This is a genomic window from Achromobacter pulmonis (genome assembly GCF_021733725.1).
In the GTDB taxonomy this organism is placed as follows: Bacteria; Pseudomonadota; Gammaproteobacteria; order Burkholderiales; family Burkholderiaceae_B; genus Achromobacter; species Achromobacter pulmonis.
On the sequence record NZ_JAIFOT010000001.1, the window covers coordinates 908,887 to 966,557 of the forward strand.

General features: G+C 64.2%; 47 protein-coding genes, 2 tRNA genes, 3 rRNA genes and 2 other RNA genes (2 of these 54 only partly in view). 12 read left to right on the top strand and 42 right to left on the bottom strand.

The window, feature by feature from the left end; all coding sequences use genetic code 11:
• Both mgtE and pagP read left to right on the top strand, forming a co-directional pair.
• Window positions 1-409: the final stretch of a magnesium transporter gene (gene mgtE, locus K2W61_RS04105; protein ID WP_175134788.1), read on the top strand. It extends 1,064 nt beyond the left edge of the window; 409 of the gene's 1,473 nt are visible here — the last part of the coding sequence; its start codon lies off the left edge, out of view; the stop codon is at window positions 407-409.
• Window positions 410-540: 131 nt separating this feature from the next.
• A complete protein-coding gene (gene pagP / locus K2W61_RS04110; RefSeq protein ID WP_236755103.1) occupies window positions 541-1,095 on the top strand; it encodes a lipid IV(A) palmitoyltransferase PagP in 555 nt (184 codons plus the stop codon).
• A gap of 24 nt (window positions 1,096-1,119) precedes the next feature.
• On the opposite strand, the gene K2W61_RS04115 is transcribed toward pagP, so the two are convergent.
• The 3 genes from K2W61_RS04115 to K2W61_RS04125 form a co-directional block, all read right to left on the bottom strand.
• Window positions 1,120-1,731, bottom strand: coding sequence for a gamma-glutamylcyclotransferase (locus tag K2W61_RS04115; protein WP_175134786.1), 612 nt, complete (start codon window positions 1,729-1,731; stop codon window positions 1,120-1,122).
• A 227-nt stretch (window positions 1,732-1,958) separates the two neighbouring features.
• Window positions 1,959-2,417, bottom strand: coding sequence for an Lrp/AsnC family transcriptional regulator (locus K2W61_RS04120; protein WP_105555509.1), 459 nt, complete (start codon window positions 2,415-2,417; stop codon window positions 1,959-1,961).
• A gap of 137 nt (window positions 2,418-2,554) precedes the next feature.
• Window positions 2,555-3,334, bottom strand: coding sequence for an SDR family oxidoreductase (locus K2W61_RS04125; protein ID WP_236755104.1), 780 nt, complete (start codon window positions 3,332-3,334; stop codon window positions 2,555-2,557).
• A 165-nt stretch (window positions 3,335-3,499) separates the two neighbouring features.
• On the opposite strand from K2W61_RS04125, the gene K2W61_RS04130 reads away from it, so the two are divergent.
• Window positions 3,500-4,036, top strand: coding sequence for a cysteine dioxygenase family protein (locus K2W61_RS04130; protein ID WP_175134784.1), 537 nt, complete (start codon window positions 3,500-3,502; stop codon window positions 4,034-4,036).
• Window positions 4,037-4,105: 69 nt separating this feature from the next.
• On the opposite strand, the gene K2W61_RS04135 is transcribed toward K2W61_RS04130, so the two are convergent.
• From K2W61_RS04135 to K2W61_RS04160, 6 genes are all read right to left on the bottom strand, one after another.
• A complete protein-coding gene (locus K2W61_RS04135) occupies window positions 4,106-5,800 on the bottom strand; it encodes a thiamine pyrophosphate-binding protein (protein ID WP_175141800.1) in 1,695 nt (564 codons plus the stop codon).
• A 59-nt stretch (window positions 5,801-5,859) separates the two neighbouring features.
• Window positions 5,860-6,849, bottom strand: coding sequence for a tripartite tricarboxylate transporter substrate binding protein (locus K2W61_RS04140; RefSeq protein ID WP_175134782.1), 990 nt, complete (start codon window positions 6,847-6,849; stop codon window positions 5,860-5,862).
• Window positions 6,846-7,589 (bottom strand): GntR family transcriptional regulator, encoded by a 744-nt coding sequence (locus tag K2W61_RS04145; RefSeq protein WP_175141801.1) that lies wholly within the window; start codon window positions 7,587-7,589, stop codon window positions 6,846-6,848. Before K2W61_RS04145 ends, K2W61_RS04140 begins: the two co-directional genes overlap by 4 nt.
• A 203-nt stretch (window positions 7,590-7,792) precedes the next feature.
• On the bottom strand, window positions 7,793-8,515 hold the full coding sequence (locus tag K2W61_RS04150) for a VOC family protein (RefSeq protein ID WP_175134780.1): 723 nt from the start codon (window positions 8,513-8,515) through the stop codon (window positions 7,793-7,795).
• A 12-nt stretch (window positions 8,516-8,527) separates the two neighbouring features.
• Entirely contained in the window at window positions 8,528-11,263 is a 2,736-nt protein-coding gene (secA, locus tag K2W61_RS04155) for a preprotein translocase subunit SecA (RefSeq protein ID WP_175134779.1), read from the bottom strand.
• A 174-nt stretch (window positions 11,264-11,437) separates the two neighbouring features.
• The gene (locus K2W61_RS04160) at window positions 11,438-12,421 is read right to left on the bottom strand and encodes a M23 family metallopeptidase (protein WP_236756945.1); all 984 of its coding nucleotides are present in this window, start codon (window positions 12,419-12,421) and stop codon (window positions 11,438-11,440) included.
• Window positions 12,422-12,548: 127 nt separating this feature from the next.
• On the opposite strand from K2W61_RS04160, the gene K2W61_RS04165 reads away from it, so the two are divergent.
• Window positions 12,549-12,956, top strand: coding sequence for a flagellar hook-length control protein FliK (locus K2W61_RS04165; protein ID WP_175134778.1), 408 nt, complete (start codon window positions 12,549-12,551; stop codon window positions 12,954-12,956).
• Window positions 12,957-13,152: 196 nt separating this feature from the next.
• Here the strand turns inward: K2W61_RS04165 and lpxC are convergent, their stop codons facing one another.
• The 16 genes from lpxC to rnpB all read right to left on the bottom strand — a co-directional run bounded on the left by lpxC (window position 13,153) and on the right by rnpB (window position 32,201).
• Window positions 13,153-14,076 (bottom strand): UDP-3-O-acyl-N-acetylglucosamine deacetylase, encoded by a 924-nt coding sequence (gene lpxC, locus K2W61_RS04170; protein ID WP_175134777.1) that lies wholly within the window; start codon window positions 14,074-14,076, stop codon window positions 13,153-13,155.
• 239 nt (window positions 14,077-14,315) lie between these two features.
• Window positions 14,316-15,500 carry a cell division protein FtsZ gene (gene ftsZ / locus K2W61_RS04175; protein ID WP_020925134.1) on the bottom strand — a complete coding sequence of 395 codons (1,185 nt, stop codon included), beginning with the start codon at window positions 15,498-15,500 and terminating at the stop codon, window positions 14,316-14,318.
• Between the two features lie 190 nt (window positions 15,501-15,690).
• Entirely contained in the window at window positions 15,691-16,917 is a 1,227-nt protein-coding gene (ftsA, locus tag K2W61_RS04180) for a cell division protein FtsA (protein ID WP_006217473.1), read from the bottom strand.
• A 4-nt stretch (window positions 16,918-16,921) separates the two neighbouring features.
• Window positions 16,922-17,746, bottom strand: a complete 825-nt coding sequence (locus tag K2W61_RS04185) for a cell division protein FtsQ/DivIB (protein WP_236755105.1) — start codon at window positions 17,744-17,746, stop codon at window positions 16,922-16,924.
• Window positions 17,747-17,758: 12 nt separating this feature from the next.
• On the bottom strand, window positions 17,759-18,709 hold the full coding sequence (locus tag K2W61_RS04190) for a D-alanine--D-alanine ligase (protein ID WP_175134775.1): 951 nt from the start codon (window positions 18,707-18,709) through the stop codon (window positions 17,759-17,761).
• The gene (gene murC, locus K2W61_RS04195) at window positions 18,706-20,112 is read right to left on the bottom strand and encodes a UDP-N-acetylmuramate--L-alanine ligase (RefSeq protein WP_175134774.1); all 1,407 of its coding nucleotides are present in this window, start codon (window positions 20,110-20,112) and stop codon (window positions 18,706-18,708) included. The genes K2W61_RS04190 and murC overlap by 4 nt, the downstream gene beginning before the upstream one ends.
• Window positions 20,109-21,188, bottom strand: coding sequence for an undecaprenyldiphospho-muramoylpentapeptide beta-N-acetylglucosaminyltransferase (murG, locus tag K2W61_RS04200; protein WP_175134773.1), 1,080 nt, complete (start codon window positions 21,186-21,188; stop codon window positions 20,109-20,111). The genes murC and murG overlap by 4 nt, the downstream gene beginning before the upstream one ends.
• Entirely contained in the window at window positions 21,185-22,378 is a 1,194-nt protein-coding gene (gene ftsW, locus K2W61_RS04205; RefSeq protein ID WP_175134772.1) for a putative lipid II flippase FtsW, read from the bottom strand. The genes murG and ftsW overlap by 4 nt, the downstream gene beginning before the upstream one ends.
• Window positions 22,375-23,907 carry a UDP-N-acetylmuramoyl-L-alanine--D-glutamate ligase gene (murD, locus tag K2W61_RS04210; protein WP_175134771.1) on the bottom strand — a complete coding sequence of 511 codons (1,533 nt, stop codon included), beginning with the start codon at window positions 23,905-23,907 and terminating at the stop codon, window positions 22,375-22,377. The genes ftsW and murD overlap by 4 nt, the downstream gene beginning before the upstream one ends.
• Window positions 23,904-25,073 carry a phospho-N-acetylmuramoyl-pentapeptide-transferase gene (gene mraY / locus K2W61_RS04215; protein ID WP_175134770.1) on the bottom strand — a complete coding sequence of 390 codons (1,170 nt, stop codon included), beginning with the start codon at window positions 25,071-25,073 and terminating at the stop codon, window positions 23,904-23,906. Before mraY ends, murD begins: the two co-directional genes overlap by 4 nt.
• Entirely contained in the window at window positions 25,063-27,927 is a 2,865-nt protein-coding gene (gene murF, locus K2W61_RS04220) for a bifunctional UDP-N-acetylmuramoyl-L-alanyl-D-glutamate--2,6-diaminopimelate ligase MurE/UDP-N-acetylmuramoyl-tripeptide--D-alanyl-D-alanine ligase MurF (RefSeq protein WP_175134769.1), read from the bottom strand. Before murF ends, mraY begins: the two co-directional genes overlap by 11 nt.
• Entirely contained in the window at window positions 27,924-29,651 is a 1,728-nt protein-coding gene (locus K2W61_RS04225) for a peptidoglycan D,D-transpeptidase FtsI family protein (protein ID WP_175141806.1), read from the bottom strand. The genes murF and K2W61_RS04225 overlap by 4 nt, the downstream gene beginning before the upstream one ends.
• Complete coding sequence (gene ftsL, locus K2W61_RS04230) at window positions 29,648-29,938, bottom strand: cell division protein FtsL (RefSeq protein WP_175134767.1); 291 nt, start codon at window positions 29,936-29,938, stop codon at window positions 29,648-29,650. The genes K2W61_RS04225 and ftsL overlap by 4 nt, the downstream gene beginning before the upstream one ends.
• Entirely contained in the window at window positions 29,938-31,035 is a 1,098-nt protein-coding gene (gene rsmH, locus K2W61_RS04235) for a 16S rRNA (cytosine(1402)-N(4))-methyltransferase RsmH (RefSeq protein WP_175134766.1), read from the bottom strand. Before rsmH ends, ftsL begins: the two co-directional genes overlap by 1 nt.
• Window positions 31,036-31,042: 7 nt before the next feature.
• The gene (gene mraZ / locus K2W61_RS04240; protein ID WP_175134765.1) at window positions 31,043-31,471 is read right to left on the bottom strand and encodes a division/cell wall cluster transcriptional repressor MraZ; all 429 of its coding nucleotides are present in this window, start codon (window positions 31,469-31,471) and stop codon (window positions 31,043-31,045) included.
• A 324-nt stretch (window positions 31,472-31,795) separates the two neighbouring features.
• Window positions 31,796-32,201, bottom strand: an RNA gene (gene rnpB, locus K2W61_RS04245) — RNase P RNA component class A.
• Window positions 32,202-32,309: 108 nt separating this feature from the next.
• On the opposite strand from rnpB, the gene K2W61_RS04250 reads away from it, so the two are divergent.
• Window positions 32,310-34,142: an ATP-binding cassette domain-containing protein gene (locus K2W61_RS04250; RefSeq protein ID WP_175134764.1), complete on the top strand. Its 1,833-nt coding sequence runs from the start codon at window positions 32,310-32,312 to the stop codon at window positions 34,140-34,142.
• Between the two features lie 88 nt (window positions 34,143-34,230).
• On the opposite strand, the gene pyrC is transcribed toward K2W61_RS04250, so the two are convergent.
• Window positions 34,231-35,295, bottom strand: a complete 1,065-nt coding sequence (pyrC, locus tag K2W61_RS04255) for a dihydroorotase (RefSeq protein ID WP_175134763.1) — start codon at window positions 35,293-35,295, stop codon at window positions 34,231-34,233.
• A gap of 11 nt (window positions 35,296-35,306) precedes the next feature.
• Window positions 35,307-36,500: a M20 aminoacylase family protein gene (locus K2W61_RS04260; protein ID WP_175134762.1), complete on the bottom strand. Its 1,194-nt coding sequence runs from the start codon at window positions 36,498-36,500 to the stop codon at window positions 35,307-35,309.
• A gap of 147 nt (window positions 36,501-36,647) precedes the next feature.
• On the opposite strand from K2W61_RS04260, the gene K2W61_RS04265 reads away from it, so the two are divergent.
• A complete protein-coding gene (locus K2W61_RS04265; protein WP_006217453.1) occupies window positions 36,648-36,926 on the top strand; it encodes an SWIB/MDM2 domain-containing protein in 279 nt (92 codons plus the stop codon).
• A 420-nt stretch (window positions 36,927-37,346) separates the two neighbouring features.
• On the opposite strand, the gene K2W61_RS04270 is transcribed toward K2W61_RS04265, so the two are convergent.
• From K2W61_RS04270 to K2W61_RS04300, 7 genes are all read right to left on the bottom strand, one after another.
• Window positions 37,347-37,712 carry a DUF4870 family protein gene (locus K2W61_RS04270; protein ID WP_175134761.1) on the bottom strand — a complete coding sequence of 122 codons (366 nt, stop codon included), beginning with the start codon at window positions 37,710-37,712 and terminating at the stop codon, window positions 37,347-37,349.
• Window positions 37,713-37,928: 216 nt separating this feature from the next.
• A 5S ribosomal RNA gene (rrf, locus tag K2W61_RS04275) occupies window positions 37,929-38,041 on the bottom strand.
• Between the two features lie 200 nt (window positions 38,042-38,241).
• Window positions 38,242-41,122 (bottom strand): 23S ribosomal RNA (locus K2W61_RS04280).
• A gap of 288 nt (window positions 41,123-41,410) precedes the next feature.
• A tRNA-Ala gene (locus K2W61_RS04285) sits at window positions 41,411-41,486 on the bottom strand.
• Between the two features lie 31 nt (window positions 41,487-41,517).
• Window positions 41,518-41,594, bottom strand: a tRNA-Ile gene (locus K2W61_RS04290).
• Window positions 41,595-41,724: 130 nt separating this feature from the next.
• A 16S ribosomal RNA gene (locus tag K2W61_RS04295) occupies window positions 41,725-43,255 on the bottom strand.
• Together the 16S, 23S and 5S rRNA genes with 2 tRNA genes alongside form the textbook arrangement of a ribosomal RNA operon.
• Window positions 43,256-44,598: 1,343 nt before the next feature.
• Entirely contained in the window at window positions 44,599-45,075 is a 477-nt protein-coding gene (locus K2W61_RS04300; RefSeq protein ID WP_175134542.1) for an Lrp/AsnC family transcriptional regulator, read from the bottom strand.
• A gap of 156 nt (window positions 45,076-45,231) precedes the next feature.
• On the opposite strand from K2W61_RS04300, the gene hppD reads away from it, so the two are divergent.
• A complete protein-coding gene (gene hppD, locus K2W61_RS04305) occupies window positions 45,232-46,344 on the top strand; it encodes a 4-hydroxyphenylpyruvate dioxygenase (protein ID WP_175134541.1) in 1,113 nt (370 codons plus the stop codon).
• An 84-nt stretch (window positions 46,345-46,428) separates the two neighbouring features.
• Here the strand turns inward: hppD and msrA are convergent, their stop codons facing one another.
• Genes msrA through ilvD form a run of 3 tightly spaced genes read right to left on the bottom strand, consistent with a single transcriptional unit; the run spans window position 46,429 to window position 49,026 of the window.
• Window positions 46,429-46,983 (bottom strand): peptide-methionine (S)-S-oxide reductase MsrA, encoded by a 555-nt coding sequence (msrA, locus tag K2W61_RS04310; RefSeq protein ID WP_175134540.1) that lies wholly within the window; start codon window positions 46,981-46,983, stop codon window positions 46,429-46,431.
• Window positions 46,984-47,021: 38 nt separating this feature from the next.
• Complete coding sequence (locus tag K2W61_RS04315) at window positions 47,022-47,357, bottom strand: c-type cytochrome (RefSeq protein WP_175134539.1); 336 nt, start codon at window positions 47,355-47,357, stop codon at window positions 47,022-47,024.
• The gene (ilvD, locus tag K2W61_RS04320; RefSeq protein WP_236755106.1) at window positions 47,341-49,026 is read right to left on the bottom strand and encodes a dihydroxy-acid dehydratase; all 1,686 of its coding nucleotides are present in this window, start codon (window positions 49,024-49,026) and stop codon (window positions 47,341-47,343) included. Before ilvD ends, K2W61_RS04315 begins: the two co-directional genes overlap by 17 nt.
• A gap of 181 nt (window positions 49,027-49,207) precedes the next feature.
• Between ilvD and lgt the strand changes: the two genes are divergently transcribed.
• Complete coding sequence (lgt, locus tag K2W61_RS04325; protein WP_175134537.1) at window positions 49,208-49,996, top strand: prolipoprotein diacylglyceryl transferase; 789 nt, start codon at window positions 49,208-49,210, stop codon at window positions 49,994-49,996.
• Here lgt and K2W61_RS04330 read toward each other — a convergent pair.
• The 4 genes from K2W61_RS04330 to K2W61_RS04345 all read right to left on the bottom strand — a co-directional run bounded on the left by K2W61_RS04330 (window position 49,971) and on the right by K2W61_RS04345 (window position 51,795).
• A complete protein-coding gene (locus K2W61_RS04330) occupies window positions 49,971-50,741 on the bottom strand; it encodes an SIMPL domain-containing protein (protein WP_175134536.1) in 771 nt (256 codons plus the stop codon). The two genes, lgt and K2W61_RS04330, sit on opposite strands and share 26 nt — an antisense overlap.
• A gap of 76 nt (window positions 50,742-50,817) precedes the next feature.
• Window positions 50,818-51,002, bottom strand: a non-coding RNA gene (gene ssrS / locus K2W61_RS04335) — 6S RNA.
• A 35-nt stretch (window positions 51,003-51,037) separates the two neighbouring features.
• Window positions 51,038-51,349 carry a cell division protein ZapA gene (locus K2W61_RS04340; RefSeq protein ID WP_175134535.1) on the bottom strand — a complete coding sequence of 104 codons (312 nt, stop codon included), beginning with the start codon at window positions 51,347-51,349 and terminating at the stop codon, window positions 51,038-51,040.
• Window positions 51,349-51,795 (bottom strand): hypothetical protein, encoded by a 447-nt coding sequence (locus tag K2W61_RS04345; protein ID WP_175134534.1) that lies wholly within the window; start codon window positions 51,793-51,795, stop codon window positions 51,349-51,351. Before K2W61_RS04345 ends, K2W61_RS04340 begins: the two co-directional genes overlap by 1 nt.
• A gap of 480 nt (window positions 51,796-52,275) precedes the next feature.
• On the opposite strand from K2W61_RS04345, the gene K2W61_RS04350 reads away from it, so the two are divergent.
• The 4 genes from K2W61_RS04350 (at window position 52,276) to K2W61_RS04365 (ending at window position 57,030) form a co-directional block, all read left to right on the top strand.
• Window positions 52,276-52,740: a tripartite tricarboxylate transporter TctB family protein gene (locus K2W61_RS04350; RefSeq protein WP_175134533.1), complete on the top strand. Its 465-nt coding sequence runs from the start codon at window positions 52,276-52,278 to the stop codon at window positions 52,738-52,740.
• 13 nt (window positions 52,741-52,753) lie between these two features.
• A complete protein-coding gene (locus K2W61_RS04355) occupies window positions 52,754-54,259 on the top strand; it encodes a tripartite tricarboxylate transporter permease (protein WP_175134532.1) in 1,506 nt (501 codons plus the stop codon).
• A 208-nt stretch (window positions 54,260-54,467) separates the two neighbouring features.
• Complete coding sequence (locus K2W61_RS04360) at window positions 54,468-56,072, top strand: gamma-glutamyltransferase family protein (protein ID WP_175141609.1); 1,605 nt, start codon at window positions 54,468-54,470, stop codon at window positions 56,070-56,072.
• Window positions 56,073-56,124: 52 nt separating this feature from the next.
• Window positions 56,125-57,030 (top strand): NAD(P)-dependent oxidoreductase, encoded by a 906-nt coding sequence (locus K2W61_RS04365; protein WP_175134530.1) that lies wholly within the window; start codon window positions 56,125-56,127, stop codon window positions 57,028-57,030.
• A 51-nt stretch (window positions 57,031-57,081) separates the two neighbouring features.
• Here K2W61_RS04365 and K2W61_RS04370 read toward each other — a convergent pair whose 3' ends face one another.
• Window positions 57,082-57,671, bottom strand: partial view of an FMN-dependent NADH-azoreductase gene (locus tag K2W61_RS04370; protein WP_175134529.1) — the 3' portion only. It continues 43 nt past the right edge of the window; only the last 590 of its 633 coding nucleotides appear in the window; the start codon falls outside the window, past its right edge; the stop codon is at window positions 57,082-57,084.

Below are 57,671 nucleotides of genomic sequence, written 5' to 3' on the forward strand. Positions count from 1 at the left end.
GATCCTGGCGTTCCTGATGTCGATCGTCGCCGGCATCGGCGGCAACTCGGGCAACCAGACCATGACGCTGATCATCCGCGCCCTGGCCATGGGCCGCATCACCGGCCGCAACCTGTGGCAGCTGGTCAAGCGCGAATTGCTCGTGACCCTGATGGTGGGCCTGTGCGGCAGCCTGGTGGCGGCCCTGTTCGCCTGGGCCATCTCGCACTCGATCTCGATCGCGCTGGTCATGATGGCGGCCATGGTCTGCAACATGCTCGTCGGCGCCTCGGTGGGCGTGCTGGTGCCGATGGTGCGGGCCCGGTTCGGCAAGGACCCGGCCATGGGATCGTCGGTGCTGCTGACCTTCGCCACCGACTCGCTGGGCTTTTTCATCTTCCTCGGCCTGGCGACGATTTTCCTGCTGTAGCGCCTCAACAACGGATGTGGCCACGATTGTTTCATGGCACATCCAGGGTCCCGTGTTGACAGCGGCATGACAGTAAAAAGATCGGCAGCTCCGTTACAGTAACGGGGTTGTCATCATTTTCTGTCCCTACAATGACCGCCAAATTCCGGGCAGCGCTTTTCTGCCTGCTGCTCTCGACCTTCAGCGCCGCCGCGCACGCCTGCGACAACCTGCCTTCCTGGGCCCAGTCCGCCTGTCAACGCCTCGACCAGATCTGGACCGAAGGCGGCAACGACCTCTACTTCAGTGGCTATTCATGGCACAACCGCGCCATGTACAGCCGTGAAAAGATCAACAGCTTCAACGAGCTGGCCTGGGGCGGTGGCTATGGCCGCAGCATCTACGACGAAGACGGCGACTGGCAGGGCCTGTACGCCATGGCTTTCCTGGACTCGCACAGCAAGGTCGAACCCATCGCCGGCTATGGCTTCCTGAAAATCGGGCGGGTCGGCGAAAACTTCCGACTGGGCGCCGGCTATACGGTCTTCCTGACCGCGCGCCACGACATCATGAGCTACGTGCCCTTCCCTGGCGTGCTGCCGCTGGTCTCGGCCGGCTACAAGGACACCATGCTCTACGCCACCTACATCCCCGGCTCGCGCGGCGCCGGCAACGTGCTGTTCATGTTCGGCCGCTGGGCCTTCTGACACCCGGGCCGGCCGACGCCGGCCTCAGCAGGGCTGCAAGCCGAGCCGGCGCACCAGCTCACCCAGGCGCCAGTCGTCGATGCCATGGGCGCGTAGCGCCTTCTCGGTTTCCACCACATAGTCCAGGCACGGCCCCGAATGCCCGACCGCGTTGCGCACCGACGCCAGCAGGCGGTCATCGGTCAGGCCGGCGGCGTATTCCTGGCAAGCGCGGTTGAGCAGGAACACCAAGGCCCGCACCGGCGCCGGCTCGGTATGGCAAGCCAGCCAGCGCGGCGTATAGGCGCCGGTGACCATCTCGCGGCGCCATAGCGCCTCGAACACCGCCGGCACATCGTTGGCCGCGATCTGGTAGGCCACGCCACGGCAGCAACCGCCGCGGTCCAGGCCGAACACCAGCCCGGGATTGTCGGGCGACCCGCGATGGTCATGCGACCACAGGCACAGCGAGCGGTGGTAGCCGCGCACCGTGGCCAGGCGCCGTTCGCGCCAGGCAAACCCGGGATGCCAGATCAGGGACCCGTAGGCGAACAGCCACAGGTCGTCAGTGCCATTCCATCCAGCCAAAAGCGCGTCCGCCGACGCGGCGTGCGTCTGCGCCGATCCGGCACAGCCGGCGGGTACTGCCAACGACATAGGGTCCTCTGGTATCGCGGGTTCATTCCATCAGGAATGCCGGATATCCTACGCCGCCTGCCGCGCAAAAGCATTGCGAGATAGGCCGCGAGCAACACGCCGAAAGAAATTTGTATTCGCCGCAAGCGGCTGCCGGAGAAAAAAAATTGCGCCCATGCCGTCCGCGCCCTTCTTCCCGGCGGGCAAGCGGCACACCGGAAGCGGCGGCGCTCCGGGCCCGCAGGCCGCTAGACCGCGTCCAGCGGCAACTCCGTGGTGCTCTTGATGACTTCCATCGAGAAACTGGCGCTGACGTCCAGCAGGTCCACCGCCCCGATCAGGCGGCGGTAGAAGCGGTCATAGGCCGCCATGTCCTCGACCACGACCTTGAGCAGGTAATCGATATCGCCCGCCATGCGGTGGAACTCGACCACGTTGGGCAACGCCATGACGGCATTGATCAGGCTCTGGGTCCATTTCTCATTGTGCTGGCTGGTCTTGATGGACACGAACACGGTCAGGTTCAGTCCCAGTGCGCGCGGGTCCAGCAGGATGGCGTTGCGGGCAATGACCCCATCGTCCTTGAGCTTCTGGATGCGGCGCCAGCATGGCGTGACGGACAGGTTGACCTGTTCGGCGATCTCGGCGACCGAGCAGGTGGCATCCTTCTGCAGCAACGCCAGGATCTTGATGTCCGTCTGGTCCATGGAGGTTCCTCAAGCGATATCGGCGCCATCTTGCCCTGCCGTCCCGTCGGCGTCCAGCCGCGGAACACCCTAGGGATATATCGAGGCTCGGCCGCACATCGCGCCGCGGGGCCGAGCGGCCGGCGCCGCCGGCGGCGTCAGTAAGTGCCCGGGTAGCCGCCGCCGTCGATCAGGATGTTCTGCGCCGTCATGTAACCCGCCTGCGCCGAGCAGACGTAAGCGCACAGCGCCCCCAGCTCTTCAGGCTGGCCATAGCGGCCAGCCGGATTGGCGCGGCCGCGCTCGTCCCACAGCTGCTCGAAGGTCTTGCCGCCCTGCTCCAGCATGCCGCGGATGTGGCGCGCCTGCGCGTCGGTCGCGAACGCCCCCGGCAAGAGATTATTGATGGTCACATTGTGGCGCACGGTCTGCCGCGCCAGGCCGCTGACAAAGCCAATCAATCCGGCGCGCGCGCCGTTGGACAGCCCCAGTTCGGCATGCGGCGCCTTGACACTGCGCGACACGATGTTGACGATGCGCCCGAAGCGCCGCTCGATCATGCCATCGAGCACCCGCCGGATCATGTCGATCGGCCCCAGCATCATCGCGTCCAGCGCCGCGACCCAGTCTTCGTGCGACCAATCGCGGAAATCGCCCGGCAGCGGACCGTCGGCATTGTTCACCAGGATGTCGGGATGCGGGCAGGCGGCCAGCGCGGCGTCACGGCCCTGCGGCTGGGTCAGATCGGCCGAGACCCAGCCCACGCCAATGCCCGCCGCCTGCGAGATTTCGGTCGCGGCCTGTTCCAGCGTCTGCGGATTGCGGGCGGCGATCGTGACCGCCACCCCCTCGCGCGCCAATTGCAGCGCACACGCCCGGCCCATGCCGCGACTGCCGCCGAATACCAATGCCGTCTTGCCGCTGATCCCAAGATCCATGCCCGACCCTCCAGAGTGGTACCAAGAAGCGAATCAGTATAGGAGCGCTGGCGGGCGGCAGGGGTGGAATTTTTTTCTAAACATTGGCACAGGGCGGGCCGATTTGGCAAAGGTATTCCAGCGCGAATCCCTAAGATGAAGGCTTGTCACTCAGGGCGTACCGCCATGTCCCCCCTCCCACTCGCCACCGCCAACCTGCGCTCGCTGTGTGAATCGGTGCAGGCCGCCCAGATGAACGCCGCGCGCGCCCTGCTGCACGAGCTGGCCGCCAGTGTCGCCAATGCCGGCGACATGCTGCGCGCCCTGCCCGACGCGCTGCGCGCGGGCCACCCCGACCGCTACACCCGCCACATCGCCTACGCCGATCCGCACGGCGCCTTCACCATCGCCTACCTGATCTGGCGCCCGGGACAATTCAGTCCAGTCCACGGCCACAAGACCTGGTGCACCTACCAGGTCTTGCAGGGCGAGCTGACCGAAACCCACTACCGCTGGGACCCGAACGCCGGTGCCGCTGTGACGTGTGGCGAAGTCCGCCGCCGTCCGGGCGATATCGTCACCGCCACCCCGGGGCTGCGCCAGATCCACCGGCTCGGCAATGCCGGCCCCGGCATCGCGGTATCCCTGCACCTGTATGGCGTCGACCAGGCCGACCTCTGTACCGGCGTCAACCATCTGGTGCCGACGCTCGCGCCGCACTGAACACCGCCGCCAGCGCCATGAACAAAGCGGGGCCACCCCTGGCCCCGCTTTGTTCTGCCCGTCCGCTGGTCAGCCCATCCACTGGCTGACCGGCGCAGCGGCGTCCTGCAGCGGCTGCGCCACCACGTCGATCAGCGCCGGCCCGTCATGCTCCATGGCCGCCTTGATCGCCGCGTCCAGCTTGGCCGGGTCCTCGACCCGCCACGCCTTCACGCCATAGGCTTCGGCGATGCGGGCGTGGTCGGTGCGGTCGAAGTCCACGCTGTAGTAGCGCTTGTCGTAGCCGGCCTTCTGGCTGGCCTTGATCCAGCCATAGACCGAATTCGAGAACACCACCATCAGCAACGGCGCCTTATGGCGCACGATGGTCTCCAGCTCGCCGACCGTGAAACCGAAGCTGCCGTCGCCCATGACCGAGACGCACTTGGCGTTCGGCCGGCCGACCCACGCCCCCAGCGCCGCCGACATCGAGAAACCCAATGCGCCATGGGCACGGTTGGTGATGAAGTGGCGGCCCGGTCGTGACACGTCGTAATAAGCCGAGAAATACGGGCATGGCGTGCCCGGGTCGGCGCACACCACGGCGTCATCGGGCAACAGGCGGTTGAGCGACTGCACCACGCGCTCGGGACGGATCGGCGTGTCCAGGCTGCTGGCCAACGGCTCCAGCTGCGCGCGGCGCGCGGCCTTGGCGCGGCCGGCCAGCACCGCGCCGTCGGCCGCGTCGGCGGGCCGATGCGCCAGACGCGCCTGCACTTCGGCGCCCAGCGCCTGCAAGGCCAGCTTGGCGTCGCCCACCATGCCCACTTCCGTCAGGTAGTTGGCGCCGATCACCATCGGGTCGATATCGATGTGCAGGATCGGCACGTCGCGGTTCGGGAAGCGCCAATGTTCGGTCGAGGTCGACCCGGCCCGGCAGCCGACGAACAACACCACATCGGCCGCGGCCACCACATCGCGCGTTGCCATCACGCCGCCGTTGGAGCCGACCACGCCGGCGTTGAGCGGGTGGGTATCCGCCAGGCTGCCCTGCCCGCTGACGGTCACGCAGACCGCCGCCTTCAGGCTTTCGGCCAGTTCCTGCAAGGCGCCGCAGGCGCCGGCGATCACCACGCCGCCACCGCAGATGATCACGGGGGCGCGCGCGCCCACCAGCCGCTGCGCGGCGCGCGCCACGTCGGCCGGATCCGGCGCGTAGCGCAGCGACGGGAATTGCGCGTGTTCGGGCTGGGCCCAGACGTCGGCGGCATCCACCTGCTGCTTCATGACGTCATAGGGAAAGCACAGGTGCGCCGCGCCGGGCTTGCCGGTGGTCATGGCGCGGAAAGCCGCGCGCACCATGCCGGGGATCTGGTCGGCGCGGTCGATGGTGCGGTTCCACTTGGTCAGCGGCCGGTACAGCGCTTCCTGATCCAGCTCGGTCAGCGGATACTTGCCGCGCGAGCCCACCGCCACATCGGAGGTGATGCCCAGCACCGGGATGGACGACTCGTTGGCCTCCACCAGTCCCGGCAACAAGTAGGTCGCGCCGCCGCCGCTCGGGCCTTCGCACACGCCAACCTTGCCGGTCACGCGGGCATAGGCGTCGGCCATGTAGCCGGCGCTGCGCTCGTCCCGGGTCAGGATGTGCCGCATGCCGTGATCGAGCCGGCAGAGCGCGTCGTAGAACGGCAGGCTGGTATCGCCACAAAGACCGAAAATGTGTTTGACGCCGTTGTGTTGCAGCATCCGCACCATTGCTTCGGCGCCGGTCAAGGTATCCATGTCTTCTCCATGCGGTATGCGGATCGGGCGGCGCCCCGCGGCGCCGCGCCCCAGACCGCTCAGTTATCCAGATTGATGTTGTTGCGCTTGATGAATTGGCTCCAGCGGTTGTATTCCGCCTTCACGTAGGCATCCAGCGCCGGGCCGTTCGACGCCACAATCTCGAAGCCCGCCTCTTCCAGTTTCTTCTTGACCTCGGGATCGGCCAGCACCGTATTGAAGGCCTGCGTCAGTTTCTTGATGGTCGCCTCCGGCGTACCCTTGGGCGCGAACATGCCGCTCCACGAATAGGCAACGAATCCGGGGAAACCGGACTCGGCAACCGTCGGCACGTTGGGCAGGTCCGGCAGGCGCTTGTCGCCGGCCACGGCCAGCGGCTTGATCTTGCCGGCCTGGATCTGGCCACGCAGCGCCGCGAAGCTCAGCCAGGTCATGTTGGCCTGGCCACCCACCACCGCCTGGATCGCCGGACCGCCGCCGCCGTACGGCACGTGCAGCAACTCGACTTTCGACAGGCGCTTGAGTTCTTCGGGCGCCAGGTGATTCAGCGACCCCACGCCGGTGGAGGCATAGTTGAATTTGTTGGGCGGCTGCTTGGCCGCGGCCGCCAGGAATTCCTTCAGGTTGTCGCCCGGCACGCTCGGGTTGGCGCCCAGCACCAGCGGAAAGCGCACGGTCTGCGTGATCGCGACGAAGTCCTTGAAGGTGTCGTACGGCAGCTTCGGTTTCACCGCCGGATTGATGCCGTGGTTGTCGAAGCTCACCAGCAGCGTGCTGCCATCGGGCTCGGCCCGGGCCACGAAAGCGGTGGCGATCTGGCTGGCGGCGCCCGGACGGTTTTCCACCACCACGGCACGGCCGCCCAATTCCTTCGACAGCCGCGGCTGCATGATGCGGGCCAGGATGTCGGTGCTGCCGCCCGGCGGATAGGGCACCACCAGGACCAGCGGCTTTTCCTCCGCATGGGCGGGCGCGGCGCCGAATCCGCCCCCCAGCGCGGCCAGCGCGCAGACGGCCGCGAGGGCGCGCCGGATCGTTGAATGGTTCATGAGTTTTCCCCTGATGTTGTGGTGTTGGCCGGCATTACCGAAGCGGGTTCGGCCTGGTCCCGCATGTAAATCGTGGAAAAGCCGGTGCGGATGACGTCCGTGATCTGGTCCAGCCGCCTGCCGATATGGCTGCGCATCATGTCCGGCAGCACATCGATGTCGCGCCGCTCAAGCGCCTCGACGATACGCATGTGCTCGCCCTGGGTATGGCTGCGGCGCCCCTGCTGCATGTCGATCCAACGCACGAAGTGGATGCGCGCGTTGACGCTTTCCAGCGCGCGCACGAATTCGTCGTTGCGCGTATGGCGCGCCAGCATCAGGTGAAATGCCTCGTCCAGTTCCAGCAGGCGGGTCGCATCGCTGTCCTCGGGCACATCGCGCGAACGTTCGACGAAGGCACGCAATGCCACCAGTTCCTCATCGCTGGCGCGCTCGCAGGCCGCGCGCACGATGCCGGCCTCGAGCACCGCACGGTACTCGTAAAGACTGTGGATCTGCTTGGCATCCAGCAACCGGGCGATAAAGCCGCGGTTCACCGAGCGCGTCAGAAATCCCTCCACCATCAACTGGTTGAGCACCTCGCGCAGGGGCGTGCGACTGACATTCAAGCGCCGCGCCAATTCCACTTCGTTGATGCGCTCGCCCGGCTTGAACTCGAAGCTGACCGCCATCGCCTTGACAGCGCTGTACAACTCGGCCTGGCCGGCCATGGTGCGGGCCGCGGGTCGGGATTGTGTCATAGAGGGATGGGCCGCCAGGACGGGGGGAAAGGATATGAAGTGCATACTAAAGTGCATACACTTTGCTTCGCAACCCGGGTTTGCCCGCAACGCGCGCGGCAACGCTGCGCCCCTGTTCGACAAAGGGCGTGAAATGGAATCAAAGCGGAGACGGCGGATGGCGCGCCGCGCCACACAGGCGCGGGTCGCGTCAGACGCCGGGTTCAGACGCCGGTATCGAGGGTGTAGTGGGCGCCGTCGCGGTTTTCCAGCGTCAACGTCGCCAGCGTGGGCACGACGGCCGCGGGATCTTCCCGCACGTGGATCCGCAGGTTGGCCAGGGGCACGTCCCAGCCGCCGCCGGCCGCGGCCTCGGCCGTGACGCCGGCCACCAGGGCCAGACGCTCCGCCACCTGCCGCGGCTGGGCGGCGCGGGCGTCGATGCGATACAAGCCGCGGGCGCCATTGGGGTGGGCCATCAGCGCAGGCGACCAGACACACTCGGGCGTCAGGTGGCGGCAGAAATACATGCGGATGCCGGGCAGCGGCTGCTCGGCGAAACGCACGGTGTGGAAACGGGCCTGCACTTCCTGGCCGTCCAGCATGGCGGGACGCGACAATTCCTGCATCGGATTGACGGCGAAGCCGGCGGCGAGCAGACGCTCGCGCGTGGCCTCGGCGTCGTAGGTGCGGAACACCAGCGCCTCGAGCCCGAAGGGCGAATCGGCAATTTCCTTGCGCGCCGGTGGCGCGCCGGGCGGCCAGCCCAGCAGTTCGACGTATGTGCCTTCGAGCACGATCAGGCGATTGCACGAACCGAGGTTGTGCACGGCCTTGTCGCTCAGGTGAAAGCCCTGGCGCTCGAAGTGCGGCGCCAGCGCGTCGAGCCGGTCGCGCACCATGACCACGGCGTGGTCGAACTCGGTCTGGCCGACGGCATGCAGCATGGCGTTATCCGCTCAGACCAGCTTGCCGTGGCACTGCTTGTACTTCTTGCCGCTGCCGCACGGGCAGGGATCGTTGCGCCCCACCTTGGGCATCACGTTGCGCACCGGCTGGGCGCCAGAGTCGTCGGCTGCCTGGGCCAATGCCTCGTCGTAGTCCGAATGGTGGTATTGCACGTTCTGCACATGCGACTGGGCCGCCTCGGCCTCGGCCTGCTCGACCTGCTCGGACGACTGCACGCGCACCGTCATCAGCACGCGCACCACATCGTCGCGGATGCGGTCCAGCATGCCCGAGAACAATTCGAAGGCCTCGCGCTTGTATTCCTGCTTGGGATTCTTCTGCGCATAGCCACGCAGATGGATGCCCTGGCGCAGGTAGTCCAGCGCCGACAGGTGCTCGCGCCAGTGCGTGTCGATCGCCTGCAGCATGATCGAACGCTCGAACTGCGACCACGATTCCACGCCGACCTGGTCGACCTTGCCCTGGTAGACGCCGCGCGCCGCCGCGACCACGCGCTCGCGCAGGTCTTCGTCGGTCAGGTTCGCTTCCTTCTCGAGCATCTCGACCAGCGGCAAGTGAACTTGCCAATCGGCCTCGAGCGCCTTCTGCAGCGCGGGGATATCCCACTGCTCTTCCACCGACTCGGGCGGCACGTAGGTGTTGAACAGCTCGACCACGGCGGCGTCGCGCAGGTTCTCGACCATGGGACCGACGCTCGCCGCTTCCAGCACTTCGTTGCGCTGCGTGTACAGCACCTTGCGCTGGTCGTTGGCGACGTCGTCATATTCCAGCAATTGCTTGCGGATGTCGAAGTTGCGGCCTTCCACCTTGCGCTGCGCGGTCTCGATGGAGCGCGTCACCATGCCGGCCTCGATCGGCTCGCCCTCGGGCAGCTTGAGGCGCTCCATGATGGCGCGCACACGATCGCCGGCGAAGATGCGCATCAGCGAATCTTCCAGCGACAGGTAGAAACGCGACGAGCCCGGATCGCCCTGGCGGCCAGCACGGCCGCGCAGCTGGTTGTCGATACGGCGCGATTCATGGCGTTCGGTGCCGATGATGCGCAGGCCGCCGGCGGCCTTGACCTGATCGTTGAGCGGCTTCCAGTCGGCACGCACCTTCTCGATGCGCGCGGTCTTCTCGTCCTCGGACAGCGCCTCGTCGGCGCGGATCAGGTCGACCTGCTTGTCGACGCTGCCGCCCAGCACGATGTCAGTGCCGCGGCCCGCCATGTTGGTGGCGATGGTGATGTGGCCCGGCTTGCCGGCTTCGGCGACGATCTCGGCTTCGCGCGCATGCTGCTTGGCGTTCAGCACTTCGTGCGGCAGCTTGGCCTTTTTCAGCAGGCCCGACAGCAGCTCCGAGTTCTCGATGCTGGTGGTGCCCACCAGCACCGGCTGGCCGCGCTCGTGGCAGTCGCGGATGTCCTCGAGGATGGCGTTGTACTTTTCCGCGTCGGTCTTGAACACCTGGTCGTTCTGGTCCTTGCGGACCATGGGCTTGTTGGTCGGGATGATGACCGTTTCAAGCCCGTAGATCTCCTGGAACTCGTACGCTTCCGTATCGGCCGTGCCGGTCATGCCGGACAGCTTCTCGTACATGCGGAAGTAGTTCTGGAAGGTGATCGAGGCCAGCGTCTGGTTCTCGTGCTGGATCTTCACGCCTTCCTTGGCCTCGACCGCCTGGTGCAGGCCGTCGGACCAGCGGCGGCCCACCATCAGGCGGCCCGTGAATTCATCGACGATGATGACTTCGCCGTCCTGCACCACGTACTGCTGGTCGCGGAAGAACAGCGTGTTGGCGCGCAGCGCCACCATCAGGTGGTGCATCAGCGCGATGTGGCGCGGGTCGTACAGCGACTCGCCCTCGGGCAGGATGCCCAGGCGCGCCAGGATGCCTTCGGCGTTGACGTGGCCGGCTTCCGACAGGTAGACCTGCTGGCTTTTTTCGTCGACCCAGTAGTCGCCCTCGGGTTCCGGCTCCTGCGGCTTGGGCTCGCTGGCCATGCGGGTCAGCAGCGGCGGCACCGCGTTCATGCGGATGTAGAGTTCGGTATGGTCTTCGGCTTGGCCGGAGATGATCAGCGGCGTGCGCGCCTCGTCGATCAGGATCGAGTCCACTTCGTCGACAATGGCGTAGAACAGGCCGCGCTGGCGCCGGTCCTCAACACGGTATTCCATGTTGTCGCGCAGGTAGTCGAAACCGAATTCGTTGTTGGTGCCGTAGGTGATGTCGGCGGCGTAGGCGGCCTTCTTTTCCTCGTTCGGCTGCTGCGGCACCACCACGCCCGTGGTCAGGCCCAGGAAGTGATAAAGGCGGCCCATCCATTCGGCGTCGCGGCGGGCCAGGTAGTCGTTCACCGTGACCACGTGCACGCCCTTGCCGGCGATCGCGTTCAGGTAGACCGGCAGGGTCGCCATCAGCGTCTTGCCTTCCCCCGTGCGCATTTCGGCGATCTTGCCGCTGTGCAGCGCGATACCGCCCAGCATCTGGACGTCGAAGTGGCGCATGCCGAACACCCGCTTGCCGGCTTCACGCACGACAGCGAAGGCTTCGGGCAGCAGCTCGTCGAGCGACGTGCCCTGCGCGTGGCGGGCGCGGAATTCCGCGGTCTTGGCCGCCAGTTCCGCATCGGAAAGCGCGGAGATCTTGGGCTCCAGCCCATTGATCTGGGTTACCAGCTTGCGATACTGCTTAAGCAGCCGGTCGTTGCGGCTGCCTATGAGTTTTTTGAGCAGAGAAACCATGCGTATGTCGGCCGCACGAGTCCCGCCGCACCCGCAAGGGGCAAAGGACGGCGTCGCCCGTGACTTGATTTATTGGTTGAGCGGGGGTCCCGCTGGGAAACGAACCAGTTTAACGCACCTGGCGCGTTATAGCCTGATCCTATGGCCAGGTGGCACTGTAGCCCGGATCGCGCATCAGCGCGCGGCGCTGCTGGCGCCGGCTTGCGCCAGCGTCGGCGGAGCGTTCTGCTGTGCCCCCAGGAACAGGCGCGGATCGAGCGGCTGGCCGGCCAGGCGCACCTCGAAATGCAGGTGCGGTCCGGTGGAGCGGCCGGACGAGCCGACCCGCGCCACCGGCTGGCCGCGCTCGACCAACTGCCCCTGCTTGACCAGCAGGGACGAGGCGTGGGCGTAACGCGTAATCAGGCCGTCGCCATGATCGATTTCGACCATGTTGCCGTAGCCCGGATGGAATTTGGCTTCCAGCACCACGCCGCCCGATGCCGCCAGGATCGGCGTGCCCGGCGGCGCGGCGAAGTCCAGCCCTTCGTGCATCGCCGGCCGCCCGGTGACCGGGTTGCGGCGCCAGCCATAGGAGGAACTGAGATAGGGATAGTCGGTGATCGGCATCGCCGTCGGCATGCGCGCCTGGTCGGCGGAACGCCGCGTCAGCGCCGCGTCCAGCAGCTTGAGGTTATCGCTCTGCAGCGCCAGCCGCTCCTGGATCTCGTCCAACTGGCGGCCCAGGGCCTCGGCTGAAGTGGCGCCGGCCGGCGCGCCTTCGGTGAGCAGATCATCCATTACCTGCGTGGCTTCAGGCGCTTGCGACGTATCGACCGGCGCCCCGGCCAACTGCCTGGCCACTTCGGGGTCGGTATAGGCCACGCCCGCGACTTTCGCCACCCGCTGGCCCAGGCCGTCGATGCTGGCCAGCTTGGCCTGCAGCGCCCCGACCTTGGCGGCCAGCAGGTTCATGTTGCCGCGCAGGAAATCCGCATCGCGCCCCGGTTGCTCGGCCAACGGCCACCCGACGGTGCGTACCGCGGGCAGCATAGGCGTAATGTAGCGCTGGAGGGCCGCGCCGAAGATGGCGGCCGTGATCAGCGCGCCCCCGAGAAACAACGCCAGGCGCGCGCCTCCCAGGGTGAAATGCCCGTCCTGCCCATCGCGGGCGTGCATAATCACGATTTTCAAGGTTTGCTTCCTAATTCTCAGAGCCGGGATGAATAGACCTACTTCATACCGCCAACGTTCCAGTTCCAGCCGGCGAAGGGAAAATACCGCCCTGGGATGGCTGGGTCATGACATGCGGGGCGCCGGGGTACTGGCGACCGCCCGCAAGCACTTGCAAATCCAATATGCGGTGGCGGCGATCCTGCCCGCCCCGCTGGGTTCCGTCTGCCAGGTAGGCAAGCTGGAAAACCAGCGCCTTCAACTGGTGGTGCCCAGTGCCGCGCACGCGGCGAAGATGCGTCAATTGGCCCCGCGCATCGCGCAGGCCTTGGCGAACCAAGGCTGGAACCTTAACGAAATTGCGGTCAAGGTACAAGCCGGCCTGCCCAAGCCCGGCACCCGCAAGCCGCTGCCGCCCAAAGAGGCGCAGCCGCTGGGAGAGGCCGCGCTGGGCGCCTTCGAGACCCTGCACGACAACCTGCGCCCCGGCCCGCTGGCCGACGCGGTCGCCAAGCTATTGAAGCACCACAAGAGTAGCTGAAGATCGCCGGGCTCGCCTGGATGCCGCCCCTTCGGATGGCCGCCATGGCCGGATTGCCGGACGGGATGACCGCCGCGGCCTGCGCCAGGCGGTGCCGCCGGCGCGTACGGATCAGGCCTGTCGGCGCCGTCCAATGAAAATGGCCGGTGTGCCGGGGACGGACCCCGGCACACCGGCCATCAGTGGCAAACCGGCCTCAGGCCAGTTGCCATTCGTGCCGGAACGCCTGCGGCGCCTCGGCTTGCGATTCGTAGGTCACCAACTCCCAGGCATCGCGCTGCTGCAGCAGCGCGCGCGCCAGCTGGTTGTTCAGGCCGTGGCCCGACTTGCACGCCACGTAGCGCGCCACCAGGGGCTTGCCCAACAGATACAGGTCGCCGATGGCGTCCAGGATCTTGTGCTTCACGAATTCGTCGTCATAGCGCAGGCCATCGCTGTTCAGCACCCGGTATTCATCCATCACGATGGCGTTGTCCAGGCTGCCGCCACGGGCCAGGCCCATCGAGCGCAGCGCCTCGACTTCGTTGACGAAGCCGAAGGTGCGGGCGCGCGCGATCTCGCGCACGTACGAATGGGTGGCGAAGTCGATTTCAGCGAAATTCGCGGTCGAGTCGATAGCCGGGTGGCGGAAGTCGATCGAGAAGGCCAGCGCGTACCCTTCATGGGGTTCAAGCCTGGCCCACTTCTCGTTGCGGCCTTCGCCCTCGCGCACTTCCACCGTCTTCAACACGCGGATGAACTGCTTGGGCGCGTTCTGCTCGACAATGCCCGCCGAGCGCAACAGGTACACGAAGGTTGCCGCACTGCCGTCCATGATGGGGACTTCTTCGGCAGTGAGGTCGATATGCAGATTGTCGATGCCCAGGCCGGCCAGCGCCGACATGAGATGTTCCACCGTCGACACGCGGACGTTGCCCTGTTGCAGCACCGATGCCATGCGCGTATCGCCCACGCCCATGGCCTGCGCCGGCAAGTCTACGACTTCGGGCAGGTCGACGCGGTGGAACACGATGCCTGTATTGGGCGCCGCCGGACGCAGGGTGAGCTCGACCCGCCGTCCGGAGTGGACGCCGACGCCTGTCGTGCGGACGAGATTCTGGATGCTGCGCTGTCGGAACATGAGACTAAGGTATTTAGGGCCAGGAAGCCGTCAAGATGACAAGAAATTGCCGGCATAACCGTCGTATTGTAACTCTGTCCGGTTCTCAACGCCATCAAGGCGTCTGGACCGACCGATAAGACTGTCCCCGATTCAAGCGATACAAACGAAACACGGACCGCTCCGCCTCCGGCTTGCCTGCGGGGACAGGCAAGCCGGAGATGAGGGAGTGCATGGGAGCCTGAAACCAGGCCCCAGGTTCAATCCGCCTGCTTGCGCAGGAACGCCGGGATGTCGAAGTGATCCATGCCCGAGCTTTCCAGCGCGCGCACCTGGGCCGACGCCTGGCTGCGCGGATTGCGCATCACCGACGGCATGTCCAGATTGCGGTAGTCGCCCTGGCCGGCGGCCGGCATCGTGCCCATGGGCAGGTTGTCGGTGCCGGTGCGCAGCGCCTCGGCGGTGTTCTGCACCAGTTGCGGACGCGCCTGCGCACGGCCCAGGCCGGTCGCAACCACCGTCACGCGCAGGTTTTCACCCATCGATTCGTCGTAGGCGGTGCCGAAGATCACGGTGGCGTCGTCCGAAGCGTAGCTGCGGATCGTTTCCATGATTTCGCGCGTTTCGCGCATCTTCAGCGAGCGGCTGGCGGTGATGTTGACCAGCACGCCGCGCGCGCCGTTCAGATCCACGCCTTCCAGCAGCGGGCAGGCAATGGCGTGCTCGGCGGCGACGCGGGCGCGGTCAGCGCCCGATGCCGATGCCGTGCCCATCATGGCCTGGCCCTGCTCGCCCATGATCGTCTTGACGTCTTCGAAGTCGACGTTGACGTTGCCTTCGACGTTGATGATTTCGGCGATACCCGCGCAGGCGTTGTGCAGGATATCGTCGGCCGAACGGAAGCAGTCTTCCTGCGTCGCGTCCTCGTCCATCAGCTCATACAGGTTCTCGTTGAGCACCACGATGAGCGAATGCACGTGCTTGGCCAGTTCGGCGATGCCGTCCTCGGCCATCTTCAGGCGCTTGTTGCCTTCGAACGAGAAGGGCTTGGTGACCACGCCCACCGTCAGAATGCCCAGCTCCTTGGCGACTTCGGCCACGACCGGGCCCGCGCCCGTGCCGGTGCCGCCGCCCATGCCGGCAGTGATGAAGACCATGTGCGCGCCGTTCAGGGCGGCACGGATCTCTTCACGCGCGGTTTCGGCCGACGCGCGGCCTTGCTCGGGCTTGGCGCCCGCGCCCAGGCCGGTGCGGCCCAGGCGGATCTGCACCGGGGCGTTGGTCGCCGCCAGCGCCTGCGCATCGGTGTTGGCGCAGATGAAGTCCACGCCATGCACGCCGCTGCGAATCATGTGCGCGACGGCATTGCCGCCCGCACCGCCCACACCAACGACCTTGATTACGGTCCCTTTGGTGTTGTTCTCAAGCATCTCAAAGTTCATCATGATGACTCCCTCACAAGTCCGATTTTGCAAATCACAAAAATTCCCCAACAACCTATATTTTGTGAATCGCCTCAAAGCCGAAGCCGACTGCTTTGGTCCGCAACGGGTTTGAGACGCCTCCCCTTTCTGGCCCGGCCCGCCTTACCGCTGCGAATCGTGCCAAGGAGCAGGCCCCAACCTGCCCCCCTCTTCAATTCATGAACCATTCCTTCATGCGCGCCAACAGGCTCTTGAAATTGCCGGTCTGCGCGGCGACCTTGCGGCCGCGCACGCGCTGCATGCGCGCTTCCTGCAACAGCCCCATCACGGTCGAAAAACGCGGGTTGCGCATCACATCCGCCAGGCTGCCTTCGTACTCGGGCACCGCCACACGCACCGGCTTGAGGAACACGTCCTCGGCCAGTTCGATCATGCCGGGCAATTGCGCCGAGCCACCGGTCAGCACCACGCCGGAAGCCAGCAGGTCCTCGTAGCCGGAGTCGCGCACCACCTGCTGCACCAGCGTGAACAGCTCTTCCACGCGCGGCTCGATCACCGCGCCCAGCGCTTGGCGCTTGACCTGGCGCGGACCGCGGTCGCCCAGGCCCGGCACTTCCACCGATTCGTCGGGGCTGGCCAGCACCTGCTTGGCCACGCCATAGCGCAGCTTGATTTCCTCGGCATCGGGCGTCGGCGTGCGCAGCATGGCCGCAATGTCATTGGTGATCTGGTCGCCGGCGATCGGCAGCACGGCGGTGTGGCGGATCGCGCCGCCAGTGAAGATCGCCACGTCGGTGGTGCCGCCGCCGATGTCCACCAGGACCACGCCCAGCTCCTTCTCGTCGGCGGTCAGCACGGCCAGGCTCGAGGCCAGCGGTTGCAGGATCAGGTCCTGCACTTCCAGGCCGCAGCGGCGCACGCACTTGACGATGTTCTGCGCCGCGCTGACCGCGCCGGTCACGATGTGCACGCGCACTTCCAGGCGCAGGCCGCTCATGCCAATGGGTTCGCGGATATCTTCCTGTCCATCGACAATGAATTCCTGCGTCAGCACGTGCAGCACCTGCTGGTCGGTCGGGATGTTCACCGCCTTGGCGGTCTCGATGACGCGGGCGACATCGGTGGCGGTGACTTCCTTGTCCTTCACGGCGACCATGCCGCTGGAATTGAAGCTGCGGATATGGCTGCCGGCGATGCCGGTGTAGACGTCGCGGATCTTGCAATCCGCCATCAGCTCGGCTTCTTCAAGCGCGCGCTGAATCGAATTCACGGTGGTCTCGATATTGACGACCACGCCCTTGCGCATGCCGCGCGACTCGTGCTGGCCGAGACCGAGCACTTCGAATCGCCCTTCGGGCAGGATTTCAGCCACCACAGCCACCACCTTGCTGGTGCCGATATCGAGGGCGACGATAAGGTCCTTGATGTCACGGGTCATGGCGTTAGCGTTTCTTGGGAGGTTTCGGTGTGGATTTGGGTTTGTTTGCCGACGCGGGCAACGGGGCCAGCGCCAGGGCGAAACCATTGGGATAGCGCAGGTCGGCCTGCGTGATGGTGCGCCCTTCCAGGCGCCCCGCCACGGCGGGCCAGGCCTGCACAAAACGTTGAATGCGCGCCGCGAACGGCAGCGCGCCGGGCAGACCATGCGGATCCGGCGCGTCGGCGCCCGGATCGCGGCCCAGGTCCAGCAGCATGCCGTTGGACAGCACCACGCGCCAGGCATAGCGCGGACTGAGCTCCAGCTGCTTGACGTGCATATCGAGCGGCGCGAACCAGCGCGCCAGCTCGGCGTAGCGTTGCACCACCAGCGACTCGGTGCCCTCGGGGCCGGAGAACTGCGGCAACACTGTCTCGTCGTCCACCTCGCCCGTGTTGGCCGTGAACGCCTCGCCCCAGGTGTTGATCATCTGGTTCTCGTTCCACAGCGCGAGCGGCTGCTGCTCCTCGATGCGCACACGCAGCACGTTGGGCCAGATCCGCCGCACGGTGGCGTGGCGCACCCAGGGCACCGACTCGAAGATCTCGCGCGCCTCGTTCAGGTCCACCGTGAAGAAATTGCCCTTGAAGCGGCCGACGATCGCCGCGCGCACCGCGCCCGGCGAGACATAGTGCAACTCGGTATCCGGCATGGATTCCAGTTCGATCGCCGACAAGGTGAAATACGGCCGTTGCACCACCCACACCACGCCCGCGACGAGCATGGCGCAGACCGCCAGCACGGCTAGCGTGTTGGCGATCAGGTTGGTAGTGCGAGCGTCGTTCCACACAGAATGTCCGGGTCAAGGATTACGGGCCGCGCTGTGCAACTTGCACGAGGCATCGGCCAGGATCGCCACGCACAGTTCGGCATAGCTCATGCCGGTGGCACGAGCCGCCATCGGCACCAGCGAATGGCTGGTCATGCCGGGCGAGGTATTCATTTCAAGCAGCCAGGGGCGGTTGTCGGCGTCCAGCATGAAATCGGCGCGGCCCCAGCCTTCGCAGCCCAGCGCGCGATAGGCGCGCACCGCGATGTCGGCGACTTCCTCGGCCACGGCCGGCGGCAGCGCCGCCGGGCAGAAGTACTGCGTGTCGTCGGAGAAGTACTTGTGCTCGTAGTCGTAGTTGCCGCCGGGCGCGGCGATCTCGATCACCGGCAACGCGCGCGCGGTCTTGCCGCCCCCCAGTATCGCCACCGTCAATTCGCGGCCCGCGATGAACTGCTCGGCCAGCACTTCGGCGTCGAACTTGGCGGCCAGGGCATAGGCTTCCTTCATGTCGGAATAACCCACGACCTTGGTGATGCCTACCGTCGACCCTTCATGCGGCGGCTTGATGATCAAGGGCAGGCACAGACGATCGGGCACCAGGCGCAGCTCGGTCTCGGCGTCCAGCAATTCGAATGCGGGCGTGGGCAGGCCGTGTTGCAGCCACACCCGCTTGGTCATGGTCTTGTCCATGGCCAGCGCGGAAGCCAGCGGACCGCTGCCGGTGTACGGAATGCCCAGCAGTTCGAGCGCGCCCTGGATCGAGCCGTCTTCGCCGAAGCGGCCATGCAGCGCGATGAACACGCGTTCGAAGCCCTCTGCCGCCAGTTCCGCCAGACTGCGCTCGCCCGTGTCGAACAAATGCGCATCGACGCCGGCGCTCAGCAACGCCTCGTGCACGCCGGCCCCGGACATCAGGGACACTTCGCGTTCGGCGGACCGGCCGCCGTACAACACACCCACTTTGCCGAATGTCGCGCTCATGCCAATTCTCCAACTTGGGCCGGGACCTTGCTGATCGACCCCGCGCCCATGACGATGACCACGTCGCCATCGCGCACGAAATCCACCACTGCCTGCGGCAGGTCGGCCACGTCCTCGACGAACACCGGCTCGACCTTGCCGGCCACGCGCAAGGCGCGTGACAGGGCACGGCCGTCGGCGGCCACCAGCGGCGGCTCGCCGGCCGAATAGACCTCGGTCAGCAACACCGCGTCGGCCGTGCCCAGCACGCGCACGAAGTCCTCGAAGCAATCGCGGGTGCGCGTATAGCGGTGCGGCTGGAACGCCAGCACGATGCGGCGGTCAGGCCAGGCGCCGCGGGCGGCGGCCAGCGTGGCGGCCATTTCCACCGGGTGATGGCCGTAGTCGTCGATCACCGTGAAGGCGCCGCCGCCATGCGCGGCGGGCACCGGGAACTCGCCCGTCTGCGTGAAGCGCCGGCCCACACCCTTGAACGAGGCCAGCGCATCGCGGATCGCCTCGTCGGACACGCCCAGTTCGGTCGCCACGGCGATCGCCGCCAACGCGTTGCGCACGTTGTGCAGGCCCGGCAGGTTCAGTTCCACCTGTAGCGGCGGCAACAGCGTGTCACCCTGGCTGCGCTGCACGTTGAAACGCATGCGCGTGCCCTCGGCCCGCACCTCATAGCCGCGCACCATGGCCTCTTCGTTCAGGCCGTAGGTGGTGATGGGGCGCGACACGAACGGCATGATCTCGCGCACGTTGGCGTCGTCGCTGCACAGCACCGCGCTGCCGTAGAACGGCAGGCGCTGGGTGAACTCGATGAATGCGCTCTTGAGGCGGGCCACGTCGTGGCCATAGGTGTCCATGTGATCGGCGTCGATGTTGGTCACGATGGCCATCACCGGCAGCAGGTTCAGGAACGAGGCGTCGGATTCGTCGGCCTCGACCACGATGTAGTCGCCCTGCCCCAGGCGCGCGTTGGCGCCGGCCGAATTCAGGCGCCCGCCGATCACGAAGGTCGGGTCCAGGTCGGCCGCGGCCAGCACGCTTGCCACCAAGCTCGTGGTGGTGGTCTTGCCATGCGTGCCGGCCACCGCGATGCCGCGCTTCAGACGCATCAGCTCGGCCAGCATGATGGCGCGCGGCACCACCGGGATGCGCGCGGCGCGGGCCGCGATGACCTCGGGGTTGTCGCCCGCCACCGCGGTGGAGGTGACGATGGCGCCAGCGCCGGTGACGTTGCTGGCGACGTGACCGATGGCGATGTTCACGCCCAGGCCGGCCAGACGGCGCGTCACCGCCGACTCGTTCAGGTCGGAACCGCTGACGGTGTAGCCCAGGTTGAGCAGCACCTCGGCGATGCCGCTCATGCCGGAGCCGCCGATGCCTACGAAATGGATATGTTGGATTCTGTGTTTCATGATGAACGCCCCGCTGCCTGTTCACAGACGTCGGCGATGTGCGCCGCCGCTTCCGGGTGCGCATGCGCGCGGGCCCGTTCTGCGACGGCTTGCAGTTCTTGTCGGTTGCGCTGGCCAAGCCAGTCCGCCAGCCACTCGGGGCTCAAGGCGTTCTGCGGCTGCAGCCAGGCGGCCTGCGCGTCGCTCAGGAAGCGCGCGTTGGCGGTTTGATGGTCGTCGATGGCATGGGGGAACGGCACGAACAGCGCCGCCACGCCCGCCGCGGCCACTTCGGACACCGTCATGGCGCCCGCGCGGCAGATCAGCAGGTCGGCATCGCCCATGGCGCCGGCCATGTCGTCGATGAAGGCGCGGCAGTCGGCCGCCACACCCGCCTGGGCGTAGGCCTGCTGCAGCGCCGGCAAGTGTTGTTCGCCGGCCTGATGCACCACCACGGGACGGCTTTCCCGTGGCAGGCGCGCCAGCGCCTGCGGCACAGCGGTATTGAGCGCCTGAGCACCGAGGCTGCCGCCCACCACCAGCAGCCGCAGCGGACCGCCACGGCCGGCATAGCGCTGCGCCGGATCGGGCAAGGCGCACAGGTCGGCGCGCACCGGGTTGCCCATGGCCTCGCCCTTGGGCAGCACGCCGGGGAACCCGCTCAGCACGCGGCGCGCCATGCGGGCCAGCCACTTGTTGGCGGTGCCGGCCACCGCATTCTGTTCGTGCACCACCAGCGGCGTGCCGCGCAGCGCCGCGATGACGCCACCGGGGAAGGCGACATAGCCGCCCATGCCCAGCACCACGTCGGGGCGCACCGCCGACAGGCGCGACCACGCCTGCGCGCAGGCGCGCAGCAGCAGGAAAGGCAGCTTCAGCAACGCCGCCACGCCCTTGCCGCGCACGCCGGCAAAGCGCAGCGGCACCAGCTCGATGCCGCGCGGCGGCACCAGTTTGCCTTCCATCTTGTCGGGGTTGCCCAGCCACAGCACGCGCCAGCCACGCTGGCGCAGCACATCGGCCACGGCCAGGCCGGGCATGATGTGGCCGCCGGTGCCGCCGGCCATGATCAGGATGGTGCGCGACGACGCGGTCATACCCGTCCTCCGCGCATCATGATGCGGTTTTCCACATCCACCCGTATCAGCATGGCCAGGGCGCACAGATTCATCACCACGCCCGAGCCGCCATAACTCATCAGCGGCAGCGTCAGCCCTTTGGTCGGCAGCAGCCCCAGGCACACCCCCATGTTGATGAAGGCCTGCACCCCGAACCACATCGCCACGCCGTGCGCCACCAGACCGGCGAACGTGCGTTCCATGGCGATGGCCTGGCGGCCGATGTCGAAACCGCGATAGACGATGATGGCGAACAGCGTGATCACCAGCATCACGCCGGCGAAGCCGAGTTCCTCGCCCACCACCGCCATCAGAAAGTCAGTATGGGCTTCGGGCAGGTAGTGCAGCTTCTCGACGCTGGCGCCCAGGCCCACGCCCAGCCATTCGCCGCGTCCCAGGGCGATCAGCGAATGCGACAACTGATAGGCGCTGCCGTAGGCATTGTCTTCGTTCCAGGGATCCAGATAGGCGAACAGACGCGCGCGGCGCCACGGCGACAGCCAGATCAGCATCAGGAAGGTGCTGACCAGCACCGCCAGCAGGCTGCTGAAGTATTTGCCGTTGATGCCGCCCAGGAACAGGATGCCGATCGCGATCGCCACGATCACCATGAACGCGCCCAGGTCGGGTTCGAGCAGCAGCAGCATGCCCACGCCCGCCAGCGCGAACGCCATCGGCAAAAAGCCGCGTGCGAAGGCCTGCATGTGCTCCTGCTTGCGCACCGTGTAGTCGGCCGCATACAGCAGCGCGGCCAGCTTCATCAGTTCGGACGGCTGGAAATTCAGCGGGCCCAGCGGGATCCAACGGTGCGCGCCGTTGACCTCGCGGCCGATCCCCGGGACCAGCACCGCCGCCAGCAGCACTATCGCCACCACGAACAGCGGTACCGCCAGGCGCTGCCAGACGCGGATCGGCACCGCCAGCACAACCGCCCCCGCCACCAGGCCGGTGCAGACGAACAAGCCATGGCGGATCACGAAGTAATAGCGTCCATACGACGCATAGCGCGGGCCGTCGGCCAGCGCGATCGACGCCGAGTACACCATCAGCAGGCCGAGCAGCAGCAACGTCGAGGCCGCGATCGCGAGCGGCATGTCGAAATTGCGCATGCGGGTACGGCCGGGCCGTACGGCATTGACGCTGGCGGTGAGATCGGCGATCAGGCTCATGCCACCTCTCCTCGGTCGCGGGCCAGGTCTTCGACCTCTTCCACAAACACTTGCCCGCGATGCGGGTAGTTGCGGAACATGTCCAGGCTGGCGCAGGCGGGCGACAGCAGCACCACGTCACCGGCCTGCGCCAGTTCGGCGGCGCGGCGCACGGCGTCACGCAGCGATGCCACGGCAATGCAGTCGACGCCAGTGGCGGCCAGCACCCGGCCGATCTCGGGGCCATCCTGGCCGATCAGCAGCACGGCGCGCGCATGGCGCGACACCACCGGAATCAACGGCGAGAAGTCCTGGCCCTTGCCCTGGCCGCCGGCGATCAGCACCACCGGCTGGCCCATGCCTTCGAGCGCGGCCACGGTAGCGCCGACGTTGGTGCCCTTGCTATCGTTGATGTAGTCCACGCCGCCGATATTGCGCACAAAAGCGGCACGATGCGGTTCGCCGGCATATTCACGCAGGGCGCGCAGCATCGGGCCCCAACCGAGGTCGAGGCAACGTGCCAGCTGCAACGCGGCCAGCGCATTCAAGGCATTGTGGATGCCGCGGATGCGCAGGGCATCGACCGGCATCAGGCGGCTCATGCGGCCCTTGGCCCGCACCGGCTCCGGCGCGCCCTTCTTGCGGCGCACCGGCGCCACGGGTTCGTCGAAATCGACCGGCTCGGCCGCCACCAGCCAGGCCACGCCCTGCCCCAGATCCAGGCCCATGTCGCCGACCAGCTCCGGCACGTCGCGGCCGAAGCTGCGCACCGGCATGGCATCCAGCGACGGCACCATGTCCACGGTATACGGATCATCGCGATTGACAATGGCGATGCGCGTCATCTTCAGCAGGCGCGCCTTGGCCCGCGCATAGGCGTCCATGCCGCCATGCCAGTCCAGGTGATCCTGCGTCACGTTGAGCACGACGGCCGCGTCGGCCATCAGCGTGTGCGTAGTCTCCAGCTGGAAGCTCGACAGTTCCAGCACCCACACTTGCGGCAGCGCATCGGCATCCAGCGCCTGCATCAAGGCGGTCAACGCGGCCGGACTGATATTGCCGGCAGCCTGCACCGACAGGCCGCTGGCCGCGATCAGGTCGCGCGCCAGCGCGGTGACGGTGGTCTTGCCATTGGTGCCGGTCACGGCCAGCACGCGCGGACGGTATTCACGGGTCTCGGCCAGTTCGGCCAGCGCCCGCGCAAACAGCTCGATCTCGCCGACGACTTCGATGCCGCGAGCCTTGGCTTCGCGCAGCAGATCGCCGGCCGGCGCGCCGTCGGGCGCCAGCCCCGGGCTGACGACGACCTGGTCGACCCCATCCAGCAGCGCGAGATCGAAAGACGTGTCGCAGCCCAGGCGGTATTCCACCTCGGCCTGCGCCAGCGCATCGCGCAGCGCGGACAATCCCCCCGGCTCGGCGCGCGTGTCGGCCACGCGCAGGCGGGCGCCCTGGCGGGCGCTCCAGCGTGCGGCGGCGACACCCGACTCGCCCAATCCAAGGATCAGGACGAGCGGCGCGTCGGCGCGGGAGGTTTCATTCATATTCATCGCAACTTCAGGGTAGAGAGGCCAATCAGCACCAGCATCATGCTGATGATCCAGAAACGCACGACCACCTGGGTTTCCTTCCAGCCGCCCACTTCGAAGTGATGATGCAGCGGAGCCATGCGGAATATGCGTCGACCTGTTCCATAACGTCGCTTGGTGTACTTGAACCACGTCACCTGGATCATCACCGACAGGGTCTCGACCACGAACACGCCGCCCATGATGAACAGCACGATCTCCTGGCGCACGATGACCGCGATCGTGCCCAGCGCCCCACCCAGCGCCAACGCGCCGACGTCACCCATGAACACCTGCGCCGGATACGCGTTGAACCATAAAAATGCCAGCCCCGCGCCGCCGATCGCCGCGCACAGCACCATCAGCTCCGAGGCGCCCGGGATATACGGGAACAACAGATACTTCGAGTAGTCGACACGGCCGACCACGTAGGCGAAGATGCCCAGCGCGCTGCCGACCATCACGGTGGGCATGATCGCCAGGCCATCCAGGCCGTCGGTCAGATTGACAGCGTTGCTGGTGCCGACGATCACAGCCCAGGTCAACGCCACGAAGCCGAGCACGCCCAGCGGATAGCTGACCGTCTTGAAGAACGGCACGATCAGGTCCGCGCGCGTCGGCAGCGACATCGTGAAGCCACTACCGACCCAGGCCTTGAACAGGGGCCACAACTCGGCGTTGGCCGGCGCCGACACGGCAAATGCCAGATACACCGCCGCCACCAGGCCGATGGAGGCCTGCCAGAAAAACTTCTGGCGCGCCGGCATGCCTTCGGGATCGCGATAGACCACCTTGCGGTAATCGTCCATCCAGCCGATCCAACCAAAACCGAAGGTCACCAGCAGCACCACCCAGACGAAGCGGTTGGTCCAGTCGGCCCACAACAACGTGCTGATGGCGATGGAAATCAGGATCAGCACGCCCCCCATGGTCGGCGTGCCAGTCTTGACCAGGTGGCTTTCCGGGCCATAGGAACGCACCGCCTGGCCGATCTTCATCTCGGTCAGCTTGCGGATCACGCGCGGGCCGGCCACCAGGCCGATCAGCAGCGCGGTGGCGCAGGCCAGCACCGCGCGCAGCGTGATGTACTCGAACACACCCAAGGCGCGCACATCATCGGAAAGCAGGCGGGCGATCTCAAGCAGCATGGTTGTCCCCCTGCCCCTTGGACGCATGTCCGTCATTCGAAGTAAAAGCCGTCACTACCCGCTCCATGCGCATAAAGCGCGATCCTTTCACCAATACGCAGGACGCGCGCAGGCCGCGCAATGCGGCAACCACTTCGTCTACCGATGCGCAGGCGTGCGCGCCCGAACCGTAGGCGGCCGCGGCCGCCCGGCTGGCTTCGCCTAGCGTGATGAGCGCGTCGAGCCCGAGCTCGCGCGCGTAATTGCCCACCTCTTCATGCATGGCGGGGCCGTTGTCCCCGACTTCGCCCATATCGCCCAGCACCAGGACACGCGTGCCGGCCATGCGGGCTAGCACATCGATGGCCACGCGAACCGAGTCGGGGTTGGCATTGTAGGTGTCGTCGATGAGCAACGTTCCGTCACTCAATTTCTTGTGCTGCATGCGGCCCGCGACTGGACTGAAACCAGCCAGCGCCCGCACGGCGACATCCAGCGGCACGCCTGCGGCGATGCTGCTGGCGATCGCCGCCAGCGCATTGCGCAGGTTGTGCACGCCAGGCACCGGCAACACTAGATCGGCATTGCCCATCGGCGTCACCACGCGGCAACGCGTCGAATCGACGTCCGCCAGAATCTGTTCGGCGTAGACATCCAGCCCCGGCTGCAGGCCGAAGCGCAACGCGCGGCGCGGCGCGGCGAGCTTGTCCCAGATCGCCGCGTACGGCTCGTCGCCCGGATACACGGCCACGCCATCCGCCGGCAGCGCGGCGATGGCGGCACCGTTTTCCAGCGCCACCGCTTCCACGGTATGCATGAATTCCTGGTGCTCGCGCTGGGCGTTGGTGACCAGCGCCACGCTGGGCGCCGCGATCGCCGCCAATTGGGCGATCTCGCCCGGGTGGTTCATGCCCAGTTCGAACACGGCGGCGCGGTGCTCCGGCCGCAGGCGCAGCACCGTCAGCGGCACGCCGATGTCATTGTTCAGGTTGCCAGCGGTCGCGAGACGGCCTTCCTCGCCTTGCCAGCCGGCCAGCATGGCCGAGATCATTTCCTTGGTAGTGGTCTTGCCGTTGCTGCCTGTCACCGCCACCACCGGCAGCGAGAAGCGGGCGCGCCAGGCGGCGCCGATACGCATCAGCGCCACGCGGGTATCGCCCAGCACCAGTTGCGGCAGGCTCGATTCCGGCACGGCGTGCGCCACCACCGCGGCGCAGGCGCCGCGCTCGGCGGCCTGGTCCAGATAATTGTGGGCGTCGAAGTTCTCGCCCACCAGCGCCACGAACATCTCGCCGGCGCCAATGCGCCGGGTGTCGGTGGAAACGCCTTTGACCTGCGGCAGCAACAGCGCCAGCCGCGCCCATTCCCGGTCATCGAAAGGCAGTTTCTCGCCGGCGATTTCCTGGTAGGTCTCGTGCCCCTTGCCCGCCAGCAGCACCACGTCTTCCGGCGCGCTGGCCCAGATGGTCTGCATAATGGCGCGGGCACGGTCCACCTGGACCTCGGCCATCACCGAAGCCGGAATGCCGGCAACGATCTGCGCCACGATGACGTCGGGCGATTCGCTGCGCGGATTGTCGCTCGACACCACGACATGGTCGGCCAGCTCGGCTGCGATGCGTCCCATCTCGGGGCGTTTGCCTGCGTCGCGATCGCCGCCACAACCGAACACGCATACCAGGCGGCCGGCGCGCGCCTGGGCCACCGGGCGCAACGCCATCAAGGCGCGCGCCAGCGAGTCCGGCGTGTGCGAATAATCGACCACCACCAGCGCCCCGCGGCCGGCATGGGCCTGGGAGGCGAGCGCCACCGGTTCCACCGTTTGCAGTCGACCATCCACCGGATCGGTCGCGGCCAGTTCGCGCGCGATCTGCGCGAAGGGCAGGCCCAGTTTGTAGAGCACGCCCGCCACCAGCAACAAGTTCGAGACGTTGTGCGCTCCCAGCAGGCGCGTCACGATCTGCGCCTCGCCATGCGGCGACACCAGCGTGAATATCTGTCCTTGCGCGGTGGCCTGCAGGTCGCGCGCACGCATCGCGGCAGGAATCGCCGGATCCGCGCTCAGGCTGTAGCCCATCACCGACAGCGCCGGCGGCAGCGAGGCGATCAGGCGGCGACCGGCTTCGTCGTCGGCGTTGACCACCGCGGCGCTCAGCCCCGGCCAGCGGAACAGGCTGGCCTTGGCCGCCTCGTACCGCGCCATCGTGCCGTGATAATCGAGGTGATCGCGGGTCAGGTTGGTATAGGCGGCCAGCGCCACCCGCACGCCATCCATACGGCCCTGTTCGATGCCGATGGACGACGCCTCCATCGCCACCGCCTTGGCGCCGGCATCGCGCATGGCCGCCAGCAGACGGTGCACGGTCAGCACGTCCGGCGTGGTGAGATGGCCGCCCAGCGTCTGCCCGTCGGGCAGCACCGCGCCCAGGGTGCCAATGGTGCCGCAGGGCTTGTCGTTGCGTCCCAGCGCGTGGGCGATCCACTGCACCGACGAAGTCTTGCCGTTGGTGCCGGTCACGGCCACCACCGCCAGCGCCGCCGACGGCCGGCCGTACCAGGTGTCGCCCAACTCGCCCAACAGGGCGCGCAGACCGCTCACCGGCAGCATCGGCGTATTGCCGGCCGCCGCCGCGGCCTCGATGGCTTCGGTCGCGGGCGCTTCGAACAACACCGCGCTGGCGCCCAGCGCCAACGCCTTCTCTATATACAGGCGGCCGTCGCTGGACAGTCCCGGGCAGGCAACGAACACGTCGCCCGGCTCGATCTCGCGGGAGTCCAGCTTCAGGTGCGCGGTCAACGACACGCGCGAATGCAACCACGCCACGGCGTGTTCGACCGTGGCGACGGAGGATGAGAGGAAGCCCTTGGCGCTCATCTGCCTGGCTCCTTGATACCGGCAACGATTGTCGACTCGAAGGGCGCGTCCGGCCGCACCCCCATCAACCGCAGACTCCCGCCGACGATATGGGAGAACACGGGCGCGGCGATCGCGCCGCCGTAGTAACCGCCGACCGTGGGCTCGTCGATCGATACCGCGACCACGATCTTGGGATCGGACACCGGCGCGAATCCCACATACGAGCTGCGGTAGCGCTGCATGCTGTACTTGCCATCGACGATCTTGCGCGCGGTGCCGCTCTTGCCCGCCACGCGGTAACCCTGGACCTGGGCGGCCTTGGTGCCTTCCGGCCCGGCGGCGGCCTCCAGCATGCCGCGCACCAGCGCGGTGGTCTTGGGCGTGTAGATCTTGACGCTGGTGGGATCGCTGTCGCGCTTGACGAGGGTCAGCGACACCATGTCGCCGTTGCGGGCAAACACCGTATAGGCGCGCGCCACCTGCAGCAGCGACACCGACAAGCCATAGCCATAGGCCATGGTGGCCTTTTCGATCAAGCGCCAGCGTTCCCACGGCCGCAGGCGGCCAGGGGCCGCGCCCGGGAATCCCACCTGCGGCGCCTGCCCCAGTCCCAACTCGGTGAAGCGGTCCCACATTTCGCGCGACTCCAACTTCTCGGAGATCATCGTCATGCCGATGTTGCTGGACTTGCGCAGCACGCCAGCCACGTCCAGCGTACCGTTGCGGCTGACATCGCTGATGGTGCTGCCCTGATAGGTGAAACGACCGTTGCCGGTCTCGAACAGTGTCGACGTCGTGATACGGCCCAGGTCCAGCGCCAAGGCGGCGGTGAACGGCTTCATGATCGAGCCGGGCTCGAACGTGTCGGTGATGGCCTGGTTGCGCAGGTTCGCGCCATGGAAGGTTTCGCGCCGGTTCGGATCGAATGTCGGCAGGCTCGCCAGCGCCAGGATCTCGCCGGTATGCACATCCACGATCACGGCGGTGGCACCCTTGGCCTGGTGCTTTTCCATGGCGTCCTTCAATTCCTTGAACACCAGGTATTGCAGACGGGTATCGATGGACAGGCGCAGGTCGCGGCCATCGACCGGCAGGGTCACGGCCTGCACATCCTCGATCACCCGGCCCAGCCGGTCCTTGATGACACGCCGGCTGCCCGGCCGGCCCGACAACTGCTGATTGAACGTCAGCTCGACGCCTTCCTGCCCTTGATCTTCGACATTATTGAAGCCGACGACGTGCGCCATCACCTCGCCGTCGGGGTAGTAACGGCGGGTCTCGGGTTGCTGATGCACGCCGGGCAGCCCCAGTTGCTTGATCTTGTCGGCCACGTCCATCGAAACCTGGCGCTTCAGATACACGAAGTTCCTGTCTTCGTCGACCCGGCGCCGCAGGTCGGCGATGGGCGTTTCCAGCAACTTGGCCAGCGCATCCAACTGGGCGGACGTGGCCTGCTTGAGGTCTTCGGGAATGGCCCAGATGGCGCGCGCCGGCACGCTCGAAGCGAGCACCGAGCCGTTGCGGTCCATGATCTTGCCGCGGGTGGCCGACAGCGTCAGGGTGCGCTCGTAACGGCGCTCGCCCTGCTGCTGCAGGAATTCGGTGGACAGCCCTTGCAGGAACAGGGCACGGCCGGCCAGCACGGTGAAGCCGCCGAACAGCAGGATCAGCACCAAACGCGCGCGCCAGGTCGGCAGTTGCCCGCGCAACACCGGATTATCGAAGAAGGGCACGCGCTTCATCGGGCACCTCCACCGGGCGGCAGCGGCGGTTGATTCAGGTACAGCGTGCGGTCAGGCACGATGGGAATCATCTTCAACGTGTCGCGCGCGATCACATCGACCCGGGCATTGCGCGCCAGCTCGGCGCGTTCCAGCTGCAGGCGCCGCCAGTTGGTTTCCAGGTCGCGTGCCTGCGCCTGATCGCGACCCAACTCGACAAAGAGCTGGCGCGACTGATACCGGCTGGTGACCAGGGAAATGGCCGACAGCATCAGCAAAGCCGCAACGATCAGGTTGACGCGACCCATCAGCGGCGCCCTCCCTTGCCGCCGCGGCGAGGCGGCGGAGCCAGATCGCTGCCGGGCAGCGAACCGATTTTCACGAATGCCATGCCGCCCTCGGCGGGCAAGGGCGTGGCGGTGCGTTCGGCGACCCGCAGCACCGCCGAACGGGCGCGCGCATTGGCCGAGACTTCATCGTCTTCGGCCAGCACGCGCCCCAGGGAGCGCAGCACCGGCTGGGGCATTTCGCTTTCGCGCAAGGGCAAGCGCGCATGCGCGGCAGCCGGACGCGCCGCCGCCGCGATGCACTGCTTGACCATGCGGTCTTCGAGCGAATGAAAGCTGATCACCGCCAACCTCCCCCCCGGGGCGAGCAGATCTAGAGCTGACGCGAGGGTGCGCGCGAGCTCTTCGAGTTCCCGATTGATGTAAATCCGTAGAGCTTGAAAGGTGCGTGTGGCCGGATGCTGCCCCTTTTCGCGCGTGCGGACGGCGCTGGCGACGCACTCGGCAAGCTCGAGCGTGGTGCGCAGCGGCCTTGTTGCGCGGCGAGCAGCAATCGCCTTTGCAACCTGAAAAGCAAACCGTTCTTCGCCATAATCCGCTATGACCTCCCGCATCTCATCCACACTGGCTTGCGCCAGCCAATCCGCCACCGTGGGTCCACGAGTGGTGTCCATCCGCATGTCGAGCGGGCCATCCCGCATGAACGAGAAACCGCGCTCGGCATCGTCGATCTGAGGCGACGACACGCCCAGATCCAGCATCACGCCATCGACCTTGTCGATGCCGCGTTGCCGCAACGCTTCGGCCATGGTGGCAAAGCCGCCGTGCACCACCGTCACCCGGGAATCCACCGCCGCCAACGCATTGGCGACGGCGATCGCCTCGGGGTCCTTATCGAACACCACCAGACGGGCGGCCGGGCCCAGGCGGCCAAGCAGCTCGCGGCTGTGGCCGCCGCGACCGAAGGTGCCATCCACGAAGACACCCCGTTCCTTGCGCGTAGCCGCAGCCGGCTCGTCCTGGGCGTGCGACCGTGTCGCGCCCTTGCCGCCGAAATCGGCCAGCAACAGCGCGTCCACCGTCGGCTCCAGCAGGACGGGCCGATGTTCGAATTCCATAACTCTTTCAGAACGAAAACTGATTCAACACATCCGGCATACCCTTGGCCAGGTCTTCAGCCTCGCGGCTTGCCAGGGTAGCGGCATCCCACAGCTCGAAGTGCGCGCCCATACCGAGCAGCATCACCTCGCGCGTCAATCCGGAAGCGTTGCGCAGTTCAGGCGCGATCAGGACGCGGCCAGAGCCGTCCAGCTCCACGTCCTGAGCGTTGCCCAGCAGCAGCCGCTGCAACGCGCGAGCCGTCATGGGAAAGGCGGCAATCTGCTCGCGCTTCTTTTCCCACTCGGGCCGCGGGTACACCAGCAGGCAGCCGTCCGGGTGGCGGGTCAGGGTCAGGCGGCCTTCGGCCTGCGCCATGAGCGCGTCACGATGCCGGGTCGGAATCGAGATCCGCCCCTTGGCATCCAGCGTGAGCGCGCTGCTTCCCTGAAACACCACTTTTACCCCACTTAATTGCACAATTTCCTACTATTTCCCACTCTACGGTATGGCAATGGGGCGGTCAAGCGCACGGTTGCAATTTTTTCAATCACAACAAGGACTTAGAGCAACTTGTAAATTCACCAATAGAAAAACCTCCCAATAAATCAGGAGGTTGCGTCACTATCTAAATGTGGTTCTTAAGAAGTGGCGGCTAACAATGCCTTTGCATTGTTTTACCCGGCCCGCCGGCCGAAGACTGGCGGGGGCTGCGCGCCAGATGGCGGACATCGAGACCTGAAAAAAGCCGCGCGGCAGCGCGCGCCGATCGGAAATCCAATGCAAGACGGGCCTATAGGCCGGATTCTGTACACCAGGTTTCCCTGGCGGACGATCATTCCTCTGCGCGGATCATTGCTGAGCCGCTGTAGCCATCTACCCGCATACTCGGACGGAGCCGCCCTTCACGACCCGAAAGCCGCACGCATGCCTATTTGATGTTGCTCCGGGTAGAGGTTGCCGCGTTTCACCCTGCGATGCCGCCCGCCGTTACCGGCTGGCGCGATACGGAGATGGCCGTATCGGTGCGCGCATGGCACGCCCGCCCCGCAGACTCGTCTCTGTGGCCCTGTTCCTCGACCGCGTCCGAAGACGCGACCGGACGGCCGTTAGCCGCTACCCTGCCCTGTGGAGTCCGGACCTTCCTCGATGGATTCGCATCCACCGCGATCGCCCGACCCGCCTTGCGGTGCGTATTCTAGTACAGGTCTCGGCTCCGTCCCCGAACAGCCGCCCGGGTTCCTGCGACAATATGGCCTGATCCGCTTATCCCGCCGCAAAAACGACTCCCTACATGGCCCTCGCAACGCTCATCACCCTGACCGACATCCAGCTGGCCTACGGCCATCACCCATTGCTGGACCATGCCGACTTCGCCATCCAGGCCGGCGAGCGCATCGGCCTCATCGGCCGCAATGGCGCCGGCAAGTCCTCGTTGCTGCGGCTGCTGGACGGCCGCACCGCGCCAGACGACGGCGACATCGCCCGCAGCTCAGGCCTGCGCGTGGCCACCGTCGAACAGGAACCGGAACTGGACGAAAATGCCACCGTCTTCGACGTGGTCTGCAACGTCGAAGGCGACCACGAAGACTGGCAGCGCCCCTCGCGCGTGCGCGCCATCCTGGAAAAACTCGGCCTGCCCGCGGACGCCCAGATCGCCGGCCTGTCCGGTGGCACCCGCAAGCGGGTCGCGCTGGCCCGCGCCCTGGTCGAGGAGCCCGACCTGCTGCTGCTGGACGAGCCCACCAACCACCTGGACTTCGACGGCATTGCCTGGCTCGAGGAAATGCTGCGCACCTGGAAGGGCGCCGCGGTCATCATCACCCACGACCGCCGTTTCCTCGATTCAGTGGCTACCCGCATCGTCGAACTCGACCGCGGGCGGCTGCTCAGCTTCCCCGGCAACTTCTCGCAATGGCAAGAGCGCAAGGCCCAGTGGCTGGAATCCGAGCGCCTCGAGCAAGCCCGTTTCGACAAACTCCTGGCCCAGGAAGAAGTCTGGATCCGCAAGGGCGTGGAAGCCCGCCGCACCCGCAACGAAGGCCGCGTGCGGCGCCTGGAACGCCTGCGGGTCGAACGCGCCGAGCGCCGTGAACGCGTCGGCGACGTGTCGTTGGCACTGGCCGAAGGCCAGCGCTCCGGCAAGCTGGTGGCCGAACTGGAACACGTCAGCAAGCGCTTCGGCGACAAGGTCGTGGTGGACGACTACTCCACCACCATCCTGCGCGGCGACCGTATCGGCATCATCGGCCCCAACGGCGCCGGCAAGACCACGCTGCTCAAGCTGATCCTGGGCGAAATGCCGCCCGACAGCGGCAAGACCCGCACCGGCACCAACGTGTCGGTGGCCTACTTTGACCAGATGCGCGCCCAGCTCGACGAGAACGCAACGCTGGTCGACATCATCAGCCCGGGTAGCGAATGGGTCGAGATCGGCGGCACCCGCAAGCATGTCATGAGCTATCTCGGCGACTTCCTGTTCTCACCCGCGCGCGCCGGCTCGCCCGTGCGCAGCCTGTCCGGCGGGGAACGCGCGCGCCTGCTGCTGGCGCGCCTGTTCGCGCGTCCGGCCAACGTGCTGGTGCTGGACGAACCCACCAACGATCTCGATATCGAAACGCTCGAGTTGCTTGAAGAACTGCTGCAGGAATATTCCGGCACGGTGCTGCTGGTGAGCCACGACCGCGCATTCCTGAACAACGTCGTCACCCAGACCATCGCCTACGAGGGCAACGGCCACTGGCGCGATTATGTCGGCGGCTACGACGAATGGGTCGCCCAGCGGCCCGCCCCGGCGCTCGTCGAAAGCACCGCGGAAGATACTGCCAAGGCGCGCGCCGCCGATGAAGCCGCCGCCCGCGCCAAGGCCGCCAAGGCAAAGCCGGTACGAGCCGCCAAAATGAATTCGTGGGATTTGCGCGAACTCGAGGGCCTGCCCGACGCCATCGCCGCGCTCGAGGCGCAGCAGGCGGCGCTGGCCGGCAAGCTGGCCGATGGCAGCCTGTACCGCGATGCGCCCGCCGAAGTCGAACGCATCAACGGCGAACTGTCCAAGCTCGAAAGCGAGCTCGAAGAGAAATTCGCGCGCTGGGAATTGCTCGAGGCGCGCCGCGAAGGCGGCCTCTGAGGCTGGGGCAGCGGGCTACCACGGCTTGCTGCGGCCCACTACGATATCTGGCGCATCGCCAACGGCGCGGGATGCGCCACCGGCGTGCCTACGACGTGGCGCGCCAGGCCAGCGTCTCGCCCGCGGCCAGGGGCACCAGCGCGGTATTGCCGAACGGCAGTTCTTCCGGAATCTGGAAGGTCTCCCGCACCAGGGTCAAGGTTCCCGTATTGCGCGGCAAACCGTAGAAATCCGGCCCGTGGAAACTGGCGAACCCTTCCAGCTGGTCCAGCTTGCCGACGGCATCGAACGCGGTCGCATACAACTCCATCGCATGCAAAGCGGTGTAGCAGCCGGCACAGCCGCAGGCATGCTCCTTCAGGCCACGGGCATGCGGCGCACTGTCGGTTCCCAGGAAGAAGCGTGGGCTGCCGCTGGTCGCGGCCGCCACCAGCGCCTGGCGGTGGGTTTCACGCTTGAGGATCGGCAGGCAATACCAATGCGGCCGCACGCCACCCTGGAAAATCGCGTTGCGGTTGTACAGCAGATGCTGCGGCGTGATCGTGGCCGCGATCGGACCTTCGGCATCACGCACATACTCGGCGCCCTCCTTGGTCGTGATGTGCTCGAACACCACCTTCAAGGCGGGGAACGCACGCCGCAGCGGCTTCATCACCCGTTCCACGAAGATCGCCTCGCGATCGAACACGTCTATCGACGGATCGGTCACTTCGCCATGCACCAATAGCGGCATGCCACACTTCTCGAGCGCTTCCAATGCCTTGGCGCACTTGCCCAGCAGATCGGTGACACCGGCGTCGGAATTGGTGGTGGCCCCGGCCGGATACAGCTTGACCGCACAGACCTGGCCGGACTCGTGCGCGCGGAAGATCTCTTCGGCGCTGGTGTTGTCGGTCAAGTACAGCGTCATCAACGGCGTGAAAGCGCCAACATCGCCGCCCGCCTTGGCCAGCGCCGCCAGAATGCGGCCGCGATAGGCCACGGCCTGTTCAGTGGTGGTTACCGGCGGCTTCAGATTGGGCATGATGATGGCGCGGGCAAACTGTCGCGCCGTATCCGCCACCACCGCTTCCAGCGCGGCGCCATCGCGCAGGTGCAAGTGCCAATCGTCGGGGCGGGTGATGGTCAGTCGAGTCGTATTTTGCGTAGACATGGGAAGGCTTCTTAATCTGCCAGCGGCATGCCCCGTTCAGCCAGCGCGCAGAACATCGCGCTGCCCAGGGGAATGACGGCATCGTTGAAATCGAAATGCGAGTTGTGCAGCACGCAGCCAGACTCGGCTCCGCCTTGGCCCAGACGGAAATAAGCGCCTGGCTTGCTCTGCAGCATGAAGGAAAAATCTTCGGAACCCATCGACGGGACCAGGTCGCGCACCACGTTTTCCTTGCCGATCATCTCGGTGGCGATATCCGCGACCAGATTGGCGTGTTGCGGCGTGTTCAGGGTCGCGGGATAGATGCGCTCATAGGTTAGCTCAGCGGTGCCGCCGAATGCGCCGGCGATGGCGGTGACCAACTCGCGCATGCGCGTCTCCACCATCTCCTGCACCGACTTGCGGAAGGTGCGCACCGTGCCCACCAGCCGCGCCTCGCGCGGGATCACGCTCATCGCGCCAGGATGGCCGGCCTGCAGCGAACCGATCGATACTACCGCGGAATCCAGCGGATTGACGTTGCGCGACACAATGGTCTGCAGCGCGGTGATGACCTGGCCAGCGATAGTGACCGGATCGATCGTCTGATAAGGATGCGCGCCATGACCGCCGCGGCCGGTAATGAGGATCTCGAAACGGTCGGCCGCCGCCATCATCGGTCCCGGGTTGATGCCGATGGTACCGGGCTTCAGCCCGGGCCAGTTGTGCAAGGCGTAGATGGCATCACAGGGAAAGGTGTCAAATAGCCCGTCCTCCATCATGGCTTTGGCCCCCCCGCGCCCTTCCTCGGCCGGCTGGAAGATGAGTACCGCCGTGCCATCGAAGTTGCGGGTCTGCGCCAGGTACCGGGCCGCCCCGATCAATACCGCCGTATGGCCGTCATGGCCGCAACCATGCATCAGGCCGGGCTTGGTCGACTTGTGGCCAAAGTCGTTGTCTTCGGTCATGGGCAGGGCGTCCATGTCGGCGCGCAGGCCGATCATGCGTCCGCTGTCGCAGCGTTTGCCGCGAATGACGCCCACCACGCCTGTCTTGCCAATGCCCCGGTGCACCTCGATGCCCAGCGCCTCCAACGCGCCCGCCACGATCCCAGACGTGCGGACTTCTTCGAAGCCCAACTCGGGATGAGCGTGCAGGTCGCGCCGCAGCGCCGTCAATTCGTCATGAAACAAGCGAATTGATTCCAAAGCAGAACGTGCGTACATAGGAGGTTACAGAATGACGTGGAAGGGGGGACAGTGGCGATATTTTAGTTGCTACAGAGGATAAATGCCTTTGTCTTTAGGGGAGAGACACGTTATGCTCCGGCCGCAGGACAATTTTTCCAACAGCCAGAGAAGGAGCGCCGCATTATGGCCACAACCTCCAAACCCGCGACCGCGCGCAAGCCGAACGCTGCATTCATGAAGCCCCTGACTCCCAGCGCCGAACTGGCCGCTGTGATCGGTTCGGAAGCCGTGCCGCGCACCGAGGTCACCAAGAAGATCTGGGAATACATCAAGAAGCACAACCTGCAAGATGCGAGCAACAAGCGCAACATCAACGCCGATGCCAAGCTGCGCCCGATCTTCGGCAAGGATCAGGTCACGATGTTCGAACTGACCAAGCTGGTCAACGCACATCTGAAGTAAGCGGGCAAAGGGCGTACTTGGTACGTCCCTGCCTTGGCTATGCCTCAACGCCCTGGCTTGAACGCCGGGCGGGTTCGACCCGCAGTACCCCTGAAGCTGTACTCCACAAGCAAGCTCTCCAGCTCCTGCCGTCAGCCCCCATCATAACGATGGGCAATCCGGCGACTTCCACCCCAGATCCTTTCCAATGCGCTGCAGGCCCTGCATCAGGCAAGGCCGGGATGGCCGGCTGATGGCCGCGGCAACAGACCTTTGCCGCCAACGAGCGCGTCCTTTCCCTTGACGACGCAATCCATCACCCGCCCACGGTTCGAACCACCACTCTCACCCTGAGCGGGGTTGGCGGGGATCGCCTGCGGTTGCGCTCATCAAATAAAAAAGCCGGCATACGCCGGCTTTTTCCGTCAGGCACGATCCGGATCACGCATACGAGGTCGGTGCCGTGCCATCCAGCAATGCAAGCCAACCCTTGATCAGGCGGTACAGGCCCCACACGATGGTGGCGACGACGCCGATCCATCCGATATAGATGAGCACCGCCAAGCTGCTGATGGCCAGCCACAGCAACGCCCACCAGAAGGTGCGCAGCAACCAATCAAAATGCGTTGCATAGACCGTACCTGCAACGTCGGAACGCTTCAGGTACATCAACACGACTGAGGCCAGCGTGGCAATGCCCAAGAAACCACTGGTCAGAAAGCCCAGGGCAAACAAACCATAGGCCACGTGGGTCAGCGTGCGCAGGTCCAATGCCGTACCGGGCGCGGGGGTCTGGGTATCACTCACGATTACGCTCCAACAACAATTGACTCGGTCAATCTTACCGCACAAACCCGACTGGTCCACGGGCGTTGTTATTTGGGCACATTCAATGCTGGCGCGGGTTTCAGGCGTGTCGGACGACTTTCTCGCCCGCCCTTCCGACTCGGTGGGCTTGTACTTTCCGCGCGGCCAAAAACAAAACCCCACAGGCGCGAGCCTATGGGGTTTTGAGCAATAAAAGCCTGACGATGACCTACTTTCACAGACGTCCGTCCACTATCATCGGCGCAAAGGCGTTTCACTGTCCTGTTCGGGATGGGAAGGAGTGGTACCACCTTGCTATGGTCGTCAGGCGTAACGGGTTGAGAGGCTGTCCTTGGGGACAACCGCTCCAATCTTGGAAGAAGCGCAACGTGTGGTGATCAGAGCGGTGCTCGACGATCACGCACAGGTGGGTGTAATTGGTGTTGGCTGGCTGCTGACGGGGCAGCCAGATTTTGTATTGAACGACACTTGGAACGCTACATCACCAGGTCATAACCATCAGTGTTATAGGATCAAGCCTCACGAGCAATTAGTATCGGTTAGCTTAACGCATTACTGCGCTTCCACACCCGACCTATCAACGTCCTGGTCTCGAACGACTCTTTAGGGGGATCAAGTCCCCGGGATACCTAATCTTCAGACGAGTTTCCCGCTTAGATGCCTTCAGCGGTTATCTCTTCCGTACTTAGCTACCCGGCAATGCCATTGGCATGACAACCGGTACACCAGAGGTACGTCCACTCCGGTCCTCTCGTACTAGGAGCAGGCTCCGTCAAGTATCCAACGCCCACGGCAGATAGGGACCAAACTGTCTCACGACGTTTTAAACCCAGCTCACGTACCTCTTTAAATGGCGAACAGCCATACCCTTGGGACCGGCTACAGCCCCAGGATGAGATGAGCCGACATCGAGGTGCCAAACACCGCCGTCGATATGAACTCTTGGGCGGTATCAGCCTGTTATCCCCAGAGTACCTTTTATCCGTTGAGCGATGGCCCTTCCATTCAGAACCACCGGATCACTATGTCCTGCTTTCGCACCTGTTCGACTTGTCAGTCTCACAGTCAAGCACGCTTATGCCATTGCACTATCAGCACGATTTCCGACCGTACCTAGCGTACCTTCGAACTCCTCCGTTACACTTTGGGAGGAGACCGCCCCAGTCAAACTGCCCACCATGCACTGTCCCCGATCCGGATAACGGACCAAGGTTAGAACCGCAAACAAACCAGGGTGGTATTTCAAGGATGGCTCCACGTGATCTAGCGACCACGCTTCAAAGCCTCCCACCTATCCTACACAGGCCGGTTCACAGATCAATGCAAAGCTACAGTAAAGGTTCATGGGGTCTTTCCGTCTAGCCGCGGGTAGATTGCATCATCACAAACACTTCAACTTCGCTGAGTCTCAGGAGGAGACAGTGTGGCCATCGTTACGCCATTCGTGCAGGTCGGAACTTACCCGACAAGGAATTTCGCTACCTTAGGACCGTTATAGTTACGGCCGCCGTTTACCGGGGCTTCGATCAAGAGCTTGCACCCCATCACTTAACCTTCCGGCACCGGGCAGGCGTCACACCCTATACGTCGACTTTCGTCTTTGCAGAGTGCTGTGTTTTTAATAAACAGTCGCAGCCACCGATTCTCTGCGACCCCATCATGCTAAGCGCGCAGGCGCTTCACACTACCGGGGTATACCTTCTCCCGAAGTTACGGTATCAATTTGCCGAGTTCCTTCTCCTGAGTTCTCTCAAGCGCCTTGGAATATTCATCCCGTCCACCTGTGTCGGTTTGCGGTACGGTCTCGTACAGCTGAAGCTTAGAGGCTTTTCTTGGAACCACTTCCAATCACTTCGCAAGCTATGCTCGCTCGTGCCGTACCCTTGATTTACGCGCCCGGATTTGCCTAAGCGCCATCTTCGATACGTCAACAGGGACATCCAACACCCTGATGATCTTCCGCGATCCGTCCCCCCATCGCACTGTACGACGGTGCTGGAATATTAACCAGCTTCCCATCAGCTACGCATCTCTGCCTCGCCTTAGGGGCCGACTCACCCTGCGCCGATGAACGTTGCGCAGGAAACCTTGGACTTACGGCGAGGGGGCTTTTCACCCCCTTTATCGCTACTCATGTCAGCATTCGCACTTCTGATACCTCCAGCAGCCTTTACAAGCCACCTTCGCAGGCTTACAGAACGCTCTCCTACCGCGTGCACAAAGTGCACACCCGCAGCTTCGGTTTATCGCTTAGCCCCGTTACATCTTCCGCGCAGGACGACTCGATCAGTGAGCTATTACGCTTTCTTTAAAGGATGGCTGCTTCTAAGCCAACCTCCTGACTGTCTATGCCTTCCCACTTCGTTTCCCACTTAGCGATAATTCGGGACCTTAGCTGGCGGTCTGGGTTGTTTCCCTCTTGAGTCCGGACGTTAGCACCCGGTGCTCTGTCTCCCAAGCTGTACTTGCGGGTATTCGGAGTTTGCCATAGTTTGGTAAGTCGCCATGACCCCCTAGCTATAACAGTGCTCTACCCCCCGCAGTAATACTTGAGGCACTACCTAAATAGTTTTCGGAGAGAACCAGCTATTTCCAGATTTGTTTAGCCTTTCACCCCTATCCACAGCTCATCCCCTAATTTTTCAACATTAGTGGGTTCGGTCCTCCAGCACGTGTTACCGTGCCTTCAACCTGGCCATGGATAGATCATCTGGTTTCGGGTCTACACCCAGCGACTGAATCGCCCTATTCGGACTCGCTTTCGCTACGGCTTCCCTATTCGGTTAACCTTGCCACTGAATGTAAGTCGCTGACCCATTATACAAAAGGTACGCAGTCACCCCACAAGGAGGCTCCTACTGTTTGTATGCATACGGTTTCAGGATCTATTTCACTCCCCTTCCGGGGTTCTTTTCGCCTTTCCCTCACGGTACTGGTTCACTATCGGTCGATCACGAGTATTTAGCCTTGGAGGATGGTCCCCCCATCTTCAAACAGGATTTCACGTGTCCCGCCCTACTTTTCTTACGCTTAGTTCCACACACAAAATTTCGTCTACAGGGCTATCACCTGCTACGGCCGGACTTTCCATTCCGTTCGACTATCTTGCATGCTAAAACGTAAAGGCTCTTCCGATTTCGCTCGCCACTACTTTCGGAATCTCGGTTGATTTCTTTTCCTCGAGCTACTGAGATGTTTCAGTTCACCCGGTTCGCCTCCACTGACCTATGTATTCAGTCAGGGATACTGCTTGCGCAGTGGGTTTCCCCATTCGGATATCTGCGGATCAAAGCTTGTTTGCCAGCTCCCCGCAGCTTTTCGCAGGCTACTACGTCCTTCATCGCCTGTGATCGCCAAGGCATCCACCATATGCACTTAGTCGCTTGATCCTATAACGCTGTAGGCTATAGGACCTGAGTATTAGCGTTTGTGCCGTTCATAAGTTTCAAAGCAGTCTGAGGTTATTCACCCCAGTCTTGAGAACTTGGAACAAAATTAATGCAATCACAACCCGTACCCATCTTCATCAGCAACGCTGACTACTTGATGAGCACATTTCGTTGTGCTTCTTCCAGATTGTTAAAGAACGAATATAGCTGTTGGGTAAAACCCAACTCATAGCGCTGCTCGCAGCGTTATGAGTTAGCTTCTACATCACCACCAGGTGATCAAGATCTTGGTGGAGGTGAACGGGATCGAACCGATGACATCCTGCTTGCAAAGCAGGCGCTCTCCCAGCTGAGCTACACCCCCATATCCACGACATCTCATGCCCGCGAATACTTGGTGGGTCTGGTTGGATTCGAACCAACGACCCCCGCCTTATCAAGACGGTGCTCTAACCGACTGAGCTACAGACCCAAAACCTTCTCGGATCAGTAGTCAGAAGTCATGGACACAGGGAGGAGTCCCTCTACCCAAGCCCACAACCGATCCCAGCTATATCAAACAACCGATAAGAGTGGACGCTTAACACGAGCACTAAGCTCTGAAAGGAGGTGATCCAGCCGCACCTTCCGATACGGCTACCTTGTTACGACTTCACCCCAGTCATGAATCCTACCGTGGTAATCGCCCCCCTTGCGGTTAGGCTAACTACTTCTGGTAAAACCCACTCCCATGGTGTGACGGGCGGTGTGTACAAGACCCGGGAACGTATTCACCGCGACATGCTGATCCGCGATTACTAGCGATTCCGACTTCACGCAGTCGAGTTGCAGACTGCGATCCGGACTACGATCGGGTTTCTGGGATTGGCTCCCCCTCGCGGGTTGGCGACCCTCTGTCCCGACCATTGTATGACGTGTGAAGCCCTACCCATAAGGGCCATGAGGACTTGACGTCATCCCCACCTTCCTCCGGTTTGTCACCGGCAGTCTCATTAGAGTGCCCTTTCGTAGCAACTAATGACAAGGGTTGCGCTCGTTGCGGGACTTAACCCAACATCTCACGACACGAGCTGACGACAGCCATGCAGCACCTGTGTTCCAGTTCTCTTGCGAGCACTGCCAAATCTCTTCGGCATTCCAGACATGTCAAGGGTAGGTAAGGTTTTTCGCGTTGCATCGAATTAATCCACATCATCCACCGCTTGTGCGGGTCCCCGTCAATTCCTTTGAGTTTTAATCTTGCGACCGTACTCCCCAGGCGGTCAACTTCACGCGTTAGCTGCGCTACCAAGGTCCGAAGACCCCAACAGCTAGTTGACATCGTTTAGGGCGTGGACTACCAGGGTATCTAATCCTGTTTGCTCCCCACGCTTTCGTGCATGAGCGTCAGTGTTATCCCAGGAGGCTGCCTTCGCCATCGGTGTTCCTCCGCATATCTACGCATTTCACTGCTACACGCGGAATTCCACCTCCCTCTGACACACTCTAGCCCGGTAGTTAAAAATGCAGTTCCAAAGTTAAGCTCTGGGATTTCACATCTTTCTTTCCGAACCGCCTGCGCACGCTTTACGCCCAGTAATTCCGATTAACGCTTGCACCCTACGTATTACCGCGGCTGCTGGCACGTAGTTAGCCGGTGCTTATTCTGCAGGTACCGTCAGTTCCGCGGGGTATTAACCCGCGACGTTTCTTTCCTGCCAAAAGTGCTTTACAACCCGAAGGCCTTCATCGCACACGCGGGATGGCTGGATCAGGGTTTCCCCCATTGTCCAAAATTCCCCACTGCTGCCTCCCGTAGGAGTCTGGGCCGTGTCTCAGTCCCAGTGTGGCTGGTCGTCCTCTCAAACCAGCTACGGATCGTCGCCTTGGTGAGCCGTTACCCCACCAACTAGCTAATCCGATATCGGCCGCTCCAATAGTGCAAGGTCTTGCGATCCCCTGCTTTCCCCCGTAGGGCGTATGCGGTATTAGCTACGCTTTCGCGTAGTTATCCCCCGCTACTGGGCACGTTCCGATACATTACTCACCCGTTCGCCACTCGCCACCAGACCGAAGTCCGTGCTGCCGTTCGACTTGCATGTGTAAGGCATCCCGCTAGCGTTCAATCTGAGCCAGGATCAAACTCTTCAGTTTAATCTCTGTATTTGTTTCGTATTTCTTAGTTCCGAAGAACCGAGTCATACGTCGCTACTCAAAGGAAGTGAGGTATGTTCTTAAACTTGACGTCTAAGGTACTTCACTTCTAGTGAGCACTTGATTTCATTGTGCTTGTGACCAGGGTTTAAAACCTGACCACTGCGCACTCGCATCAAGCGCCCACACTTATCGGTTGTTTAATTGTTAAAGAGCGGTACTGCTAAATTCTGTACTACTTACTGCATCTTCTGCTTTCCTCGGCGATTTCGCTTTCGCGTCGATCGCTGTGTCAGCAGCAGAGAAACGAGATTATGAAGAAGTTTTTATCGTTTGTCAAGTCAGCGTCACTTACTTCATTTCGCTGCCTTGCCTACGACCTCTTCAGGTCTCACCCGGCTAACGCCAGGCTTTCCTCTTTAGCAGCTATCGAAATATCAGGGTTATCCCTAAGTTTTCGGTAACCGCCAAGCCTGAAACTATAACACAACTTTTGCAGATTATGCAACCGGCTTCTGCCTGACTTGCACCCTTTCCTGCAACCCTGCCAGCCAGTGAATCACTCCACCTTCAGCAGCCCTGGATCGCTCCAGAGGTTGGTTACCGCCCAGTCGGCTTGCAACGCTGTTCAGACCACCCTACCGGGTAAACCCTGATTCGCCGTCACCAGCCAAGCCCAAGACTATAGCACAATTTTTGCAGATCGTGCAACTGGCTTCTGCCTGATTTGCACCGACTTACGCAAAATTCGCTGACCGCCGGTTCGAAAGAATCATCACTGACCCACCGCCTTGCTGCCCCGCGACAAACCCGCTTGCCGTAGCCTTCGGATCCGTTGCACTTGCCTGGCCCCGCCGCTCAACAAAACTGCTTGAACTGCGAAGGAGCGAGACTATAGCACAGAATTTCGGCTTGTCACGCCAGCATGACACGCATTTTGCAGAAAGATGATGATTGACAGGGACACACCCCTTATTTGCCATGCGAGCGGCATCCGCTCTGCGCTACCGGGCCTGCGCATCCCTTACGACGCACCTCCAGCGAAGCGCCGTAGTGGAGCAACGATCCTGTCGCGCCCTCGGGGCTGACGCAGTTCATTCCTCTCTCTATATAGAGGGTAGAGACAGCCGCGATATTTGCCGCCCCCTACGTGGCCCTGGATTTCGGCCTGCTCGCTGATAGGCGGCCCCTCTGCACGCAATATCTATATGTAGAGACTGCCGCTATCCATTGGGAAACAGCCTCTACTCTTATACATAGAGGGCACACCCGCCTCTTCCGCCTCCCGCAGCCCTCTCCTATATACAGAGAGCGCTGCAGACGCGGGCCTCCCCCCATTTCCGCTACAGTCGCAGCTCGGTGGTTTCCTTGATCTGCTGAAGCGCGAAGAACGACCGCATATCCACCACCGCGGGATGGCGCATCAAGGTGTCCATGGCGAACCGCGAGAAATGCGCCAGGTCGGCGACCTGGATACGCAACAGGTAGTCCATGTCGCCGGACATGGCGTAGCACTCGACTACCTCGGGCCAGAGCTGGACGTCGCGGGCGAAGTCGCTCATGGGCGCGTGGCTGGAACCGCTGTGTTTATTCAGGCGGATGTTGACGTAGGCCAGCAGGCCCAGCCCGACCTTCTCGGCGTCGATCAGCGCCACGTATTTCTTGATGAAGCCCTTCTCTTCCAGCCGCCGCACCCGGCGCAGGCAGGGGCTGGGCGACAGGGAGACGCGATCGGCCAGTTCCTGGTTGCTCAGGCGGCCATCCCGTTGCAATTCGGCCAGGATCCTTAGATCTGTCCTATCCAGCTCTATGTCAGACATTTTCAGCCCCATATTTTTTATCTTCGGCAATATTATTGCTCAATCAGGCCACTTTCGCGACATGTTTGCAATTGTCTGCCTGCCTTTCCTCCCTACAATCTTCATCCTAGACTTGAACGACAAGTCGCCTCTACAACGACGCAAGGGAGCAGACACATGAGCAGCGCTTTCCAACCCTGGGACAACCCGATGGGCACCGCCGGGTTCGAATTCATCGAATATGCCGCGCCGGACCCCGCCGCGCTGCGCAAGGTGTTCGAACTGCTGGGCTTCAAGGCAATCGCCAAGCACCGCCACAAGGACGTGACGCTGTACCGCCAGGGCGGCGTGAATTTCCTGATCAACGCCGAACCCGATTCCTTCGCGCAACGTTTCGCCCGCCTGCATGGCCCGTCGATCTGTGCGATCGGCTTTCGCGTGCAGGACGCCGCCGCCGCGTATAAGCGCGCGCTGGAACTGGGCGCCTGGGGTTTCGACTCGCATAGCGGCCCGATGGAACTGAACATCCCCGCCATCAAGGGCATCGGCGACTCGCTGATCTACCTGGTGGACCGCTGGAATGGCAAGGAAGGCCACGGCGGCATTGGTGACATCAGCATCTATGACGTCGACTTCGTGCCGGTGGATCCGCAGAACGCGCAGGCCGACCTGAACCACCGCGGCGCCGGCCTGACGCTGGTGGACCACCTGACGCACAATGTGCACAAGGGCCGCATGGCGGAATGGTCGGAATTCTACGAGCGCCTGTTCAACTTCCGCGAGGTGCGCTACTTCGACATCGAGGGCAAGGTGACGGGCGTGAAGTCCAAGGCCATGACCTCGCCGTGCGGCAACATTCGCATTCCCATCAACGAGGAAGGCACGGAAGAAAAGGGCCAGATCCAGGAGTACCTGGACCTGTACCGCGGCGAAGGCATCCAGCACATCGCCATGGCCACCGAGGACATCTACAGCACGATCGAGGCGCTGCGCGCCAACGGCGTGGTGTTCCTGGATACGCCGGAGACCTACTACGAGCTGCTGGACCGCCGCCTGCCCAACCATGGCGAAGACGTGCAGCGCCTGCAGAAGAACCGCATCTTGCTGGATGGCGCCCCCGACGGCGGCCTGCTGCTGCAGATCTTCACCGAGAACCAGATCGGCCCGATCTTCTTCGAGATCATCCAGCGCAAGGGCAACGACGGTTTCGGCGAAGGCAATTTCAAGGCGCTGTTCGAGTCCATCGAACTGGACCAGATGCGCCGTGGCGTGGTGAAAGCCGTCGACTGACCGCTTCCCCCTCCCGCGCCGGTACTCATGTGTCCGGCGCTGGGCTTGAAACCTCGCTTGGCGCGAGGTTTTTTTTCGCCTGCCTTATTTCTTCAGGCGATCCTGGAACTGCTTGCGGAACTTGGCGACCTTGGGCGCGATCACGAACTGGCAATAGCCCTGCTCGGGATGCAGGGCGAAATAATCGCGGTGATAGTCCTCGGCCTGCCAGAAGTGCGCGGGCGCCAGCAACTTGGTGACGATGGGCGCGTCGTAGACCTTCTGCGCCTCGACCTCGGCGATGACGGCTTCGGCCTGCGCGCGCTGGGTGTCGTTCTGCCAGAAGATGGCCGACTCGTACTGCGGGCCGACGTCATTGCCCTGGCGGCCCGGGGTGGTCGGGTCGTGGGTGGCGAAGAACACGCGCAGCAGGTCGCTGTAGGACAGTTCGGCCGGGTCGAATTCGACGCGCGCCACTTCGATGTGGCCGGTGTCCTTGCCGCAGACCTGTTCGTAGCTGGGGTTGTCGACGTGTCCGCCGCTGTAGCCGGGCAGCACGCTCTTGACGCCGCGCAGGTCGGTAAAGACCGCCTCGACGCACCAGAAACAGCCGCCGCCGAGGACGGCGACCTCATTGCCCGGGGAGGGTTGTTCTGCCATGACCATTCCTTTCCTGAATCTTTCCAGAGACGATACGACTACTTCTTCGCTGGCGCCAGCGACAGAATCCATTCGGCCAACAGACGGGCATCTTCCGGACTGACATGGGTTTGCGCCGGCATGGGCACCGCACCCCAGGTGCCGCGCCCCCCGCTGCGGATCTTGCCGGCCAGATAATCCACCATGGCATCGCCCTGCCCGGCATAGCGCTCGGCCACGCTGGCCAAGGGCGGGCCGACGCGCTTGACGTCGACCTGGTGACAGGCCATGCAGGCCTTGCTCTTGGCCAGTTCCAGGCCGGTGGTTTGTGCCTGCGCCGCGCCAGCGGCCAACAGGCTGGCGGCGACCGCCAACAGACTACGAATCGAATGCATCGGTTACTGCCCCACGGCTCGCGGTGCTGGCGAGCTTGCCGAACTTGGCAAGCACACCGCGTGTATAACGCGGCTTGGGCTGGACCCAGGCCTGGCGACGAGCCGCCATTTCATCGTCGCTGATATTGAGCTGCAACAGCAGCTGGTGGGCATCGATGGTAACCGAATCGCCCTCGCGGATCAGCGCGATGGGACCGCCGACGAAAGCCTCCGGCGCCACGTGGCCCACCACCATGCCCCAGGTACCGCCCGAAAAACGTCCGTCCGTGATGAGCCCCACGGTTTCGCCCAGCCCCTGCCCCACCAGCGCGGAGGTCGGCGCCAGCATTTCCCGCATGCCGGGTCCGCCCTTGGGACCCTCGTAGCGGATCACCACCACATCGCCATCGTGGATCTGGCGCGCCATGATGGCGGCCATGGCGTCATCCTCGGAATCGAACACGCGTGCCGGGCCCGTGATCACCGGGTTCTTCAGCCCCGTAATCTTGGCTACGCATCCTTCGGGCGACAGGTTGCCCTTGAGGATGGCCAGATGGCCTTGAGGGTAGAGGGCGCGGTCCAGCGGCATGATCACGTCCTGATCGGCACGCGGCGTGTCGGGCACATCGGCCAACGATTGCGCCACGGTCTGGCCGGTGATGGTCATGCAATCGCCGTGCAGCAGGCCCGCGTTGAGCAGCAGCTTCATGACTTGGGGAATGCCGCCGGCGCGGTGCAGGTCGGTGGCCACGTACTTGCCGGACGGCTTGAGATCGCACAGCACCGGCACGCGCTGGCGGATGCGTTCGAAGTCGTCGATGGTCCAGGGCACGTCGGCGGCGTGGGCGATGGCCAGGAAATGCAGCACCGCGTTGGTCGAACCGCCCGTCGCCATGATGACGGAGACGGCGTTCTCGATGGACTCGCGCGTGATGATGTCGCGCGGACGCAGGCCGCGCCTGACCGCCTCCACCAATACCCGGGCGGATTCCGCCGCCGAGACGACCTTTTCGTCGTCTTCATTGGCCATGGTGCTGGAGTACGGCAGGCTCATGCCCATGGCCTCGAAAGCCGAGCTCATGGTGTTGGCGGTGTACATGCCGCCACACGAGCCGGAGCCGGGAATGGCGCATTTCTCGATCTGCTTGAAATCGGCCTCATCCATGCGGCCCATGGTGTATTCGCCGACCGCCTCGAATACCGAAACGATGGTCAGGTCCTTACCCTGGTATCGGCCCGGCTTGATGGTGCCGCCATAGACATAGATGCCCGGCACGTTCGTGCGCGCCAGGGCGATCATGCCGCCGGGCATGTTCTTGTCGCAGCCACCGATGACCACCACGCCGTCCATCCACTGGCCCTGGGTGGCGGTCTCGATACAGTCGGCGATAACCTCACGCGACACCAGCGAATACTTCATGCCCTCGGTACCCATGGACATGCCGTCGGAAATGGTGGGGGTGCCAAACACCTGCGGATTGGCCTTGGCGCCGCGGATGGCCTCGATGGCGGCGTCGGCCAGGCGCTGCAGACCGCTGTTGCAGGGCGTGATGGTCGAATGACCATTGGCCACACCGATCATGGGGTTGTCGAAGTCGGCTTCCTGGTAGCCCAGCGCGTAATACATGGCGCGGTTGGGAGCCCGGGCAACGCCGTGCGTGATGTGGCGGGAACGTTCGTTGTGCGACATGGTCTGTTGTCTCCTGTCGGCCGTCAGGGCGCGGACATGGCGATCGCGCCCGGGTGGGTGGCCAGCTCGCTCGCGGGCGAGTCTCGGGATACATCGGCATTCAAGGGCGAGCGCCTCGCCTGTCGATCTATCGCAGGGCTTGCCGGTTATTATCATTCAACTTCATTGTGTCGGGCGGAACATGCTGCAATATCCCAAATTCGACCCCATTGCCCTGCAGATCGGGCCTTTGTCCATCCATTGGTACGGACTGATGTACCTGGTGGGCTTTGCCCTGGTGTACCTGCTGGGCCGCTACCGCATCACCAGCGGCCACACCACCACTCTGAACGTGCGCGACCTGGAAGACCTGATCTTCTACAGCGTGCTGGGCGTGGTGCTGGGCGGACGACTGGGTTACGTGCTGCTCTACAAGCCGGGCTACTACCTGGCGCATCCGCTGGAAGTGGCCTACCTGTGGGAGGGCGGTATGTCGTTCCACGGCGGGTTGATCGGCGTGATCGTGGTGATGCTGCTGTTCGCCCGCAAGAAGCGCCTGCCCTTTTTCGCCTTTAGTGATTTCATCGCGCCCTTGATTCCGCTGGGACTGGGCTTTGGCCGCCTGGGCAATTTCATCAACGGCGAACTGTGGGGCCGTCCGACCGACGTGCCGTGGGCAATGGTGTTCCCGAGCAGCGGCGATGGCATCCCGCGTCATCCGTCGCAACTGTATGAGCTGGGGCTGGAAGGCATCGTGCTGTTCGCGCTGATGTGGTGGTTCTCGAGCAAGCCGCGCCCCCAGGGCCAGGTAAGCGCGGTTTTCCTGATGGGCTACGGAACGTTCCGCTTCCTGGTGGAATTCACCCGCGAGCCGGACAACTTCCTGGGCCTGCTCGCGGGCGGGTTGAGCATGGGACAGTGGCTGTCCCTGCCGATGGTCGTCCTGGGCGCCATCATGTTTGTGCTTACTGCAAAACGATCGTCCCGTTGACCGAAATGCTGACCGTGACGTTCCCCGACTCCAGGGGAACGTCGGCGCTGAAGCCGGCGCCACCCGACGCGTCCTTGGCCATCGCGTTCATCATGCGCGGCATCGGCGTAACGCCGCCGGCGCCGCCCAGTTCGAGCTTGCTCAGGCGGTAGCCCGAGAAACCGAAAGCGTTGGCGGCGGCCAGCGCGCGCTCCTTGAACGCCTGGGCGGCTTCCTTGAGCAGCTTGCGTTCCTCGGCATCGCGCACGGCGCGCGACAGCGAGAAGCTGATATTGGAAATAGCGGTCTTGTCGGACAGCTTGGACGCCAGCGCGGCGGCGGCCGCGAAATCCTTGGATTCGAGAATCACTTCGCCCTGGCCGCGCCAGGTGGTGCTGGTCTTGCCCTTGCTGCTGCTGATGGTATTGGGCCAGACGTTGACGCTGCCGGTGCGCACTTCGACCCCCTTGGTGTCGCGTGCGCGCTTGACCACGTCTTCCAGCATCTCGGTCAGCTTCTTGCCGGCGGTGGGCTGGTCCGCCGCTTCGACTTCGGCCGACAGCGAAATGCGTACCGTGTCCTGCTTGACCTCGGAGGATGCGGTGGCCTGCAGGGTCAGTTCCGGCGAGCGATTGGCCGCGGACTCCGCCGCGGCGGGAGCCGGCGCCTGGGTCTGCGCGAAGACGGGCTGCGTCAGGGAAAGCGCGGCCACGGTCGCGCACGCCGCGCCAAGTTTGGTCAGCGAAAAAACGGGGGATTTCGACATGGACTGGTCCTATGAGGGAGGACGATGGGGGGAGGCGCCCGACGCGGACCTGCGCTCGTGGCAGGCCCGCTGGGAAAGATGCCCCGCCTGTGCCGTCAAGGCCGGCATCTCGAACCCTGAGGTTCAAGGTGGTCGCGTTCCGAAGAGCGTCGGGTTCGTCTACGAGAGACAATCGCTCCAGCTCTGCACTCCCGCAACCAATATGCCATAAGACATAGGTTCAGAGAATGTATGGCCAGGTCACGGACACGGCAGGGACAAACTGAAAAATCTGTGGTGAAAACTGCGTATGAACGTCAGAGCAGCTTTTCTTGCCCTGACAGGGCATCATCCAGGACTGCGTTCATGTCCTCGATTCTACGCTTGAAGTCGCCGACCGCCAAACCGCCCAGCGGACCATCCGGCGCTTTCATCGCTAGCAATTCCCCCGCCACTTGCAGCGCGGCCATCACGGCGATGCGCTCGTTGCTGGAGACCTTGCCGGAACCCTGGATACGCAGCATGAGCTGATCGACATGACGCACGGCGGCCAGCAGCGTGGGCTTTTCCTCGGCCGAGCATGCCAGCGAGTAGTCGCGCCCGAGTATCGTTACATCTACGCGTTCCATCAGTGTTGCTCTCCGGACGGCGCACCCGGCAGGCGGGCCAGGACGGCGTCGATGCGCTCGCGGGCCGAGGCGGCAGCCACGCGCAAGCGCTGTAGTTCGGTGTCGCGGCGCTGCAGGTTGCCCTGCAGTTCGGTTTCGCGGGCGGAGAACCGCGCTTCGAGCGACTGGCGCTCGGCGGTCTCGCGCGCAAGCTGTTCGCGCAAGGCCGCTTCGGCCTTCTGCGCCTGCTCGAGCATCGCGGTCACGGCGCCGTCGTTGTCCTGCAGTTTGCTTTGCAGCGTGGCGATGTCGGCATCGCGCTCGGTGACGCGTTGCTTGAGCATACGCTGCTCGGCTTCTGATTCATTCAGGCGCGCGCGCAATGCGTCACGCTCGGCATGCAGTTGCCGGGTGCGTTGCACCAGTTGCCCGATACGGGCGGCGAGTTGGTCTAGGTCTTGCAGCATGGGCGCTATCGTAAACCATCCAGTGGGGAATCGGGCCTCTTCACGCAAGGTGAGAAACACGGCAATATTCGGTAGGAAATGCGGCACTTATGCCAGCGGCCGGCAACATACCCGATCAGGCCACACTAGAAAAGTCCCCCGCGCGGCGCATCGCGGCGATCCAGCCGGACCGCTTTCGCATTTCTTTCTATCAACTTTCACTTAGCTTTCAAAAAGCCCTCAATCTGGTCCCCCCGTTACAACTGAGGATCGGGAGTTCCCCAATTTTAGGGAAAACCCCAGGCTTTCACCTAGCTTACAGGGTTTGCATCGTTGCAGGCGTCCATTACCATTCGGCCTTTCAAGAAGCCTCGACGACGCTTTCATAAAAACCAAGGGCACCCCGACGTGCCTTTTTTGTGCCTGTCACTCGCCTTTCGGCGAGAGCGGCAGACCACAAACCCTTTTTATCTACATGCTGTAAACAGGAGCCAACCAATCATGCAGCTACGCAATCGACAGGACTTCTGGTCGGGGGTGATGTTCATCGCCCTCGGACTGGGATTCGCCTGGCAAGCCAGCAGCTACCAAATGGGTACTGCCGCCCGGATGGGCCCCGGGTATTTTCCTTTCTGGCTGGGCATCGTTCTCGCATTGCTAGGTGCCATCGTGCTGCTTGGCTCGATGTCGAAGAAGGCCCATGAAACCCACGTCGACAAATTCGACTGGCGCATCGTCGCGCTGGTGGTCGGTTCGGTGGTGTTCTACGGCCTGGTCCTGAAACTGCTGGGTATCTATATCTCGGTGTTCCTGCTGGTGGTCATCAGCAGCCTGGCCAGCCATGAGTTCAACCTGAAGGTGGCTGTCGCCAACGGCATCTTCCTGGTGGTGTTCTCGTATCTGGCGTTCGTCAAGGGGCTGGGGCTGATTTTCCCGCTGTGGCCGTCGTTTCTGGGTATGAATTGAGGAGCAAGCGGCCATGGAATTGATTGATCACCTGATGATGGGTTTCTCGGTGGCGTTCACGCCCGAGAACCTGCTCTACGCCCTGCTGGGCTGCATCCTGGGCACGCTGATCGGCGTGCTGCCGGGGATCGGCCCGGTGCCAACCATTGCAATGCTGTTGCCGATCACGTACGTGCTGCCCCCGGTGGCCGGCCTGATCATGCTGGCGGGCATTTACTACGGCGCCCAGTATGGCGGCTCCACCACCGCCATCCTGGTGGCCCTGCCTGGGGAAACCTCGGCGGTCGTGACCGTGCTGGACGGCCACCAGATGGCGCGCAATGGCCGCGCCGGTGCCGCGCTGGCCATCGCCGCGCTGGGCTCGTTCTTCGCCGGTTGCGTGGCCACGCTGCTGCTGGCCGCATTCGCGCCCCCGCTGGCTGAAGTCGCCTTCAAGTTCGGCCCCGCCGAGTACTTCTCGCTGATGTGCCTGGGCCTGGTCGGCGCCGTGGTGCTGGCCTCGGGCTCGCTGCCCAAGGCGATCGCGATGATCATCCTGGGCCTGTTGCTGGGCATGGTCGGCACCGACGTCAACTCGGGCGTGGCCCGCTTCGACTTCGGCATCCCGGAACTGCAGGACGGCATCGACTTTGCCATCGTGGCCATGGGCGTGTTCGGCTTCGCCGAGATCATGACCAACCTGGAGCAGAAGGAAAACCGCGTCGACATCACCGACAAGATCGGCTCGCTCTATCCCAACAAGCAGGAATTCAAGGAATCGGCGCCGGCGGTGCTGCGCGGCACGGCCCTGGGTTCGGCCCTGGGTATTCTGCCGGGTGGTGGCGCGGTGCTGTCGTCGTTCGCCTCCTACACGCTGGAAAAGAAGATCTCGAAGAATCCGGAGCGCTTCGGCAAGGGCCACCCGGCCGGCCTGGCTGGCCCGGAATCGGCCAACAACGCCGCCGCCCAGACTTCGTTCATCCCGCTGCTGACCCTGGGTATCCCGGGCAACGCTGTGATGGCGCTGATGGTTGGCGCGATGACGATCCACAATATCCAGCCCGGCCCGCAGGTCATGTCGAGCCACCCCGAGCTGTTCTGGGGCCTGATCGCTTCGATGTGGATCGGCAACCTGATGCTGGTGGTGCTGAACCTGCCGCTGATCGGCCTGTGGGTCAAGCTGCTGAAGGTGCCCTACCGCATCCTGTTCCCGGCGATCCTGGTGTTCTGCACGATCGGTGTGTATTCGTTGAACTACAACACGTTCGACATCTTCACCACCGCCATCTTCGGCATCATCGGCTATGTCTGGTCGAAGCTGAAGTGCGAAGGCGCCCCGCTGCTGCTGGGCCTGGTGCTCGGCCCCATGATGGAAGAGAACTTCCGGCGCGCTCTGCTGCTGTCGCGCGGCGACTTCAGCACCTTCGTGACGCGCCCGCTGTCGGCCTCGCTGCTGGCCGTGGCCGCATTCCTGGTGATCCTGGTCGCTCTGCCGGCGATCCGCAAGAAGCGCGAAGAGACTTTCGTCGAAGAAGATTGAGGACGGCGCCGCCGCGTTACGCGGCGGCCTACCCGCCCTGCCCGAACCCCCGGCCCCGGCCGGGGGTTTTTCTTTGGGCGCGCGGCTGGCTCGTCGATTCAGGGTGCGGCGCCGAAAGAAACAAAATACTACGACCCAATACAGGGTGTGCGCGCAACCCCGGACATCTACGTTAAGCTACGGGTTTACCCCCACGCGATGATTCGACATGAATTTCGACTGGAACAACCCCTACCCCACGCTGCGTACGCCGGTCTTCGCGCGCAATATCGTCGCCACCTCGCAACCGCTGGCGGCCCAGGCCGGGCTGCGCGTGCTGGCCAGCGGCGGCAACGCGGTGGATGCGGCCATCGCCGCGGCCGCGACGCTGACACTGACCGAACCGGTCAGCAACGGCCTGGGTTCGGATTGCTTCGCCATCGTCTGGGACGGCGCCCGGCTGCATGGCCTGAACGCCTCGGGCCCGGCCCCCGCGGCCTGGAACCCGGAGTACTTCCGCCGCCGGCACCAGGGCGTGGTGCCGACCCGCGGCTGGGACAGCGTCACCGTGCCGGGCTGCGTGGCCGGCTGGGCCGCACTGCATGAAAAACTCGGGTCCATGGCGTTCGCCGACGTGCTGGCGCCCGCCATCGATTACGCCGAACGCGGCTTCGCCATCAGCCCCATGGTGCAGCAAAAGTGGGCCGCGCAGGCCGATATGCTGCAGCCGCAACCTGGCTTCGCCGAACACTTCCTGCCACGCGGCCGCGCGCCGCAGATCGGCGAGCATTTCATCCTGAAAGGCGCCGCGGCGACGCTCAAGCGCATTGCCGCCAGCGGTGGCCGCGATTTCTACGAAGGCGAGACGGCGCACAAGCTGGTGGCCCACGCCCAGGCCCATGATGCCGCCATGACGCTGGCCGACCTGCGGGATTTCACCCCCGAGTGGGTGACGCCGATCAGCCAGGCCTACCGGGGCCATACCCTGCACCAGATCCCGCCGAACGGCCAGGGCATCGCCGCCCTGATCGCACTGGGCATCCTGCAGCACTTCGATCTGGCGGCGCGCCCGATCGACCACCCCGACACCCAGCACCTGCTGCTCGAGGCCATGAAGCTGGCGTTCGCCGATGTCTATACGCACGTGGCCGACGCCCGCCACATGCGCCTGGCGCCCGAGCAGATGCTGCGCTCCGATTACCTGGCCGAACGCGCCCGGCTGATCGACCCCAATGTCGCCCAGGTATTCGCCTGCGGCCATGCGCCGCAGGGCGGCACGGTCTACCTGACCGCCGCCGACCGCAACGGCATGATGGTGAGCTTCATCCAGTCAAACTACATGGGCTTCGGCTCGGGCGTGGTGGTGCCGGGCACTGGCGTCAGCCTGCAGAACCGCGGTCACTGCTTCAGCGCCGAGGCCGGCCATCCCAATGCCGTGGCGGGCGGCAAGCGCCCCTTCCACACCATCATTCCAGGCTTCCTGATGCGCGATGGCGCGCCGGTCATGAGCTTTGGCGTGATGGGGGGCAACATGCAGCCGCAAGGTCAGGTACAGACGCTGGTGCGCATGCTCGACTACGGCCAGCAGCCGCAGGCCGCCTGCGATGCGCCGCGCTGGAAATGGCACCAAGGGCTGGCCGTGGACATCGAGGCCTCGATGCCGGCCGCCGTTGTGCAGGGACTGCGCGCGCGCGGTCATGTGCTGCAAGGCATTGACGACCCTTATATGGACTTCGGTTCCGGCCAGTTCATCTGGCGCCTGGGCGATCCGGCAGTCGATGGCTACGTCAGCGCCAGCGACAGCCGCCGCGATGGACTCGCCGCCGGCTTTTGATTGCGTTAAGGTTACTGCCTCAGGTTTTCCTTTCCACAGCGGAGTCCCCTGCATGGCATCGATCGGTACCAAGAGCTACGACGCGGTCGTGGCCCAGAAAGTCGCATTCCTCGGCCTGGGCGTGATGGGCCTGCCCATGGCCGGCCACCTGGCTCGCGCCGGGCACGACGTCACCGTGTACAACCGCACGCAGTCCAAGGCGCAGGCCTGGGCGGCCGAGTTCGGCGGCCGCAGCGCCGTGACGCCGCGCGAGGCCGTGGCCGGCGCGCAGATCGTGTTCGCCTGCGTCGGCAACGACGACGACCTGCGCAGCGTGACGCTTGGGCCCGACGGCGCGTTCGCCGGCATGGCGCCAGGCGCGGTGTTCGTGGACCACACCACCGCCTCGGCCGATGTGGCGCGCGAGCTTTACGCGCAAGCCAAGGACCTGGGACTGAATTTCATCGATGCGCCGGTGTCGGGCGGCCAGGCCGGCGCGGTCAATGGCGCGCTGACGATCATGTGCGGCGGCGAGCAAGCCGTGTTCGACGCCATCAAACCGGTGGCGCAGGCCTTCGGCCGCGCCGTAACGCGCGTGGGCCCCCCGGGAGCCGGACAACTGGCCAAAATGGTCAACCAGATCTGTATCGCCGGCATCGTGCAGGGCTTGTCCGAAGCCGTGGCGTTCGGCCAGGCCGCCGATCTCGACATGAAGCTGGTGCTGGACGTGATCAGCAAGGGCGCGGCGCAGAGCTGGCAGATGGAGAACCGCGGCGGCACCATGGTCGACGATAAATTCGACTTCGGCTTCGCGGTGGACTGGATGCGCAAAGATCTGGGCCTGGTGCTGGCCGAGGCGCGCCACAATGGCGCCCGCCTGCCGCTGACGGCGCTGGTGGACCAGTTCTACGGCGATGTGCAGAAGATGGGCGGCGGCCGCTGGGATACGTCCAGCCTGATCAAGCGCCTGCGCGATTGACTGACCGCCCGGCATGAAAATAGCGGACCCCCGGGTCCGCTTTTTATCGTCTCAGGCCGCTTGCCGCGCAACCTGCGCCGGTGCCAGGTCGAGCGCATCGATGCGCTGGCGCGCCAGCGCCACCCCTTCGAGCGCCGCGACTTCGCCCATCGCCATGCCTTCGGCGGCGATGAAGGTGACCTCGTTCATGCCCAGGAAGCCGAGCATCTGCCGCAGGTACGGAGTCATGGTGTCGTTGGGGGTGCCTTCGGCCTTGCCGCCGCGCGCCGTCAGCACGAACACCTGCTTACCCTTCACCAGCCCCTCGGCCACGCCTTCCGGCGTATAACGGAACGTGACCCCGGCACGGGCCACGTGATCCAGATAGCTCTTGAACTGGGCCGGCAGGTTGAAGTTATAGACCGGCACCGCGAACACGACACGATCGGCCTGCAGCAGTTCCGCGATCAGGGCATCGCCACGTTCGACGATGCGTTGCTGCTCCAGCGTGCGCGCATCGGCGGGCGTGAACAGCGCGCCAGCGGTGGCGCCATCGAAGTACGGCAACGGTTCGGCGCCGAGATCACGGATGGTGACGACAGCGGCGGGATCGGCCTGCTTGATGCGGGCCACCATGTGGTCGGCCAGCTCCTTGCTATGCG

Coding starts and splice junctions, on each gene's coding strand:
- lpxC (WP_175134777.1), bottom strand. CDS start 14,076: ATGTTCCGACAGCGCAGCATCCAGAATCTCGTCCGCACGACAGGCGTC.
- K2W61_RS04330 (WP_175134536.1), bottom strand. CDS start 50,741: ATGTCGAAATCCCCCGTTTTTTCGCTGACCAAACTTGGCGCGGCGTGC.
- K2W61_RS04340 (WP_175134535.1), bottom strand. CDS start 51,349: ATGGAACGCGTAGATGTAACGATACTCGGGCGCGACTACTCGCTGGCA.
- K2W61_RS04190 (WP_175134775.1), bottom strand. CDS start 18,709: ATGAGCGCGACATTCGGCAAAGTGGGTGTGTTGTACGGCGGCCGGTCC.
- K2W61_RS04265 (WP_006217453.1), top strand. CDS start 36,648: ATGGCCACAACCTCCAAACCCGCGACCGCGCGCAAGCCGAACGCTGCA.
- msrA (WP_175134540.1), bottom strand. CDS start 46,983: ATGGCAGAACAACCCTCCCCGGGCAATGAGGTCGCCGTCCTCGGCGGC.
- K2W61_RS04125 (WP_236755104.1), bottom strand. CDS start 3,334: ATGGATCTTGGGATCAGCGGCAAGACGGCATTGGTATTCGGCGGCAGT.
- murC (WP_175134774.1), bottom strand. CDS start 20,112: ATGAAACACAGAATCCAACATATCCATTTCGTAGGCATCGGCGGCTCC.
- pagP (WP_236755103.1), top strand. CDS start 541: ATGACCGCCAAATTCCGGGCAGCGCTTTTCTGCCTGCTGCTCTCGACC.
- ftsL (WP_175134767.1), bottom strand. CDS start 29,938: ATGGGTCGCGTCAACCTGATCGTTGCGGCTTTGCTGATGCTGTCGGCC.
- K2W61_RS04225 (WP_175141806.1), bottom strand. CDS start 29,651: ATGAAGCGCGTGCCCTTCTTCGATAATCCGGTGTTGCGCGGGCAACTG.
- K2W61_RS04145 (WP_175141801.1), bottom strand. CDS start 7,589: ATGACACAATCCCGACCCGCGGCCCGCACCATGGCCGGCCAGGCCGAG.
- K2W61_RS04135 (WP_175141800.1), bottom strand. CDS start 5,800: ATGGATACCTTGACCGGCGCCGAAGCAATGGTGCGGATGCTGCAACAC.
- ftsZ (WP_020925134.1), bottom strand. CDS start 15,500: ATGATGAACTTTGAGATGCTTGAGAACAACACCAAAGGGACCGTAATC.
- ftsW (WP_175134772.1), bottom strand. CDS start 22,378: ATGAGCCTGATCGCCGATCTCACCGCCAGCGTCAATGCCGTACGGCCC.
- ilvD (WP_236755106.1), bottom strand. CDS start 49,026: ATGTCGCACAACGAACGTTCCCGCCACATCACGCACGGCGTTGCCCGG.
- K2W61_RS04115 (WP_175134786.1), bottom strand. CDS start 1,731: ATGTCGTTGGCAGTACCCGCCGGCTGTGCCGGATCGGCGCAGACGCAC.
- K2W61_RS04120 (WP_105555509.1), bottom strand. CDS start 2,417: ATGGACCAGACGGACATCAAGATCCTGGCGTTGCTGCAGAAGGATGCC.
- K2W61_RS04350 (WP_175134533.1), top strand. CDS start 52,276: ATGCAGCTACGCAATCGACAGGACTTCTGGTCGGGGGTGATGTTCATC.
- K2W61_RS04360 (WP_175141609.1), top strand. CDS start 54,468: ATGAATTTCGACTGGAACAACCCCTACCCCACGCTGCGTACGCCGGTC.
- murF (WP_175134769.1), bottom strand. CDS start 27,927: ATGAGCGCCAAGGGCTTCCTCTCATCCTCCGTCGCCACGGTCGAACAC.
- K2W61_RS04130 (WP_175134784.1), top strand. CDS start 3,500: ATGTCCCCCCTCCCACTCGCCACCGCCAACCTGCGCTCGCTGTGTGAA.
- K2W61_RS04355 (WP_175134532.1), top strand. CDS start 52,754: ATGGAATTGATTGATCACCTGATGATGGGTTTCTCGGTGGCGTTCACG.
- hppD (WP_175134541.1), top strand. CDS start 45,232: ATGAGCAGCGCTTTCCAACCCTGGGACAACCCGATGGGCACCGCCGGG.
- K2W61_RS04345 (WP_175134534.1), bottom strand. CDS start 51,795: ATGCTGCAAGACCTAGACCAACTCGCCGCCCGTATCGGGCAACTGGTG.
- murD (WP_175134771.1), bottom strand. CDS start 23,907: ATGAATATGAATGAAACCTCCCGCGCCGACGCGCCGCTCGTCCTGATC.
- K2W61_RS04315 (WP_175134539.1), bottom strand. CDS start 47,357: ATGCATTCGATTCGTAGTCTGTTGGCGGTCGCCGCCAGCCTGTTGGCC.
- secA (WP_175134779.1), bottom strand. CDS start 11,263: ATGGTTTCTCTGCTCAAAAAACTCATAGGCAGCCGCAACGACCGGCTG.
- murG (WP_175134773.1), bottom strand. CDS start 21,188: ATGACCGCGTCGTCGCGCACCATCCTGATCATGGCCGGCGGCACCGGC.
- K2W61_RS04300 (WP_175134542.1), bottom strand. CDS start 45,075: ATGTCTGACATAGAGCTGGATAGGACAGATCTAAGGATCCTGGCCGAA.
- ftsA (WP_006217473.1), bottom strand. CDS start 16,917: ATGACCCGTGACATCAAGGACCTTATCGTCGCCCTCGATATCGGCACC.
- lgt (WP_175134537.1), top strand. CDS start 49,208: ATGCTGCAATATCCCAAATTCGACCCCATTGCCCTGCAGATCGGGCCT.
- pyrC (WP_175134763.1), bottom strand. CDS start 35,295: ATGTCTACGCAAAATACGACTCGACTGACCATCACCCGCCCCGACGAT.
- K2W61_RS04150 (WP_175134780.1), bottom strand. CDS start 8,515: ATGCTGCATGCCGTCGGCCAGACCGAGTTCGACCACGCCGTGGTCATG.
- K2W61_RS04260 (WP_175134762.1), bottom strand. CDS start 36,500: ATGTACGCACGTTCTGCTTTGGAATCAATTCGCTTGTTTCATGACGAA.
- mraY (WP_175134770.1), bottom strand. CDS start 25,073: ATGCTGCTTGAGATCGCCCGCCTGCTTTCCGATGATGTGCGCGCCTTG.
- K2W61_RS04160 (WP_236756945.1), bottom strand. CDS start 12,421: ATGCACGCCCGCGATGGGCAGGACGGGCATTTCACCCTGGGAGGCGCG.
- K2W61_RS04250 (WP_175134764.1), top strand. CDS start 32,310: ATGGCCCTCGCAACGCTCATCACCCTGACCGACATCCAGCTGGCCTAC.
- K2W61_RS04140 (WP_175134782.1), bottom strand. CDS start 6,849: ATGAACCATTCAACGATCCGGCGCGCCCTCGCGGCCGTCTGCGCGCTG.
- K2W61_RS04165 (WP_175134778.1), top strand. CDS start 12,549: ATGCGGGGCGCCGGGGTACTGGCGACCGCCCGCAAGCACTTGCAAATC.
- K2W61_RS04365 (WP_175134530.1), top strand. CDS start 56,125: ATGGCATCGATCGGTACCAAGAGCTACGACGCGGTCGTGGCCCAGAAA.
- rsmH (WP_175134766.1), bottom strand. CDS start 31,035: ATGGAATTCGAACATCGGCCCGTCCTGCTGGAGCCGACGGTGGACGCG.